The organism is Nesterenkonia sp. (genome assembly GCF_029265375.1).
GTDB lineage: Bacteria > Actinomycetota > Actinomycetes > Actinomycetales > Micrococcaceae > Nesterenkonia.
Genome location: NZ_JAJUJJ010000010.1, coordinates 1 through 56,321, shown reverse-complemented (window position 1 = coordinate 56,321; position 56,321 = coordinate 1). Strand labels below are relative to the sequence as shown.

Below are 56,321 nucleotides of genomic sequence, written 5' to 3'. Positions count from 1 at the left end.
GCCTGAGTTAGCCATCGGCTCAGTGACTGGCATCAGCTAGATGGCCACTGGAGAGTCCCTCCTCGTCGCAGGGAGGGTCCTCGACAATTGATGCGACTGGGTCCGTCAGGCGCTTGTCTGCATGACGCCTGGGACCGAGCAACACGCTGACGCAGACTGCGCTCGGAGAAGCCCACGAAAGTCCAGATCGGACCCGGGTTCGATTCCCGGCGTCTCCACATCACCATCGCCGCAGGCGAGACAGGGGCCGGCTTCACACAAAGTGGGGTCGGCCCCTTTTTCGCGCCCAGGCTCCTCCCCACATTGACTGGCGGATCTACTACCGCAAAACGGCCGATAACGCCGATTAGCCGCAGTAAATCGGCCAGTCGACGCCCGGGATGGCAGCAGGGAAGGGCCCAGCGGGCCAGGCGACGGGCCTGCACGACCGCAGCCGGGAAACGTTGACGAATCTTTGAGCTGACGCCGACCTGACCTGCAGTTTCGGCTGTTTAGGGTGGGTGACGAGCTGTCTATGCGATACGAGAAGGTGAACGGCATGACCAGCACACCGGAAGAGAATCGCCCAGACCCGGCCCCCGCCGACTGGACCACTCAAAACCTGGGATCCACCGAGACGTCGGGCAACGCACAGCCGCAGCGTGGTGACGCAGGCCCGCGCCGGCAGGAGAATCCCGGTCCCGCGCCCCAGGAGACCAGCAGCGAGGCGGCCGACAGTGCCCCCAGCTCAGACCGGTACGGGCGGAATGAGTCCGCCCGCAATCCGAATCTCGACCCAGATCCGCAGCAGAGCTCTGATCCCGACGCCGGTTCGCAAAGCCCCGGCCCGCCCAGTTCTGGGGATCTGGATCCCGGCGAGACGCCGCCGGAGTCGAATTCAGCCACGGCCACTCCCCCGGCGCCGGCTCCCACCAAACCGCCGAAGTCCAATGTGATCATCACGGTCGCGGTGATCGTGGTGGTTCTGCTGGTGGGCTTGATCTTCCTGGGCTATATGGCCGGCATCATCGGCTGAGCCGCAGCGCTCACACCGAGCGCAGATTGCGTATGCGCATAGCGCGCTGCGCCTCGCGGGCGTCCTGCTTCTCACGCAGGGCGTGCCGCTTGTCGAACTCCCGCTTACCCCGGGCGATGCCGATCTCCACTTTGGCGCGGCCGTCCTTGAAGTACAGGCTCAGCGGGACCACGGTGAGGCCCGGATCCTCGATCTGCCGCGAAATCTTGACCAGCTCCTTGCGGTTGAGCAGCAGCTTCCGCTTCCGCCGTGTGGAGTGGTTGGTCCACGTGCCGTTGAGGTACTCGGGGATATGCACCTGCTCCAGCCACAGCTCCCCGCTGTGGTCGAAGGCGGCGAACCCGTCCACCAAGGAGGCCTGACCTTCGCGCAGCGACTTCACCTCAGTCCCGGTAAGCACCAGGCCTGCCTCATAGGTGTCCAGAATGGTGTAGTCATGGCGCGCGCGCCGGTTCAGCGCCACCACGTGGTTCTTCGGATCCTTCGGCCCTGGACGCTTCTTCTTCGCCACCGGTGTCACCTCCCTGCACAGCGCTGACGACGTCGGCTCCGGTGTGGAGCCGAGTGCCCACTATACCTGCAGGTACTTCCGCACTGTCACCCAGGAGGAGAGTCCGGCCAGCAGCACGGCGATCACCACCAGTGCGGGCATCACTATCCACGCGTCCATGCCGGTGATGAACGCAATGCCGGTCACCTGCTCAGCCAGCCATTGGCCGATCAGCAGCTCAGCAATCACCCAGGTGGCCGCGCACGCCAGCAGCGACCCCAAGACGGCGGCGATGATGCCCTCAAAGATGAACGGGGTGCGGATCATCGACTTCGATGCCCCCACCATCCGCATGATGGAGGTCTCCCTGCGGCGGCTGAAGGCTGAGAGCCGGATGGTGGTGGAGACCAGCAGCACAGTGCACAGGATCATCACCGCCGCGATAATCAGCGCCACCACTGTCAGGCCATTGAGAATGCCGAAGATCTGGTCCAGCACCTCCTGCTGGTCGGCCACATTCTCCACTCCGGGCACTGAGCCGAACAGCTCAGTCACGATCGGGTACTCCTCCGGGTCGTGAAGCAGCAGGCGAAAGGACTCGGGCATGTCCTCGGCGGTCACGTTGGCTGCGCGCACACTTCCCTCGCGCGCCTGCTGGAAGTTCTCCAGCGCCTCTTCCTGGCTCTCGTAGCGCCAGGAGCTCACGTACTGACTGGCCGCGCCGTCGTCGAGCATCTGCTCGATGCTGGCGCGCTGCTGATCGGTCACCGCCCCGGTGGGGCATGCAGTTTCGGGCGAGCCGTCGGTGCAGAGGAAGACGCTGACCTCCAGACGGTCGTAGAAGTCCTGCGTCATCTGGTTGACCTGGATCTGCATCAGCGCCGCGGCGCCGACGAATCCCAGCGAGATGAATGTCACCAGGACCACTGAAGCCACCATTGCGACGTTCTTCCGCAATGAGCCCAGGGTCTCGCCCAGCTGGTAGAACAGCGTGCTCATGTGCGCCGCCTCCTCTTCCTGCGGAACAGCCCGCCCTTGGAGGAGCTGAGCTGCTCGGCCGTGCGCTGGGAGTCTGTGTAGGTGGCCTCAGCGGCCGAGGCCCGCGGGCGCGGCACTAGGCGCGGTACCGGACGCGGCGGCTCGGCCTGCGTCTCTGTCGGTTCCGCTGGGGCGGCCTGGGGCTTCTGGGCGCTTGCCTCAGGCCGGTCGGCCGCGGGAACCGGAGATGTGGCGCGCTCCTGGCTCCGATCGCGGCCCTCCCCCGGCCCCCGCCTCTGACCCGGGCTCTGGTGTGCAGAGTCGGGGTGGCCGGCGCGCTGCGGAGCGGCAGAGTCCTCGGCTGCCTGGCTGAGCCAGCTCAACCGGGACGACGACGTCGGCTGCTGGGGGCGTGGCCGAGCCTGGGTTTCCCCCGCCGGGGACTGGGACGTCTGGGCCTCCCGCGCCGACGACCCGTGGGGCTGAGACTCGGGCGCGCGGGGCACGGGGGCCTGAGCCTTGGGGGCCTGAGCCTTGGGAGTCGGGGCCTTGGGCTCCGGGGCCTCCCCCGCCGGTGTCTGAGGAGCCGGAATCTCCGGCTCCTGAGCCTCGGGGGCCTGGTTCTCCTCGGTGGCCTGCGGGGGCAGGCTGGTCAGCGCGTCGGTGTCCGGTTCGTCCTCAAAGCTCGGTATGTCCGCAGCATCCACGGCGGAGGCAGACTGCTCAGTCTCAGAGGTGTCCTCATCCTCGGGCCAGGTCACCCGGTAGGTGTTGACCTTCAGCCGCTGCCGCTCATCCAGGCCGGCTGCCGCAGCCCCTGCACCGGAGGAGGCTGCCGCAGCGGCTCGGGAGGGCTCCGCGTGACCGCCGGCCTTCTCCGGCTCGCCGGCCTGACCCTGATGGCCCTGCTCCTCCATCTGAGGCTCCGTCTCGGACTCGCCCGCCTCGTCCAGCTCCCGCGCGGAGACCATGGCCGGCACCACCGGGTTCAGCTCGGTGCGCACGGGCATCGGGTCGGAGGCGCGCAGCCCGGTCTTGGCCTCCTCGGCAGACAGGATCTCCCACGCCTGGGAGCCCTCGGGCGGATCGTAGAGCCCCCCGGGCTCGTCACGCACCAGGCGTCCGTTGTGCAGTTGCACCACCCGGCGGCGCATCCGGTTCACAATGGCGCGGTCGTGGGTGGCCATGATCACCGTGGTTCCGGAGGAGTTGATCCAGCGCAGGATCTTCATCACCTCTGCCGAGGCACGCGGGTCCAGGTTTCCGGTGGGCTCATCGGCCAGCAGGATCGCCGGGGAGTTCACAATCGCCCGGGCGATGGCGGCCCGCTGCTGCTCGCCGCCGGAGATCTCATGCGGGTACCGCTTCGCCAGATGGTCCAGCTTCACCCGGGAGAGCACTTTCATCACCCGTTTGCGGATTGCCTGCCGGGGCGCGCCGATGACCTGCATGGCGAAGGCGACGTTCTCATAGACCGTCTTGTCGGGCAGCAGGCGGAAGTCCTGAAATACCATGCCGATGCTGCGCCGGTACTCCGGCACGCGCTTGGGCAGCATCAGGCTGAGGTTCTGCCCGGCGACGGTGACTTTTCCCTGCTGGGGCAGGCCCTCGCGGAGGATCATGCGCAGCAGGGTGGACTTGCCCGAGCCGGAGGCGCCGATGAGGAAGACGAAGTCCCCGCGTCCGAACTCCACGGAGATGTCGCTCAGCGCCGGGGAGTCGGCATCGCCGTAGTGCCGGGTAACGTGCTCGAAGCGGATCATTGGCTATGGCCCCTGGGGCGCTACTCGCCGTCGCTGCCCTGCGCCCGCCAGCGGATACCGGCTTCGATGAAGCCGTCCAGGTCGCCGTCGAGCACCGCAGAGGTGTTGCCCACCTCGTAGCCGGTGCGCAGGTCTTTGACCATCTGGTAGGGGTGCAGCACATAGGAGCGGATCTGATCCCCCCAGCTGGCCTTGATGTCTCCGGCCAGCTCCTTCTTCTCTGCTGCTTCCTCCTCCTTCTTCAGCAGCAGCAGGCGGGCCTCCAGCACGCGCATGGCAGCCGCCCGGTTCTGGATCTGCGACTTCTCGTTCTGCATGGAGACCACGATGCCGGTGGGCAGGTGAGTGATCCGCACTGCGGAGTCGGTGGTGTTCACGCTCTGTCCGCCGGGTCCGGAGGAGCGGAAGACGTCGATCTTCAGGTCGTTCTCATCGATGTCCACCGACTCGGTCCCCTCCAGCAGGGGGATGACTTCCACGGCGGCGAAGCTGGTCTGGCGCCGGCCCTGGTTGTCGAACGGGGAGATGCGCACCAGCCGGTGGGTGCCGGCCTCCACCGAGAGGGTGCCGAAGGCATAGGGGGCTTTGATCTCGAAGGTCGCCGACTTCAGGCCGGCCTCTTCGGCGTAGGAGGTGTCGAGGACCTTCACGTCCCATTCGCGGCGCTCGGCCCAGCGGGTGTACATGCGCAGCAGCATCTCGGCGAAGTCAGCGGCGTCGACCCCTCCGGCGCCGGAGCGGATGGTGACCACGGCGTCGTGCTCGTCATACTCCCCCGACATCAGGGTGACAATCTCCAGGGACTCCAGCGCCTTGCGGATCGAGCCGAGCTCCTGGGCAGCTTCGGCCAGGACGTCGTCGTCGTCCTCTTCGGCGGCCATCTCTGCCATCAGCTCGGCGTCATCAATGCGCTGGCCCAGTTTGGTGACCCGATCCAGTTGGGCCTGCTTGTGGCTGAGCTGGCTGTTGACCCGCTGCGCGTTGGTCTGGTCGTCCCACAGGTTCGGATCGGCGGCCTGCTGCTCCAGGCTCGAGACCTCGGCCTGCAGCGCCTCAATATCGATCACATCGGTGATGCGCCGCAGCGTATCGCGCAGTTCGGCGAGCTCGGCGGGAAAGTCTGTGTCTGCCATAACGTGACCACGATACCGGTCGCAGCTTCTCGATTCGCTCAGGCTCAGCGGTGGACGGTGACCCGAGCGTGGGAGTCGGCGGTCACCTCTACCTGGGCCGGCAGCACCCACCGCAGCACAGGAAGCTCCGCTGTGGCGGTGAGCTCCACATGCACCGTCTGTCCGGAGTCGGAGGTCCAGGCCCGGCTGACCTGCAGCTCCGTGTGCCGCTGGTGGGCTCCCGAGCGCAGCAGGTGCTCCTCAGCCGCCTCCAGCACCTCTGCGGAGCTGGCCCGGGGCACCGTGCCGCCGGTCTGCGCCGCGTAGACGGCTGCCGAGGCGGCCGCATCGGCCTCAGCCAGCAGCTGGCGGGCGGCCAGATTCACGGAGGTGGCCGAAATGATGGCGGCGGTCAGCATCAGTACCACGGCCACCACCCCGAGGATCAGCACCGTCGTCTGACCTGATTCATCGCTGTGCACTGCGCGCGTCATGGGCTGTCGGTCCTGATGTCGGAGGCGGTGGCGGTCACGGTGACCAGGCGGTGTTCGAATCCGGGCGGGTGCGGCAGCAGCGGCACCGGTACGTGGATCTCCACGGTGTGGCTGATCACCGCGCCCTCGCTGGTGCAGTTCGGGCTGCAGTCGCGGTGCAGCTGGCTCTGCTCGGTGCTGAGGCCGAAGTCGTCCAGGGCCGCGGCGACGGCGGCTTCGCTGCGGGCGGCACGCTCCGGCTCCGGGACCCCGGCGGCGACATACATCTTGGTGGCCTGATCCGCGGCGCCCACCGCAGCGTAGGAGGCGGCTTGTACCTGCGCGACGGCGAGCAGGAACCAGACCGCCGGAATCAGCAGCAGGGTGCCCAGGCCGATGAACTCCACCAGTGCGGAGCCGGATTCGTCACGGATACTCATAGGCGCTGCCCGTCACCTCCATCTCGCCGACGCCGCCGAAGATCCCCAGAACCGGGTATTGGGCGCGCACGGTGATCCGGACGACGCGCCCATCCTCCGCGCTGCGGTAGTCGTAGCGGATGTCTCTGGCATACCTGTCGGAGATCGAACTGGCGATCAACGCTCGGGTGCGCTCGAGGCCGTCTTCTGCAGTCCGGTCGTGCAGGGCGGCGAACCGGGCACCGGTGGAGGCGGCGTCGATGAGGGTGTTGCGCACGTGGACCATGCCGGCGATCTGCACCACGGCCAAAGACAGTGCCACCAGCAGGGCGGCGATCATGCTGAATTCAGCAGTGGCCGACCCCCGCTCGTCCGGCGCTCGGCGGCCGCGGAGACTCACCGGCTGACTTGGTCGATCGCCTGATTGAACAGGCCTTCGAATGCTGGGGCGGCCAGGGCGAGGAGGCCGGCGACCAGCACCGCGCTCATCAGCGTGATCATCACCCACCCCGGCACGTCGCCGCGGTCCTCGGCGAGCAGCTGAGCGAAGTGGTTCCTCAGGCGTGACATGAGTTCTTCCTTTCGTTTCAGTGGTGAGTCACAGTCCTATCTGAAGCAGGGAAAGCCCCGGGAAGATGGCGAAGATGATGGTCAGCGGTAGGATCCCGAAGACGACCGGAACCAGCATCCCGATCTCCTTGCGCCCAGCCGCCTCCATGAGTTCACGCTTGGAGACTTCCCGCACATCGGCTGCCTGAGCGCGAAGAACCTCGGCCAGCGGTGTGCCGCGCTCAACGGCGACCACCAAACCTTCAAGGAAGCGTGCGATCTGCGGGACGTCAGTGTGACTGCTGAGCGCCCGCAGCGCCTCGGTGAAGGTCTCCCCTGCTTTGACGTGGCGGATGACCTGCGAGAACTCGCCGGCGAGTTCTCCGCGGGCGGTGCGGCTGATCCGCTCAAAGGCTCCCGGGGCGCTCTCACCCGCGCTGACGGCCAGGGCGAGCATTTCCGCAATGGTAGGAAACTCTGCAATCATGCGGGCGCGCCGCCGCCGGATCCGGGCGGCCAGCGCCTGGTCCCGCAGCAAGATTCCTATGATGGCCGCGGCGGTGACCGCTGCCGCTGCCATCAGCAGCTGGAATCGTCCGGCGGCGGCCGAGACCAGCACAGCCAGCAGCGCGATGCCGGCCGCCGCGGCGGCACTGATCAGCTGCTGCAGCCGGTAGTCGGACACGCTGAGCTCCAAGCCGGCCTGGACCAGTCGGCGGCGGAGCTGATCTTGGTTGACGCTGAACCGGTCGAGCTGCCGAAGCGCGACGTTGAGGGTCGGTGTCAGGATCTGTGCTGCGGCGCCTAGGGAGGCTGCGGGCGGCCGCAGTTCTGCCTCAGGGGGAAGGGACGAGCGGACATAGGGCGCAATGCGCTCGACCATGCGCGGCTGGCTCAGGATGGGCAGTGCCCGAATAGCCAGCAGGAGGCCGGCGGCTCCAGCGATATCGGCCAGGGCTGCCCACATCAGCGGTGCACTCATACCAGCACCCGCTCCTCACGCGGCAGGGCGCCGATGCGCAGCATGATGCGGTAGCAGATCACTGAGACCAGCAGACCGGCACCGAGTACTGCCATCCCGGCAGGTCCGCGATACGCTTCGGCTGCTTCAGGGCGGGTCGCCAGCAGCAGGACCACGAACCACGGAGCTGCCACCGCGATGCGCGCCCCATTGACAGTCCAGGACTGCCGGGCGCGGAGCTCACTGCGGGTCCGGGCGTTCTCCCGCAGGACGTCCGCCAAGGTCCCCAGCAGCCTCCCCAGGTCGGTGCCGCCCAGTTCCCGGGTGATCTGCAGTGCCATGATGATTCTGTCTCCGACCGGATCGGCGAGGCGGTCCTTCAGCCGGGCAAGGGCCGGGCCCATCGCCATCCCGGACCGCCAATCCCGGGAGAAGTCAGCGAACGGCTCGCGGAGCGGCTCCGGGCCTGCGCGGCCGAGCTCCATCAGACCCTCCGGCAGGGAGAGCCCCGAGCGGATCGCTGAGCGCAGGTGGTCCACCACATCCGGCCAGACCTCCGCCAGGGCCTCCCGCCGTCGTGAGGCCTGCCAGCGCAGCACCACCCACGGCAGAGCAGAGGCGAAGAGCGCGAAGCACAGCGCTACCGGCCCGGTGCGGGTCAGCGTATAGACCGCCGCGAAGCCCGCCAGGGCACTCAGAGCGGTGGCCGTCACCGGAGCCGAGACAGGCAGGTTCTGATGCCCGGCTTGGTCCAGGAGTGTGCGGATCCGGCGCGACGCGCGGCGCTGTCTGGCGGAACTGGCCCGCTCCGAGGTCAGCGATCCGAAGATCAGCAGGAGTCCTGTTCCCAGGCCGAGTCCGGCCGCCGCCGCAGGAAGCCACATCATGTGACGGCCTCCTGGAGCAGAGAGCGCGCCCGACCGTTGAGCCTCCTGTCTTCGAAGACTGCTCCGGGACGGGGGCGCAGCTGCTGGCCGTCATGGCTGAACAGCGTGGTGGTCTCAATAGTTCCGTCCTCTACGCGGGAGCCGACCCCGAGGATCTCCTGCACATAGCGGCCCTGAGCACCTCGTACGCAGTGAACGACCAGGTCGATGCAGGAGGCCACCGTCGGCACGATGAAGCTGCGGGAGATGTTCTCTCCGGCCATCAGCGGCAGCGTGCAGATCTTTGTCAGGGCGTCCTGGGCAGAGTTCGCGTGCAGGCTGCACATCCCCGGAAGCCCGGCATTGAGCGCTACAAGCATGTCCAGGCTCTCGGCCTCGCGCACCTCCCCGACGATGAGTCTGTCCGGCCGCATGCGCAGTGCCTCCTTGACCAGCCGGCGCAGGGGGATCTCTCCGCGGCCTTCAAGATTCGGCTGGCGGCACTGCAGCCCGACCACATCCCGCAGTGGCACCTGCAGCTCGAAGATCTCCTCCACCGTCACCACACGCTCACGGGGGCCGATCGACCCGGTGAGCGCGTTGAGCATCGTCGTCTTGCCGGCACCGGTGGCCCCGGAGACCAGAATGTTCAGCCCGGCTGCCACGCAGTGCCCCAGGAACTCCGCGGCCTGGGGTGTCAGGGAGTTCCAGGACACCAGGTCCTGCAGCGAGCTGGCCCGGGCGATGAACTTCCGAATATTGACCGCCCACTCGCGGCGGGTGATGTCTGGGATCACGACGTGAAGTCGGGAACCGTCCGGCAGTGCGGCATCGACGAACGGCGAGGACAGGTCCAGCCGCCGGCCTGAGGACTTCAGCATGCGCTCCACCAGATCCCGCACCATGGCTCGGCTCAGCGACACCGAGGTCAGCTCCGGATGCCCCCGCCGCTCCACGAAGACCTGGCCGGGCTGGTTCCACCAGATCTCTGAGATCTCCGGATCGTCCAGCAGCGGCTGCAGTTCGCCGAAGCCCGCGACGGCGTCGAAGATCTTCGAAGCCGCCTGATTCACATCCCCCAGCAGCGGGAGCGAAGAGACCATAGAGCGCCGGTCATACTCCGCCACGGCCGCCTCCACAATGCTTCGTACCGTCTCGGTGTCTTCGGCCGGATCAATCCCGCGAGCACGGATGGTTTCACGCACCTGTTCTTCGACGACGGCAAGTGCGTCCACCAGCGCTCTCCTTCCAATCGCGTGTCATGTACCGACTGCTGGACGATGCTGAGGCGTTGTTGCCTCACCACCCTAGCGACACGTTGAGACTTCGGGTAGCCCCTGCCCAGCACTTGTGGAGAAAGTTCTCGCCTTATCCACAAATGGGACCTTGCACTGACTTTTGGTTACTTTTGATGTAGTTTCCCGCCATGTAGTCGTAGTGTCAAGAGTATGAGGAGATTGGATGTGCGATTCTCGCTGAGCCTCGTGCACGCTCCAGGGGCGGTGAGCTCCGCCCAATGGCGCCGACTTCGGCGCGCCGCGCCCGCCGAGGACCCACATGCTCTCCGGCTCACTGCGGATGCAGCAGCGGTGCCCCATCTCATCACCGGCCGGCAGCTTGCCGCGGCCGTGCGCGGCTGGGTGGAGACTGTGCTCGGTGCTGAATGTCCCCAGCTGCAGCTCAGCGTGGACGGACGCCTTCTTCACGAGCTGCCTGCCGGTTCTGAGCTCATTCACCCTGGAATGGTGGTTCTCCTCAGCCGACCCGGTGCTGAGCTGAATCCCCTGCGGAGTCCGGGTCTCTCGCTCTGCGTGGAGGCCGGTCCCGACTCCGGGCGGCTGATTCCGCTGCGCCGGGGCCGCTGCACGATTGGGCGCGGACGCACCGATGTGCCGATTGCCGATGCCGCACTCTCCAGACAGGAGGCGCTTCTGGATGTCGGGGTTCGCGAAGTCCGGCTGAGGAAGGACGCTCAGGACCCCGGGTGCGAGATCACCGCCGGCGAGGCCCTGGAGCGCGGGGACAGCGTCCTCCGGCTCAGCCTCGAGGCGCCCGATCCGCACCTGCCGGGGGCTTGGCCACCCGAGGAAGTGAGCGTGGGCGAACGCGAACCGGAAGCGCGCCACACCATGATGCTCGCTTTCGCTTTCGTACCGTTGGCGGCCGGCATCGTCCTGGTGGTGGTGACCGGCATGTGGTTCTTCCTGCTGTTCAGTGCCGCCAGCGCCCTGGTGGCCTCGGCCATCTTCCTGCAGGGGCGTCGACGCCGAGTCCGCTACCGACGGGCAGTGGCCCAGGCTGCCTCCGAATGGGCTGCGGCCAACGACCAGGTCCTTCCCTCTCCCGGCCGGGCTGCCGAACTTCTGCGCAGCGGATCGGCCAACGTCACACTGGGTTCCAGTGCGGCGGAGCACCCTGCCGTGCGAGCGGGCCGGGGCCGGCTCCAGGCCCTGGTCGATGCGAGCTCTGCCGGCCGCGAGACTGAGGTCGAGACCGCCGCCGGATTGGATCTCACCGCAGCAGAGGTGACGCTCATCTGCGGTCCTGACCGGGAGACTCACCGGCTGCTGCGTTGGATTCTGCTGCAGCTGCTGCTGAGTCCTGTCCCCACTCACATCACGGTGCTCAGCAGGGAGGATGACGGCCTGTGGATTCCTGAGCTGCGCGATGCCCATCGCTGCCACCTGCGCCTCGCCAGCGAGCAGATCGGCGACCCTCCGGTCGCAGGCAGCGCCGTGCTGATCAGCAGCCGCCCCCTGGAGCAGACGGAGACCGAGCGGCTGCGCCGTTCGGGCTGGCATCTGATCCTCCCGGGCGCGGGACCGGCTCGTGGCGCAGGGATGCCGGGCTGGAGCATCGACCTGGCAGAACGCCGCATCCGACGGCGCACCGCCGCCGCGGAGACCAGCGACCTGGACCGCCCGGAGGCCGAAGCCCTGCGCTTCGACGGTCTCAGCGTCTCCACCTTTCGCCAGCTCAGCCGGCTGGCACTGCGTCACCTTCGTCAGGGCGCCCTCAGCAGCCAGCTGCCCGATCACGCTGCGCAGCCCCTCCAGGGCCCTCTGCTGTGCGGCAGCGCAGTCAACTCCCTCCTGGCGGTACTGGGACCGGGCCGCACAGGCGGGCAGCAGCTGGATCTGGTTGAAGATGGGCCGCACACGCTCATCGCCGGAACCACCGGCTCGGGAAAGTCTGAGCTGCTGAAGACGATTCTGCTGTCGATGTGCGCCCGCTACGGGCCCGAGGAGCTGGCCCTGGTCCTGATCGATTTCAAAGGAGGGGCCGCCTTCCACCAGATGGCGGAGCTGGAGCATGTGCTGGGGGTCGTGACTGACCTTTCTCAGGCAGCGGCCGAACGCACTCTGGAAGGCATTCGCAGCGAACTGACCCGCCGGGAGCGCCTGTTCCTCGCCGCCGGGGCCGGCGACTACGGCGAATACCGCAGAAAGCCCGGTTCAGATCCTCTGCCGCGAATGCTGGTGGTCATCGATGAGTTCCGGATCTTCGCCCACGAACTGCCCGATCAGCTGGATGAACTGATGCGTCTGGCGACGCTCGGCCGCTCCCTGGGACTGCATCTGGTGCTTTCCACGCAGCGCCCGCAGGGAGTGGTCACCGCAGACATTCGGGCGAATATCGGGGCCAGCATCGCGCTGCGGATGCGCAGCGAGGATGAGTCCCGCGACGTCATCGGAGAGCCCACCGCTGCATCGATCTCCCGCCGTCTTCCAGGACGGGCGCTGCTGCGACGTCCCGGTGAGCCGGTCACCGAGTTTCAGACGGCGCTGCTGCAGGCCGCCAAGGCTCCGCTGCGTCTGGCGCCTAAGTTTCCGACCGGGTCCTCGCAGCACCGCAGCGCAGACGCCCCGGGAGCGAGTGGATCCGACGCGCAGTCCCCGCACTCCGAGCACGGCCCACTCACGCACACCGGCCAGATCGTCGCCATGCTGCGAGAGGAGCTTGACCGACGCGGCCAGCGGCGCCGGCACACGCCGCTGCTTCCGCCGCTTCCCGACCATCTGGAGGCTCACGAGGAGCTGACACCGATGCCCGGAACTGTCCTGCTGGGTCGCATCGACGACCCGGCTGCCCAGCAGCAGCGTGACCTGAGGCTTGATCCGGCGGAACCTCAGTGCTGGGCATTCATCGGCGAGGCTCCGGCCTCGGGTTCGGCAGCCGCTGCCGCCGCCGCTGCCCAGTTCATGGCCGCTTTCCAGGCCCGGGAAGAAGCGGATGTGTATCTGTTCGACGGCGACCGCAGCCTGGCGGGCCTGGCCGACCATCCCCGAGTGGGCGCCTGGCTGACCGAGGAGGACGCGGCCGAGGCCGCCCATTGTCTGCGCCAGCTGTGCCAGGAGCTGTCACGACGTCGTCTCGATCCTGGCTGTGCCGGCCGGCCGCTGCTGCTGGTGGTGACCGGTTACAGCCAGTGGGCGGCGTTGGCTCAGTCCAGTGCGGCCGCCGGCTGGGAGCATGATCTGGGCACGCTCGCCGCGGAGGGACCACAGGGCGGGATCTCGGTGCTGCTCAGCGGCGGTCGGGAGTTGGCCGTCGGCCGGCTGGCGGGCCGCATCCCGCATAAGGTCTACCTGCCCTTCGCCTCCAGCCAGGAGGTCACCTACCTGTGGCCCCAGCTGCGCACCTGCGAGCCGCTCCCCGGCCGCGGGGTGCTGATCAGCCCCAGCGTGGGTTCGCCGGGATTGACCGTTCAGCTGGTCACCTCTGCCCCACCTCCAGCCGCCGATCCCGACGCCGCCGCGCCTCTGCTGCGGGTGCGCCCGCTGCCGGGGCTGCTGCCTGTCGCGGAGCTGCCGAGGACTCCGCAGGCGGGTGGGGGTGCTGTGGTCGGGGTGCAGCAGTTCGACTGGTCGCCGGCGGTATACACCCCCGGGCCGGCCAATCTCATTCTCGGGTCTCCCGGAACCGGGAAGAGCACCTGCCTGCAGCTTCTGGCAGCCCGGCTGCAGAACACGGCGCTGGTGCGCGGCGGCACCGGCCAGATCGGCGCCTTGGAGCAGCGACCGGATCATCTGCTGATCGACGACGCCCACCGCTGCACCGACCAGGAGCACGCACAGATCGAGCAGGCCCTGGCCCAGGGAGTGCGCGTGGTGGCCTCCGCCGTCCCGCAGCCGGCCGTGCTCACCCAGCTGCCGTGGGCCCACCGCGCCCGCGCCCAGGGCAGCAACGTGCTGCTCAGCCCGGTCAGCCGCAGCGAGGGTGAAGCCCTGGGCGTCGTCGTGCCAGTCCTGGAGCAACCGGTGCCCGGCCGCGCAGTTCACCTTCGCCCAGGAGGTCCGGTGCTGGTGCAGTGGGCCCTGCCCGATCACAGGCAGAACACCGCCGCTGGCGCTGACCAGAACCGCTGGGCGCAGCAGCCCAAGCCGGCCGCCGGCACGGAGACCGGCAGACGTGCCGCATGAGACTTTTCTCATGTCAGCCGCCTTTCAGCGTTTTGCCGGTCAGCGGTGAGCCTGCCTCACTAATCATGGGTGTATGAGCACTGAGTTGACGCACCCCCCGGTACCTGTCCGTTCTGTCCGTGGCCGCCGTCGCCGCGCTGGGCCTGGCCGCCTGCGCACCCGAGGAAACCGAAGACGCCCCTGCCGGTGACGCCGAGGGCCAGGTGGAGACCGAAGACCAGACAGAAGCGACTCCCGACGACGCCGCCGGAGAGGAGACCACACCGGCGGAGACCGAGCCGACTGATGAGGCCACCGAGGAGCCGACTGCCGAGGCAACGGATCAGGCCACCGGTGAGGCCGGCGACTCTGCTGTCCACCAGGCCCTGGAGGCCGTGCTGGCGGAGTATCCCGACGGGGTGATCACCGAGTTCGACGACGAGGGCAGCTATGTGGAGGTCTTCGTCTTCGACGGCAGCACCGAGTGGGAGTTGGAGGTCGACGCAGAAACCTTCGAGATCATCGACACCGAGGACGATGGCATCGACTCGGATGACCAGCGCAAGGCCCAGGCCGTGGAGATCGACATTGCCGAAGCCCTGGAGGCCGCCGAGACCGAAGGCGAAGCCGATGTCCACTCCGGTGAGCTCGATGAGGAGGACGGCACTGTGGTCTACCAGATCGAGCTGACCAACGACGTCGAGGTCTACGTGGACGTCACCAACGCAGAGGTGGTCAACGTCGACCGCTGAGCCGCCTCCCACACCTGACTGCGCTGCGGGCCCTATGGGTAGACTGAACGAGCTGCCCTATAGGGCCCGCAGCTGTTAGGAACATGTGTGACGGAAGGGAAGCTTCGGTGAGTGGTGACCACGGCGCACAGGCGCCCCCCACCTCGGGGCGCGATCTCACGGGCTTCACCCCCAAAGCCAGGGCCTGGCGGGCGTTCTTCGAAACCTCCGCGCTGATCACCGACCGGATGGAGAAGCTGCTGCACGCCGCCACCGGCCTGAAGCTCAGCGACTACAACCTGCTGCTGCTGCTCTCCGAGGCCACCGGCAATCAGCTGCGCATGGGTGAGCTGGCGGAGAAGATGGTGTTCTCGCCCTCTCGGCTGTCCTATCAGGTGAAGTCGCTGGCCGCGCGCGGACTGATCGACCGCTGCACCGACGAGAACGACCGGCGCGGCATGACAGCGCGGCTGACGCAGGAGGGCCGGCGCGTCTTCGCCGAGGCCTCAGCCGTCCACGCTCAGCACATCCGGAAACTCTTTCACCCCGCGCTGGATGATGCGCAGGCCGAAGATCTGCGCGCTATCTGCGAGCAGATCCACACCACAGTGGAGCAGGCCGACACCCTGGACTGAGCGGCGAGCGGTCAGGTCTGCACCAGTTCCACGTGGACCGAATCGGCCCGACGGCGCAGCAGGTCGATCTCCTGCAGGGACGCCTGGACTGCGGCCAGCGCCAGCCGCTGGTCCACCGGGTCGCAGTCCGGCTCCACCTCCACCCCGATGCTGAGCTCCGGGCCGTGTCCGCCGCCGAGCACTCGCTCTCCGGATCTGCTGGTGGTCAGGATGCCCGGATGAGGCCGCAGCTGAAGCCGCGCGACTCCGGGGCACTGCTCCGGGATGCCCTGCAGGGCATCGGCCAGCTCGGCGTCGAGGTAGCTGGGCCGCCAGTCCCGTCCTTGGGCCAGGGCTTCGACCGCGGGCCGGCGGATGGTGTAGGTCAGCTCGGCTGGGGTCTCTGGCCGGGCCGGGTCCAGCACCACCAGGTCGGCTTCCTCGGCCAGAGCGGCGAGCATAATGCGTTCGGCCTCAGCCGCGACCGGGCGCGCCTGCCGGTGCCAGGAGGTCAGCGCCTCCACGTCGGTGAACACCGGCAGCGCGCGGCGACCATCTGGTGTGGTGAGCGAGACCAGGGAGATCTCCGCCTCTTTGTCCCCGGATTCGGCGTCCGCACTTCCGGTGGCCAGCACCGGGGCGAAGAGCCGCTGGCCGGCCAGCGCGGCCACGAACTCGGCCTCGCTGATCTGCCCGGCTATGAGCCGGCTTCGGGCCTGGGCGACCGCGGGCGGGGTGCGGCCGTCGTCGCCGTCGAAGGTGTGCAGCGGGTTGCCCTCGCCGCTGAGGTCACGGCCCGCCCACGGGATGCCCGCCGAATCAGCGGCGGCGTGGTGGGCGGCTGCTGCGTCCTCCGCGTGCCCAGGGTCCTCACCGCCGGTGGTTCCGCCGGCGCTGGAGGGTCTGCTGGCCAGCAGGTGAGCGATATGGGCCGGAAGCTGCCGACCCTCGGCTGCGGGACTCATGCGGAGTCGGCGGCCACCTTCAGCGCCTCCGGCAGGGTGAAGCGCCCGGCGTAGAGGGCCTTGCCCATGATGGCGCCCTCCACTCCGGAGGAGACCATCTTGGCCAGTGCCGCCACATCCTCGAGCGAGGAGATGCCGCCTGAGGCGATCACCGGGCGGTTGGTCTTCGCGCTGACCGCTGTCAGCAGCTCTGTGTTGGGACCGCGCAGGGTGCCGTCCTTGGTCACGTCGGTGACCACGTAGCGGGGGCAGCCGGCCTCCTCCAGCCGGGTGAGGACTTCCCAGAGGTTGCCGCCCTCTTTGGTCCATCCGCGGGCGGCCAGGGTCTCTCCGCGCACGTCCAGTCCCACGGCGATCGCTTCGCCGTGGCGGGCGATGGCAGAGGCGGTCCATTCCGGGTCCTCCAGGGCCGCGGTGCCCAGATTCACCCGGGTCGCGCCCATCTCCAGGGCTCGTTCCAGGGACTCGTCATCGCGGATTCCGCCGGAGAGTTCGATCTTGATGCCGATCTGATCGACCACCCGCGCCAGCACTTCGCGGTTGTGACCCCGGCCGAAGGCGGCGTCCAGATCCACCAGGTGGATCCATTCGGCCCCCTGGTCCTGCCAGGTCTGGGCGGCCTCCAGGGGGTCGCCGTAGCTGGTTTCGGAGCCGGCTTCGCCCTGCACCAGGCGGACGGCTTGGCCGTCGGCGACGTCGACGGCGGGCAGCAGCTGAAGCGCGGGGACGCTGCCGGAACGGGTGCTGGGGGCGGCGGCCTGAGCAGCGGCGGGCCCGCTCTGGGCGCTGTGGGTCTCAGCGCGCTGGGTGGAGGCTGCCTGGGAGGGCGCGTTGGGGCTCGGTTCGGCGGAGGGGGTGTGGCTCATGGGGTCTCTTTCGGCGGGTCTAGAGTGAGGTGATCCAGTTGCGCAGCAGCTGCATGCCGGCGTCGCCGGATTTTTCGGGATGGAACTGGGTGGCTGACAGGGGCCCATTCTCCACCGCGGCCACGAAGTCCGTTCCGTGGTGGGACCAGGTGACCTTCGGAGGGGCGATGGCGGCACTGGTCTGGTCGAAGTCCCAGGTCTGCACGGCATAGGAGTGCACGAAGTAGAACCGCTGATCCGCCAGCCCGTCGAAGAGCACGGTGTCCTCGGGCGGCCGCACGGTGTTCCACCCCATATGGGGGACCACCACGTCCTCGGGCAGGGCGGTGACCTCCCCGGGCCACTCCCCCAGCCCGGCCGCGGCGATGCCGTGCTCGACTCCGCGTTCGAAGAGCACCTGGTGGCCCACGCAGATTCCCAGCACCGGCCGGGAGCCGGCGATGCGGCGGCCGATCCAGCGTGGTGCGCCGATCCGGTTGAGCGCCTCCATCACGGCGGCGAAGGCCCCGACGCCGGGCACCACAAGTCCGGAGGCGTTGAGAATGGTCTGGGCGTCCTGGGTGAGCTCGACCTCGGCGCCGGCGCGACGCAGGGCGCGCACTGCCGAGTGCACATTGCCGGAGCCGTAGTCCAGCACTGCCACCTGGGGCTGCGGGCTCACAGCGCTCCCTTGGTGGAGGGGATCTCGTCGGTGCGGGGGTCGGACTCCACGGCAGCGCGCAGCGCCCTGGCGAAGGCCTTGAACTGGGCTTCGACGATGTGGTGGGGGTCGCGCCCGGCCAGCAGCCGCATATGCAGGCAGATGCCGGCGTGGTAGGTGATGGATTCGAACACGTGGCGGGTCATGGACCCGGTGAAGTGTCCGCCGATGAGGTGGTACTGCTGGCCTTCAGGCTCTCCGGTGTGCACCAGGTAGGGCCGTCCGGAGACGTCGACGACGGCGTGGGCCAGGGCCTCGTCCAGCGGGACGGTGGCTTCGCCGAACCGGCGGATCCCGCGCTTCTCGCCCAGGGCGGTGCGCAGCACCTCGCCGAGCACAATGGCGGTGTCCTCCACGGTGTGGTGGACATCGATGTGGGTGTCGCCCTCTGCCTCAACGGTCAGGTCGATGAGTGAATGCTTGGCCAGTGCGGTGAGCATGTGGTCGTAGAACGGCACAGTGGTGCTGATCTGTGAGCTGCCGGTGCCGTCGAGGTCCAGGCGCACGGAGACATGCGATTCGCTGGTGGTGCGTTCCATCTGGGCTGCGCGTGAGGGTTCACCGCGCCCGGGGACTGCTTCTGCTCCCATAAGGGGTCCATCCTATCGGTTGAGGTAGCGGCGCAGGGAGTCCAGGAAGGCGCTGGTCTCCTCTGGGGTGCCGGCGGTGACGCGCAGGTGTCCGGGGATCCCGACGTCGCGGATGAGGATGCCGTCATCGAGCAGGTGCTCCCAGGCGGCATGGGCGTCGTCGAGCCCGCCGAAGAACACGAAGTTGGCATCCGAGGGGTGAGGGGTCAGGCCCATGGCCTCCAGCTCGGTGACGATCCGATCCCGCTGGGCTTTGATCCGCTCCACATTGCCCATCAGGACCTCTGCGTGGTCCAGGGCGGCGCAGGCGGCGGCCTGCGTGACGGCTGAGAGATGGTAGGGCAGCCGCACCAGGCGCAGCGCGTCGGTGACTGCGGCAGCGGCGGCCATGTAGCCCACCCGGCCCCCGGCCATGGCGAAGGCCTTGCTCATGGTGCGGGTGACGATCAGTCGCGGCCGCCCCTCCAGCAACTGCAGGGCTGAGGGGGTGCCGGGCTGCCGGAATTCGCCGTAGGCCTCGTCCACCACCACCATGGTCTCGGATTCTTCGGCAGCCCGATAGGCAGCCTCCACCACCTCCAGGTCCAGCGCGGTGCCGGTGGGGTTGTTCGGTGAGCAGAGGATCACCACATGCGGGCGGTGCCGGCGGATCTGATCGGCGACGTCCTGGGCGGACTGGGTGAAATCCGGGCTGCGGGTGCCGGGAATGTAGTCGCTGTAGACCCCGCGGGCGTAGAGCGGATACATCGAATAGGTCGGCGGGAAGGCCATGACGCTGCGGCCCGGGCCGGCGAAGGCCTGCAGGATGTGCTGCATCACCTCATTGGAGCCGTTGCCGGCCCAGATCTGCTCGGGTGTGACCGGGACTGCGGATTCGGCGCTGAGGAATGCAGCGAGCTTCTCACGCAGCAGCGTGAATTCGCGGTCGGGGTACCGGTTGAGCCGCTGGGCGGCAGCGCGCACCTGACTGCTGATGGCTTCGACCACCTCAGTGGGGACGTCGTAGGTGGTCTCGTTGACGTTGAGCATGGCCGCAACGTTCAGCTGGGGCGCGCCGTAGGGCTGCTGTCCCCTCAGCTCCTCGCGGATCGGCAAGGCATCCAGGGGTGATTGGGTCACCTGACCATGGTAGTGCCGGCGGCCTGACGCAGGCTCGCCGCCGGGCGGTCGTCTCACTCTGCGGGAGCGCTGCGCAGAGCGGCCTCAGTCGGCGGGAACGTGCAGGACCTGGCCGGGCTGCAGCTGCGAGCTGTCCAGATCATTGAGCTCCACGATCTGCCCCATCACCTGGTGGATGTCACCGGCAGCAGGGGCGTCGGAGGCGATGGTCCACAGGGTGTCCCCCGGGGAGACGGTGACCTCGACGGCCTCGACGCCGGGCTGGCCTGCGGTGGTGGCCTGGACGGAGTTGAACGCGGAGGTCGCGGCGAACAGCGCTCCTGCCAGCAGCGCGATGGCGAGCATCATCACCGGCAGTCCCACCAGCAGCAGCCGGCCGCGCCGGGTGAGCCGCAGCCCCGCGGTGTGCTGTGTGAGGCTGGTGTGCACTGTCTCAGTGTTCGCGGTGGCAGTCATGGGGAAGTCCTCCTGTTTCGAACCTGTGTTCTATTTATAGCACATATCTTCGAACTGCGTCGCGACACTCGCACACATCTATGGAATCTGTATGCGGTTTCGCGTACTCTGATGCCAACCGTTCGAAGTGACGTTCGACGTCGTGACTATCCCAGCAGAGGGGTAGGACACCGGAACTGTCACCTCGGCCCGAGCAGGAGGAGACACGCAGATGGCGACCCAGGCCGACGACGCGACTCAGCAGCCGCCGAAGAAGCTCACCGAGCGGCAGCGCAAGATCGTGGACATGATTCAGTCCTCACTGGCGGAGCGCAGCTATCCTCCCTCGATGCGGGAGATCGGCGATGCCTGCGGGCTGGCCTCCCTCTCCTCGGTGACCCACCAGCTCTCCCGCCTGCAGCAGCTGGGGTATCTGCGCCGGGTGCCGGGCAAACCGCGGGCCATGGAGGTCATCCGGGACTCCTCGGGCCGCCTGCTGACCGAGGAGCAGCCCACCGCTGCAGAGCAGACTTCGGCCGCTGAGGCCGACAGCACCGTAGTGGATCTGGACGCCTACCGCGCCGGCGCGGACTCACGCACCGCCGATGTTCCGCTGGTGGGACGGATCGCCGCCGGCGGACCGATACTGGCGGAGCAGAACGTCGAGGATGTGATGCCGCTGCCACGCCAGCTCACCGGTGAGGGTGAGCTGTTCATGCTTCAGGTCCGCGGTGATTCGATGATCGAGGCCGGCATCTTCGAGGACGACTGGGTGGTGGTGCGCCGCCAGCCTGATGCGGACAACGGGGACATCGTTGCTGCGCTGCTGGATGATGAAGCCACCGTCAAGACGCTCAAGCGGCGCGACGGTCACCAGTGGCTGCTGCCGCAGAACCGCATGTACGAGCCGATCCTGGGCGATGAGGCCACCATTATGGGCAAGGTCGTCACCGTGCTGCGCTCCCTCTAGTCCGCCCTGGGGCAAGACTGAGAGTATTCGCGCAAACTATCGCGGCCGCGGCTACGAAGTCTGGCGCAGCCGGCTCAGCGCCCCGCGGGCGATGCGGCCGTCAGTGGTGGCCCAGAAGTCGGGCATAGAGCGCTTCAGGAAGCCGCCGTACTGCTTAGTGGCCAGCCGGGAATCCAGCACGGCCAGGACTCCGCGGTCCTCTGCGGTGCGGATCAGCCGTCCGGCCCCCTGGGCCAGCCGGATGGCGGCATGGGTGGCGGAGACTGTCATGAACCCGTTGCCGCCGGCGCGGGCCACCTCCTGGGTGCGGGCGCTCATCAGCGGGTCGTCCGGGCGCGGGAAGGGAATCCGGTCGATGGCCACCAGCCGGCAGGACCGTCCGGGGACGTCCACACCCTGCCACAGGCTCATGGTGCCGAACAGGCAGGTCTCCTCCTCCTCGGCGAATTGCCGCACCAGAGCTGACATGGTCGCATCACCCTGGCAGAGGATGGGCACATCCAGCTGCTCGCGCAGCTGTTCGGCCGCCTCCTCGGCAGCCCGACGCGAGGAGAACAGTGCCAGAGCCGCCCCGCCGGAGGCCTCGATCAGCTCGGCCAGCTCCTGACGCTGGTCCTCCTGGGTCTTCAGCGACGGCGGCGGAAGATGCTTGGCCACATACAGCACGCCCTGGGTTGGGTAGTCGAAGGGGCTGCCCACATCGGCGGCGTCCCAGGCTGGAGCCTTCTCCCCCAGCAGGCCGAGCGATCCTGCGATCGGCTCGAAGCTGTCCCCCAGCGCCAGGGTGGCTGAGGTCAGCACCACGGTCCGGTCGCCGAACAGGCCCTCGCGCAGCCGGCCGGCCACGGTGGTGGGCCCCACGTAGATCAGCGGCGGCTCGGAGAGGTCTGCCGGCTGGTATCCCTGGCCGGGGGTGAAGGTGCCGGGCCGGGAGAGCCAGATGACGTCGGCGGTCTCGCCGGCATCCAGCATCCGGTTGGTCACATCCAGCACGGCCTGCAGGCGGGCTCGGGCGGTGGTGCGTCCGGCGTCGGCGTCGTCCCCGGAGGGTTTGGAGTCTGAAAGAGCTGTCTTGGCGGCGTCGCGGGCTGCCTGCACTGCAGCGGCCTGCTGGGGGTTCAGCCCGCGGGCAAGCAGACCCTCCTGCACGCCGCCGAAAGCCGCCTCGATGCCGGCGGCGGCGTTCTGCAGTGCCTCCACATTGATGGCGGTGTGTTTGCGGGCGGAGCTTGCGGCGGCCTGGATCATCTGTGCTGAGAGCTGGACCGTGACCGCGGAGGTGACCCGTTCGGCCAGCTCATGCGCCTCGTCGATGATCACGGCCTCATGCTCGGGCAGCACGTCCAGGCCCTCGAACGCGTCAATGGCCAGCATGGCGTGATTGGTGACGATCAGATCCGCCTCGGCAGCTTTCTGCCGCGCCAGCTCGGAGAAGCACTCCTCCGCCATCGGGCATTTCCGCGGGCCGATGCAGTCCACGGCGTTGACCGAGACCTGCCGCCAGGCGCGGTCGGTCACGCCCTCGGGCAGGTCGTCGCGGTCTCCGGTCTCGGTCTCCTCGGCCCATTCCCGCAGCATGAGCACCTCTTTGCCCAGCCGGGTGGAGGGCTCATAGGTGGTCACCCCTCCACCGGGCTCGATGCCGGCGGCGAACAGCGCCTCCTGGTCGTCGTCCTCCTCGGGGAAGCCACCGGCCAGCTTCTGCCGGCACAGGTAGTTGGCCCGGCCCTTGACCAGCGCCACCTCGGCCGGCCGGGGCAGCTCCTCGGTGATCGATTCAAGCAGGCGGGGTAAGTCGCGGCCCATGATTTGTGCCTGCAGCGCCAAGGTGGCGGTGGAGATCACCACCGGTTTGCCCGCCTCCACTGCGTGGGCGGCCGCAGGCACCAGGTAGGCCAGGGATTTGCCGGTGCCGGTGCCGGCCTGGACCAGCAGGTGCCGCTCCTTCTCCAGAGCGTGGGCGACCCGGCGGGTCATCTCCGCCTGACCGGAGCGCTGCGCGCCGCCGAAGGCCGCCACGGCGGTCTCCAGCAGCTGCGCAGCCCGTTCAGCCCCCGGGCCCTGCGGCACCGTGGAGCCGGTGGGCTCGCCGGTCTGCGGCGCGTCAGCGGTGGCAGGCGCGGAGTGGACGGTGGAGGTCATACCCTCAGTCTCGCACCTGGTATGCGGCCAGGTCCGGAGCCAGCGCCGCACGGACCTTCACGCTGAGCCGAGTGCCCTCCTCCTGGTAGCTGGTGGAGAGGATTTCGGCGTCTTCGGCGTGCAGCCGGGACACCACCTCACCGTAGGCGTAGGGCACCAGCAGCTCCAGGGCGACGTCGGGCCGCGGGATCGCCGCTGCGATGCGTTCCTTCAGCTCCTCGATGCCTTGACCTGTGTGCGCTGAGACCACCGCCACATGGGGTTCACGACGGCGGATCCGGTCGATCACGTGGTCCTCGGCCGCATCGGCCTTGTTCAGCACGATGATCTCGTCCACCTGGTGCGCATCCACCTCGGTCAGCACTTTGCGCACTGCGGCGATCTGGCTCTCCGGCTCCGGGTGGGAGGCGTCGACCACATGCAGAATCAGGTCCGCATCGGCCACCTCTTCCAGGGTGGAGCGGAAGGCCTCCACCAGCTGGGTGGGCAGCTGACGGACGAAGCCGACAGTATCGGAGAGGGTGTAGCCGATCCCGTCCGGGGTGACCGCTTTGCGGGTGGTGGGATCCAGGGTGGCGAACAGTGCGTTCTCCACCAGCACCCCAGCGTCGGTGAGGCGGTTGAGCAGGCTAGACTTGCCGGCATTGGTGTATCCGGCGATGGCCACCGAGGGCACCGCGTTGCGCCTGCGATTGGCTCGCTTGGCCTCCCGGGCTGGCTTCATGGCGGCGATCTCACGGCGCAGCTTGGCCATCCGCTGGTTGATGCGGCGGCGGTCCAGCTCGATCTTGGTCTCACCGGGGCCGCGGGATCCGATGCCGCCGCCAGCGGCACCCACACGGCCGCCGGCCTGGCGGGAGAGCGACTCGCCCCAGCCGCGCAGGCGCGGGAGCATGTACTCCATCTGCGCCAGCTCCACCTGGGCCTTGCCCTCGCGGGATTTGGCGTGCTGGGCGAAGATGTCCAGGATCAGGCCGGTGCGGTCGATGACCTTGACCTTGACGATGTCCTCCAGGCCGCGGCGCTGGGAGGGCGCCAGCTCGGAGTCCACGATCACGGTGTCGGCGCCGAGTTCGGCCACCGCATCTTTGATCTCCAGGGCCTTGCCGGAGCCGAAGTAGGTGCCCGGGTCCGGGGTCGCGCGGCGCTGCAGGAAGCCGTCCAGCACAGTGGATCCTGCGGTCTCTGCCAGGGCGGCCAGCTCACGCAGCGAGTATTCGGCCTCTGCCGCGTTCCCGGAGGTGTAGAGGCCGGCCAGCACCACACGCTCCAGGCGCAGCTGCCGGTATTCGACCTCGGTGACGTCCTCCAGCTCGGTGGAGAGTCCCTCCACGCGCCGCAGGCTGCGGCGTTCGAAGAGGTCGTACTGGTCGCCGTCGTGTACGGTGTGGGCCTCGGTCTCGGCCAGCTCACGGGCCCGGCCGTCCAGAACACCGCGGCCGGCGTCGTCGTGGTCCTCGGACTGCTGCCGGGCACCGTTCTGGTCCCCGGACTCAGCCTGGTCAGCGGACTCGGGCTGGTCTGGGGCGTCTGTGCGGTGCTGCTCGTCGGCGATGAACGGGGTGACGCGGGCCTTATCGGCCGCGAGGATGCGGGCGATGGTCTCGTCGACCGTCGACGGGTGCGAAGATTTCTTCTGTTCAGTCATATATTCCTTGCCCGCGCCGATGACGGCGTCGCCTCAGGCGGCGCGATGCGCGGGTCTTGTTCGAGTGGATGGTCGAGCAGGCTCAACCGGCGGCGCTGCGAGGGCCGTGTCCGGGAGCGGGCTGAAGTACTCAGGCTGCGAAGCGGGGCCGTGCGTACTGGGTCGGGCGAATCCACATAATGTCCATCGTACTACGATTCAACCGATGGACTCTTCGCATTATTTCACCTCCCCTGAGGGCCCGTTCCAGCGGCGCAGCCTCGAGGTGCAGCTGGCTGGCCGATCGGTGACGGTGAGCACCGCACCGGGGATCTTCTCCCCCGACGGCGTGGACAAGGGGACCCGGGTGCTGCTGCAGGAGGTGCCGGACCCCGCCCAGGGCGGGCATCTGCTGGATATCGGCTGCGGCTGGGGCCCGATTGCGCTGAGCCTGGCGATGCGGGCGCCCCAGGCCACGGTGTGGGCGGTGGACGTCAATGAGCGGGCCCGCACGCTGTGCGCGGAGAACGCCGCCGCCTTGGGCTTGGACACTGTGCTGGTTCTCCCGCCCGAGGAGGTGCCTGCCGATCTGCAGTTCTCCACCATCTGGTCCAACCCGCCGATCCGCATCGGGAAGCCGGCCCTGCACGAGCTGCTGCTGCGCTGGCTGCCGCGGCTGGCGCCCGGCGGCGAGGCCTGGCTGGTGGTGCAGAAGAACCTGGGGGCCGACTCGCTGCAGCGCTGGCTGGCCGGGCAATTGCAGGAGGCCTTCACTGTGGAGCGGGCCGCCAGTCAGAAAGGGTTCCGGCTGCTGCGCGTGGCGCGCCATGCGGCTGACGGGCAGGCGCGCTCCGGCGGGACAGGCGGACAGACCGGCGCCGGGCAGACTTCCGGCGGGGGACAGCGATGACGGCTGCTGCTCGCCTGGATGCCCTGCCGCTGGAGGAGCTGGAGGAAGAGGTCATCTTCTCCGAGTGGCGTGCGCTGCGCGCGGTGAGCTCACGGTCGCTGCAGCGCACCGCCGCGCTGCTGGAGGCCCTGGGGGTGGACCCGCAGCGCAGTCCCGCACCGATCCTGGGGGTGGTCGGCTCCAAGGGCAAAGGCACGGCGGCCGCCTACGCCTCGGCCGCACTGGCCGCCCGCGGGGTGCGGGTCGGAACGGTGATGAGCCCGGGGGCGGTCTCCAATGCGGACCGGATCCGCGTTGACGGGCAGGCCGCAGATGCTCGGGCGCGACGCCGGGCGCTGCTGCGGATTGCTGAGGCTGTGCGTGGACTGCCGAAGCCGACGGCGTCGAGCGGGTACTTAGCCCCCACCGGACTGTTCATTGTGATGGCCATGCTGATCTTCGCCGAGGAGCAGGTGGAGGCAGTGGTGGCGGAGGCCGGTATCGGGGGCGGTTCGGATGATCTTTCGCACTGGCCGCTGACTGCGGTGGTGGTCACCGGGATCTTCGCTGAGCATCTGGACATACTGGGCCCCACGGTGGCCGATGTGGCCCGCGATAAGGCCGCGGTGATCCGTCCGGGCACCGGGCTGGTGGTCAGCCTTCCGCAGTCCGCGCAGGTCCACCAGATCGTCCAGGAAGCCTGCACTTCCGCCGGGGCGCGTCTGCTGACGGCTTCCCCGCAGGCGACGGCGCTGGTTGCGCATCTTCCTGCCGGCTACGCCCGGGACAATGCCGCGGCCGGTCTGACGGCAGGTTTCGCGCTGCCGGTTCCCGCCGCCGGTGCGACGCCGGCCGCGGCGGAGGCTGTGGTGGGCTCGGTGCATTATCCGGGCAGGCTGTCGGTGCACGACGCCGGCAGCGGCGGCCGCGTGGTGGTCGACTCGGCGGTCTCAGCAGACGGCCTGGCTGGGGCCCGCCGGTTCGCCGCCGCCGAGCTGGATGGGCTGGACCAGGTGCTGGTCTGCCTGCCGCCGTCGAAGGATCTGGATGGTTTCGTCCACCAGCTGGAGGACTTCTCCGGGCCGAAAGTGTTCGTGGAGCTTCCGGGGGCCTATATCGGTGTGCCGGATCGCGGCCAGTGGCCGGATGCTCCGGGCTGGCACTGGCTGCGGTTGGAGGATCTGGGCGAGTCCGGTGTCCACGCCGCCCCCGGGTCGGCTCAGCTGGCTGAGACGCTGGATCGCCGTCGCTCTTTGGCCGTGGGGACGGTGCTGTTCACCTCGCTGGTGCTGCGCACTCTCAGGGCCGAGGCTGGTCGCCTGTTTGTGCCTCCGGGGCAGGATGTCACTGCGGGAGGTACTCGGCGGTGAGTTCCCCGGTGTAGACCAGCGTGGCGGGTCCGGAGAGCTCCACCTCTTCAGCGCCGTCGCTGCGTTGGCTGAACCGCACGGTCACCTTGCCTCCGGGCACGCTGACTCGCCAGGTGTCCACCCCGTCTCCGGCGGCCCAGACGCGGACTGCCGCAGCGGCCGCGCAGGCTCCGGTGCCGCAGGAGAGCGTCTCCCCCACGCCGCGTTCGTGCACGCGCATGCGCACCCGGCCCACACCTGCCTCGACCAGCGGTTCGGCCGGCACCACGAACTCCACATTGGTGCCGTTCGGCGGCGTGGGGTCCACGGTCGGGGCGCGGTGCAGATCCAGGTTCTGCAGCGCGGCCGGCTCAGAGAGCGCCACGACTGTGTGCGGGTTTCCCATGGAGATGCTCAGGGCCGGGCGCGGTTCGGACAGCCCTGCGGCACGGACCAGGGAGTCGCTGGCCCGTTCGGAGGCGAGCTCGGGGTCGATGAAGGACCACACTCCCATGCTGACCGCGTAGCCTTCCTCTGACTGCCGCACGGTCTTCAGCCCGCCGCGGGTGAGGACGGGCAGGGTGTCCTCGGCAAAACTCGCCAGTCCTTGGGCACGCAGGTAGTGGGCGAAGGCCCGCACGCCGTTGCCGCACATCTCGGAGACGGATCCATCACTGTTGCGATAGTCCATGAACCACAGCGGCGCCTGGTCGGTGCTGGTCAGCCCGGTTGCGGCCAGTTCGGCGCGACCGGCGTCGAACAGGTGGGCCGGCACGGCACGGATCAGCCCGTCGGCGCCGATTCCCCGGTGGCGGTCGCACAGTGCGGCGACCAGCTCGGCGTCGAGCTGTTGGGATCCGGCGGGGTCGGCTACGAGCACAAAGTCGTTGCCGGTGGCGTGCACCTTGGTGAACTGCATGGTCCTAGTCAACCATCTGCGGGGCCGATTGCTTCCACAGCATTCTCGAGCAGCTGCGGGCTGGGTGCCTCGAGCCAGTGGATGCGCGGGTCGGCGCGGAACCAGGTCTCTTGGCGCCGGGCGAATCTGCGGGTGGCGGTGATGATGTCTTCCACGGCTTGGTCTTCGGACCAGGCGCCGTCGATGACGCGGAGGTACTGCTGGTATCCGATGGCGCGGGAGGCGGTGCGGGATTCGCGCAGCCCGGCCGCTTCCAGGGTCCGGACTTCCTCCAGAAGCCCCTGGCTGCGCATCTGGTGGACGCGCTCGGCGATGCGCTGGTGCAGCAGGGCCCGGTCCACGCGCAGACCGATCTGCACCACCGGTTCCACAGCGGGCTCATACCTGCGCTGCGGCATATAGGAGCTGAAGCTGCGTCCGGTCAGCCGCACCACTTCCAGGGCACGCACCAGCCGGCGTACATCGGCGATGACGGCGGCTGATTCTGGGTCGCTGCGGCGCAGTTCGTCGCGAAGCGCTGCGGCGCCGCTGGCCTGCAGCTCGGCAGTGATCTGGGCTCGCAGCTGCGGGTCTGTGGGTGGGAATTCGATGGCGTCGGTCACCGCCCGGATGTAGAGCCCGGAGCCGCCGGCCAGGATGGGGGTGCGGCCGCGGCTGCGGATCTGGTCGATGATCCGGCGGGTCTGGTGCTGGTAGTCGGCCACGGAGGCTTCCTCGGTGACCTCCAGGACGTCGAGCATGTGGTGGGCGATGCCCTGCTGCTCGGCGGCGGTAACTTTGGCGGTGCCGATGTCCATGCCGCGGTATAGCTGCATGGAATCGGCACTGATGATTTCACCCTCGAGCCACTGGGCCAGCTGGATGGCCAGCCCGCTCTTGCCGGAGGCGGTGGGACCGGCGACGACGATCAGCGGCTTCGTCACGTCAGCTGCCGGCGGGGCGGAGGGTCGGCATGCCCAGCGAGACTGTTCCCGGTGCGGAGCCGCCGACCTGGGTGGTGCCTACACCGCAGGAGTCGGCCTGCCAGCGGTCCCAGGCGTCTCCTGCTCGGGAGCGCCGGAGCTGGTACTGCTCGGGCTGCGGGTCGGAGAGCAGGTGGAAGCTGCCGGCTTCGGTGATGGGTACGGTGACGAAGTCGCCGGGGCGCGGGGCGGGCTGGCCGGCGGGGACGCTGAAGTGCACCAGCCGGTTGTCCGGGGCGCGGCCTGCCAGCCGTCCGGTCTGTTCACCTTTGCTGCCGGTGTCGGCGGTGACCAGCAGCTCCTGCACGGTGCCGACCTGGTGGGCGTTCTCCTCTGCGGTGATGCGGTTCTGCAGGGCGATGAGCCTCTCGAACCGGCGCTGGACGACCTCTTTGGGGATCTGGTCCTCCATCTCGGCCGCGGGCGTTCCGGGACGCGGGGAGTATTGGAAGGTGAAGGCCGAGGAGAAGCGGGAGGCTTCCACCACGCGCATGGTGTCTTCGAAGTCCTCCTCTGTCTCGCCGGGGAACCCGACGATGATGTCGGTGGTCACTGCCGCGTGCGGGATGCGTTCGCGGACCTTGTCCAGGATGTTCAGGAAGCGCTTGGCCCTGTAGGAGCGGCGCATGGCTTTGAGGATCCGGTCGGAGCCGGACTGCAGCGGCATATGCAGCTGGGGCATCATGTTCGGGGTCTCGGCCATGGCGTCGATGACGTCGTCGGTGAAGCTGGCCGGGTGCGGGCTGGTGAACCGGACCCGCTCGAGCCCGTCGATCTCACCGCATGCGCGCAGCAGTTTGGCGAAGGCCGCCCGGTCGCGGAACTCGACACCGTAGGTGTTGACGTTCTGACCCAGCAGGGTGACTTCTACTGCGCCGTCGTCGACCAGGGCTTTGACTTCGGCGAGGATCTCTCCGGGACGGCGGTCGCGTTCTTTGCCGCGCAGGGAGGGCACGATGCAGAAGGTGCAGGTGTTGTTGCAGCCCACGGAGATGGAGACCCAGCCGGAGTGCACGGATTCACGTTTGGTCGGCAGGGTGGAGGGGAAGGTCTCCAGGGCTTCGAGGATCTCGATGGAGGCTTCCTGGTTGTGGCGGGAGCGCTCCAGCAGGGTGGGCAGTGAGCCGATGTTGTGGGTGCCGAAGACCACGTCTACCCAGGGGGCGCGCTTGAGCACTGTGTCCTGGTCCTTCTGGGCCAGGCATCCTCCGACGGCGATCTGTGTGCCGTGGGCGTCCTTGACGGGCTTGAGCTGCCCGAGGTGGCCGTAGAGGCGGTTGTCTGCGTTCTCGCGCACTGCGCAGGTGTTGAAGACCACCAGATCTGGCGTGGTGTTCTCCTCGGCTGGTGTGTAGCCGGCTTCCTCCAGCAGGCCGGAGATGCGTTCGGAGTCGTGGACGTTCATCTGGCAGCCGAAGGTGCGCACCTCGTAGGTGCGTGCGGCGGCGGAGGTGCCGGTGCGGTCCAGGACAGTCTCGGTCATATCGGCTCAGTGCTGCCTCTCGTGGGGCTGCTTCTTCTCGGGGGTCGGTGCAGAATGCTCCGCCGATTCTACCGGCTTGCCGCGATGGCCCCCACGGACGGGTGCCGCTGGCTCAGTGGATGCGGGCGTCGATGGCTTCGCGCACCAGCTGCAGAGCGGACGAGGGGCTGTGGCCGCGGCGTCCGAGCATGCTCACCAGCCGGCGGGTGACCTTGTCCCGCTCCTTGCGGTCCTCGGGTCCGTTTCCTGCCGGCAGGGTGATACCGCGCAGTTTGGAGTCGATGAGCTGCTGGGCGGCGGCCTGCTCGTCCTCGGCACTGAGTTGGTCGAGTGCGGCTTCGATGTGCTGCTCGGCGACTCCTTTGTCCTTCAGCTCGCGGCGCAGCGCCGCTGAGCCGAGGCCCTTGAGCTCGTGCCTGGTGCGCACCCAGGTGCGGGCGAATGCGGCGTCGTCGATCAGCTGGACCTCTTCCATCCGGTCCAGCACCGCGTCGATGACCTCCGGTGCGAAGTCCCGTTCGCTCAGCGCCTGGGCCAGCTGGTGCCGGGATTTCGCCGAGCCGGTGAGTTTGCGCAGCACCACGGCCCGCGCCTTGGCGTAGTCCCCCTCCTCGGAGTCTGCGGTGGGCGCGGACTCCGAGTCTGCGGGACGATCGGAGGACCCTGCCGAGGGCCGGCCGGAGGACTGCGACGCCGCATTTGGATCCGCTTCGCCCTCGGCTCCCGCGGACGGGTCACCCGGACTGCTGCTGGGTCCGCTGACGGTCGGATCCGATTCGATCCGGCGCATGGATTCCCGCAACTGGGCGATAGTGTCAGCCGGGGTGCCGGCCGGGACCTCGGCAGGGGTCTGCTCAGCCATAGGTCAGTCTCAGACCGCCTGCAGATTAGGTTCGCCGCCCTCACCCTCGGTCTTGATGATGCCGAGCTTCTCCTTGATGCGCAGCTCGATCTCATCGGCCAGATCCGGGTTGTCTTTGAGGAACTGGCGGGCCTTCTCCTTGCCCTGCCCCAGCTGGTCCCCGTCATAGGTGAACCACGCCCCGGACTTCTTGACCAGGCCGTTCTCCACCCCGACGTCGATCAGCCCACCCTCACGGGAGATGCCCTCGCCGTAGAGGATGTCGAACTCCGCCTGCTTGAACGGCGGCGCCATCTTGTTCTTCACGATCTTGGCCCGGGTCCGGTTGCCCACCGCGTTGGTGCCCTCCTTGAGGGTCTCGATGCGGCGGACATCCACACGCACGGAGGCATAGAACTTCAATGCCTTACCGCCGGAGGTGGTCTCCGGGGAGCCGAAGAAGACTCCGACCTTCTCACGCAGCTGGTTGATGAAGATCGCCGTGGTCTTGGTCTGCCCCAGCCGTCCGGTGATCTTCCGCAGCGCCTGGGACATCAGCCGGGCCTGCAGGCCCACGTGGGAGTCGCCCATCTCGCCTTCGATCTCGGCGCGCGGCACCAGGGCTGCCACCGAGTCGATGACCACTACGTCCAGCGAGCCGGAGGAGACCAGCATGTCCATGATCTCCAGGGCCTGCTCGCCGGTGTCCGGCTGGGAGACCAGCAGGGAATCGGTGTCCACGCCGAGCTTCTCGGCGTAGCTGGGGTCCAGGGCGTGCTCGGCGTCGATGAACGCGGCGATGCCGCCGTTGCGCTGAGCATTGGCGACCGCATGCAGCGCCACCGTGGTCTTACCGGAGGACTCCGGGCCGTAGATCTCCACCACGCGGCCCCGCGGGAAGCCTCCGATGCCCAGGGCAGCATCCAGCGCGATGGAGGAGGTCGGGATGGCCTCAATGGGGGCGCGGGTCTCGTCGCCCAGGCGCATCACCGAGCCCTTGCCGTACTGCTTGTCGATCTGGGCAAGGGCGGCCTCGAGGGCCTTTTCCCGGTCGGGGCTGATTGCCATGATTCACCTCATGTGGTCGTCGTTCTGGCCTGCTGTTCTGAGCCTAGGTCCAGCCTCTGACACTGCGGCTGTCACCGTCGAGTCTGTGGGCGGCTGGGCGTGTCCCGAACCTGGCATGTGCTCTGGGGAAGACTCTACGCCGGATCGAACACAGATTCGATCATCTTGGGGCGTGTCGCAGGGGCAAGGGCCAGATCGCCCAGGGGCCAGGATGTGTGCCAGGGGCCGGCGGGTGAGCGAACTGGGCAATGGGCTGTGCGGTTGCGAGACGCGCAGCTCAGCGCCTGCGGACTCACCGCTTGGGCGGGCGGTCCTTGCCCCAGCGGCGCTCCGGGGGCACCTCCTGCTGTTCGCAGATGGCCTCCCATACCTCGCGGGGGCGCACACCGCAGGCCAGGGCGTCGGCGGCGGTGAGCTGGAACCGGGTGATCACCAGCTGGTCGGCCAGTACGGGCGCGTAGCCGGGGCCGAACTCGTCTCTCATCAGCTGCCAGAACTGGGATTCGCGCATGAGGGTTAGGAGGTCTCCTGCTGAGCCGAGGGCGGCGGCGCGTTTCCAGCGCCGTGGACGGCGTCGTACTCCGCGTAGGTCTGGTTCAGCTTATGCAGCAGCCCGGAAAGGGTCACGATCTCCTCCTCGGTCCAGGGCTCGAGCATATGCAGATACCGCTCGGAGCGGTCCTTCTGCGCGGCCTCCAGCCGCTGCAGGCCCTCCTCAGTCAGGGAGATCACCAGGGCGCGCCCGTCGCCGGGGTCCGCCTTCTTGGTGATGAAGCCGCGCTCGGCCAGGGTGCTCAGCTGCCGCGAAAGGGTCGGTTTGCCGATGCCCAGATGCTTGGAGATCGTCGTCATCCGCTGGGGGCCTTCGCGCTGGAGGGTGAAGAGCACGGAGTAGGCTGCCGGCTCAATCTCCGGGTCGATGGTCTGCGCCAGCTGGATGGCGTTGTGGCGGCGCCGGACGAAGAGCCGGTAGAACTCGTGCTGCAGCTCCTCGACGTGGGCACGTCGGTCGGACGATGTCATGGCTGTCAGTCTATGCGCTGGGCCGCGGCAGGCCGCGCGGCGCGGTCCCGAACCCGGAGAGAGTCAGTAGGAGACGAGCTCGGTGGTGTCGATCTCTCCGGTGTCCATCTGCCCGGTGCCGAACTCACGCTGCAGCTCGGTGGGCACAGTGTCCGGAATATCGAAGCCTTCCGCGCTGGCGATGCGCTCGGCGACCTGGAAGAGCATGGCCGCCAGCGGAACGTTCAGTGCGGTGCAGATGCTGGCCAGCAGCTCGGAGGAGGCTTCCTTCTGGCCCCGTTCCACCTCAGAGAGGTAGCCCAACGAGACGCGGGCGTCGTGAGAAACATCACGCAGGGTCCGGCCTTCAGACTGGCGGATGCTGCGCAGCACATCACCGATCTCCTGGCGCAGGACCACGCCCTTGGACTCACGGGATTCAACACTTGGTGCTGCCGCGGTCTCAGTGTCCTTCCAACGGGTCACGCCGTTGACGGTGACTGGCTGTCGCACCATGAGGAACTCCTTCACAATGGCTGTTCTTACCAAAGGAACAACCCGGCAGGGGCTGGGTTTGTTCCCCGGTAGCCCCACTCTAACGGCATTCGCTCCCCCGGCACAGCAGCCGGGAGCAGGTCAGGGCAACACCCCAGGAGCCGTCCAGCTCCGCATCAGGATGACGACGGCGGCTGCGGGACAGGCGCCCTGCGGCGCCCGCGCGGGAAACGACGACGGCGGCTGCCACGCCGGTGGGTGCCACGGGCCACGGGCCCGGCGGGTGGGGCCCGGCCTAAGAGTCGGTGTCGAGTCCGGCGGGCTCGGTGAGCAGGAAGTCCTCCAGCAGCTTCAGGGCCGCTTCCACCGCGGCGGCGCGGATTCCGGCCCGGTCGCCGTCGAGGTCCAGCAGCAGCGATCCGGCCAGCCACTGTTCGGTGTGCACGTCCTTCTCACATGCAGCACAGCCCTCCGGCAGGGAGAGTCCCAGCCGTTCGGCCGCCTCCGTTCGGCAGGCCAGGCCCAGGTAGACCGTGCCCACGTCCTTCCCCTGGTGGGGCTCGGGCCCGGCCACGCCGGTGGTGGCGATCCCGATGTCAGTGCCGCAGCGCTCAGCTGTCCCGACCGCCATCGATGCCGCCACATCCGGGTCCACTGCCCCGTTGTCCTCCAGCAGCCGCTCGGAGACCTCCAGCACCTGGTACTTGACCTGGTTGCTGTAGGCGACCACTCCGCCCAGCAGCACCGCGGAGGCTCCGGGCACTTCAGCGATCCGTGAGGACAGCGCCCCGGCGGTCAGCGATTCGGCGGTGCCCAGGGTCAGCTCACGGTGGGCGCAGCGTTGGACCACATCCACCGGGTCGGTGTTCTGCTCCGCGGTGCGGGCTACCTGTTCTGCGTCTCCCTCAACGGCCATCGGCGGCTCTCCTGAGTTTCACGGCGTTGATGAGGTAGTCCACGCCGGTGACCAGGGTGACCACCAGCGCGGCGATCATGATCCAGAATCCCACGGCTGCCAGCCATTCGGCGATGACCACCAGCGGCAGCAGCATCAGCTGCAGGCCGGCCGACTGCAGCGCGGTCTTCAGCTTGCCGCCGCGGGAGGCCGGCATCACCTGGGTGCGCAGCATGGCCATGCGCAGCGCGGTGATCCCGAGCTCGCGCACCAGGATCAGCACTGTGACCCACCAGGGCAGCTCCGCCAGCAGGGAGAGCATCACCAGCGCGGCGCCGATGAGCAGCTTGTCGGCGATCGGGTCGGCGATCTTGCCGAAGTCGGTCACCAGCCCGCGGGAGCGGGCCAGGTCGCCGTCGATCTTGTCGGTGATCATCGCGACGAGGAACACTCCGGCCGCCGCCCAGCGCCAGGCTCCGTTGCCGGCCTCCAGCGGGGTCAGCGCTCCCTGGCGGGAGGGGTCAGCGTCGAGCACCAGCAGCAGCACGAAGACCGGCACCAGCGCAATGCGCAGCATGGTGAGCACATTGGCGATGTTCAGCAGCGGAACCGGCTTCTCAGGCGGGGTGGCGGGGGTGTTCATCAGGGTCAGACTCTACCTGAGCCGCCGGCGCCGGCGGACGGGGCGCGGCAGGGCGCACACCGCCGGCGCCGGCGGCCTCATCATCCGGAGAGCGCCGGGGCGCGGAGACCTCGTATGCCGCAGGCGGGTGGAAGGCTCAGCGTCCGGTGAGCTGCCAGGCGTCCTCGGAGCTGGTGGTGTCGTGACCGTCGTAGTACTCGCCGGCCTCCGGCAGTCCCCGGGTGCGCTCGGCCATATCCCGTGCGATCAAGTCGGCCCCGTAGTCCTCGGTGGGCTGCGGGTGCCCCGCGGCGGCGTCGTCGTACCCGGGTTCCGGTGCCCCCGGCTGGGAGGGAACCGACGACGTCGGCTGACCGGTGTCAGACCCCGGGGCTGCCTGCGGGTCGGGGTGTGATGAGGGCTGGCTCTGCGCCGGGGCACCTGGGGGCGCCTCGGCCACGGGCTGGACCTGGTCGTTCTCCTCGGTGACCACGGCCTCCTCATAGGGCTTGGGCGCGTCCTCCCCCTTGATGGTGGCCAGCACCTCGGGGAGCTCGTCCGGGGCGACCAGCACATCGCGGGCCTTGGAGCCTTCGGAGGGTCCGACCACGCCGCGGGACTCCATGAGGTCCATGAGCCGGCCGGCCTTGGCGAAGCCGACGCGCAGCTTGCGCTGCAGCATGGAGGTGGAGCCGAACTGAGTGGTGACCACCAGCTCGGTGGCCGCCAGCAGCAGCTCCAGGTCGTCTCCGATGTCCTCGTCGATCTGCTTCTTCTTCGGCTCCATGGCCGCCACTGCGTCCTCGCGGTACTGGGCCTGCAGCTGGGACTTCACGTGTGCGACGACGGCTTCGACCTCGGACTCGTTGACCCAGGCGCCCTGGACGCGCATCGGTTTGGCGCTGCCCATCGGCAGGAACAGCGCATCACCCTGGCCCAGCAGCTTCTCTGCGCCCACCGAGTCCAGCACCACGCGGGAGTCGGTGGCCGAGGAGGTGGCGAACGCCATGCGGGAGGGCACATTGGCCTTGATCAGGCCGGTGACCACGTTCACGCTGGGCCGCTGGGTGGCCAGCACCAGGTGGATGCCGGCGGCACGGGCCAGCTGGGTGATGCGGACGATCGAGTCCTCCACGTCCCGCGGGGCGACCATCATCAGGTCGGCCAGCTCGTCGACGATCACCAGCAGGTACGGGTAGGGCCGCAGCACCCGCTTGGAGTCCGGGGGCAGTTGGATCTTGCCGGCGCGCACGGCCTTGTTGAAGTCGTTGACGTGCTTGAATCCGAAGTGGGAGAGGTCGTCGTAGCGGTTGTCCATCTCCTTGACGACCCATTCGAGCGCTTCGGCGGCCTTCTTCGGCTCGGTGATGATGGGGGTCACCAGGTGCGGGATGCCCTCATAGGCGGTGAGCTCCACGCGCTTGGGGTCCACCATGACCATGCGCACCTCGTCCGGGGTGGCGCGCATGAGCACCGAGGTGATCATCGAGTTGATGAAGGCTGACTTGCCTGCGCCGGTGGCGCCGGCCACCAGCAGGTGGGGCATCTTGGCGAGGTTGGCGATGACGTAGCCGCCTTCGACGTCCTTGCCCACGCCCATCACCATGGGGTGGTCGGTCTTGCGCGCGGCGTTGGAGCGCAGCACATCGCCGAGTGCCACGACTTCCTTGTCCCGGTTGGGGATCTCGATGCCGATGGCGGACTTTCCGGGGATCGGCGAGAGGATGCGCACCTCATTGGAGGCCACCGCATAGGCGATGTTCTTCTCCAGGGAGGTGACCTTCTCCACCTTGGTTCCCGGGGCCAGCTCGATCTCGTACCGGGTGACTGTGGGGCCGCGGGAGAAGCCGGTGACTTCGGCGTCGACCTTGAATTGGCTGAACGTCTTGTCCAGCGCGGCGACGATCTCCGCGTTGGCGTCCGAGCTCTCCTTGGGCGGGGGGCCGGCGGGCAGCAGCGACTGTTCAGGCAGGGTGTAGGTGACGTCTCCGGAGAGCTCCAGCTGCTCGCTGCGCACCGGCAGATCGCTGGCCGGGGCCGGGGCCTCGGGCACCGTGGTGGGCTTCGGCGTGGACGCCTCGCTGCGGGAGCTGGTCTGGGAGCGTGCTTCCGCGCGGGACTGCGGGCCGGTGGCGGAGCTCTCCTGGTCCTCGATGCCGGCTGCGCGCTTGGCGGCGGCGATCTCCTTCTCCTGCTTGGTGGGACGCTTCTGGCCCGGCTTGGGGCGGGGCTCGTCCTGCCCGGGCTCGCTGAAGACTGGGGAGTCGTAGGCACCTTCGGCGGCGCGGGCGGCGTCGTCGTGGTTGAAGACCTCGGTCGGCGCGGTCTCGGCAGCCGGCTCATCAGCGCCGCCGCTGAGTCCTGCGGACTCGGAGATGCGGGCGAAGAAGCTGGGCCGCTGGGACTTCTCTGCGCCCTTGGCGCGCTTGGGCCGTGGGGCACGTGCGGCGGAGCCGGCGTCGTCGGTGTACTCAGCATCCGGCTGCTGAGCGGCTCCTCCGTGCGGGATCTCCCGGTGCTGCGGGGCGGGACGCTCTGCGGGTTCGCCGATGATGTAGTCCCGGGCCACGGTGATGCGTTCGGGGATGCGGCGGACCGGGGTGTCGGTGAGCACCAGCAGGCCGGCGGCCAGGGTCACTCCGAGGATGGCCCAGACCGGGTACTGGGTGACAAGGGAGGCCATGGGGACCACCACCAGGTAGCCGAGGATGCCTCCGGAGGTGAGCATGGATTCGAAGCCACCGGTCTCCCCGGCGTCGAAGATCTCGTTGATGGTCGGCATTCCCGCGGCCAGATGGGCCATTCCGGCGGCGGAGGCCAGCACGATGCTCAGGCCGATGGCGACGCGGCCGTTGGCTTCGTGCTCCTGCGGGGTGCGGAAGTAGCGGAAGGCGGTGATCAGCAGCACCAGCGGCAGGATCACCGAGGCCCAGCCGAAGGTGCCCGCGGTGGTGCGGTGGACCACGTCAGAGATCCAGTGGTCCCAGTTGCGCGCTCCCCACCAGTCGACCACGGCGGTGAGGCCGGCCAGCAGGAAGAAGACCAGGCCGGCGCCGTCGCGGCGGTCATCGGGGTGGATCTTCACCTGCCGGCCGAGGCTGCGGACAGCTCCGCCCACCGGGGTGGCCAGGGCGAGCCAGATTCCCCGGGCGGCAAGGAACAGCAGATTGCCGCGCTCCGGGGTGGAGCTCTTTTTCGACGTCGTCGCGCGGCCTTTGCCAGAAGTGCTCTTCTTGCTGGCCGACCGCGAGGGGGAAGTACGTGTCGCCATAGGTGCTAACTTAGCCGCCAGGACCGGCGTGTCGCCGCATCAACGCGCCCGCAGCCCGGTCTCAGCCGGTAGGTGGCTGTGGGCGCTGTGCCGGCGAGTCCGCCACCCCACCGGGATTCAACGTGTCAGAAGGGCCCAAACTCGGGTCTTTTGAGGACCAGTTTGGGCCCTTTCGACACGTAACGTCGGTGCGAGGTGGTTTCTGGGCACGGGCGCGCAGCGGCGGGCATCCCGCCTTTACGGGCGGGATCTGGGCGGCTGCCCCCAAAGACGCAGCTGCCATGGGCGCGAGCGGGTTCCGATGGATGAACGCTGGCCGCCCCGCACTGATGAAACGCACACCGTTCGACAGTCTGATTTTGACTTCGAGTTCCGGTTTCACGAATTGGCATTCACACTGCAGGGACTGTCAACGTGGTGCAGATAGCCGTGCGCGGAGGGCGAGTGTGCTCTAGGCGGGTGAGGCTGGCCTAGGCCGACGAAGTTCGCGCTGATGCGCATGCCAGATGGCCATAACCCCAAGCGCAAAGAAAGCACTATTCATCCACAGCGCGTCATTTGCCAGGTACCCCCCGGCCGCTGCAACGAGCGCAATCCAAGGAAGCCACGGAAGTGCTGCCCAATGCTGAACCGCAGCTACCAGGGCTAAGATGCCCGAGGCGAATAGTGCCATTATGGGAAACGCGGCAGTGTCATCTACCGGGATGCCTGTTATCGCGGCCAATCCGGTCACGACGAAAGCAAAGACGACCATCGGTGCCGCAGAGCGGGCTGATGATTTCATGACCGGCCCCCTTGCGCCGATACGAGACTCGCTTCATACCTAGCCATCCAACCTCAACATAGGCTTAGCGCCACCGAAACACTGCCTCGGTTTGTGCCAGAAAAGCGACACGGCTGTCGCTCCCCCGCGCGGCAATCGCCCTCCGCGGCCGACTAAGCCACCGGATAGTCCCTGCGTGACAAGGCACCAGGATTCAACGTGTCAGAAGGGCCCAAGCTCGGGTCTTTTGAGGACCAGTTTGGGCCCTTTCGACACGTAACGTCGGTGCGGAGCTGGTTTCTGGGCACCGGGCGCGCAGCGGCGGGCCGGCGGCGTTGTTCAGGTTTCGACGACGACGGGGACGATCATCGGCTTGCGCCGCAGCTTCCGGTTGACCCAGGAGCCGATGGTGCGCCGGACGATCTGCTGCAGCTGGTGAGTGGTGTGCTCCTTGTTGTCCTCGATCGCCTCGGTCAGCGCCTTGGCGATCTTGGGCTTGATGCTCTTGAAGACCTCGTCCTCCTCGGCCACGCCGCGGGCGTGGATGTCCGGACCGGAGATGATGGTGCCGGTCTGCCGGTTGACCACAGTGATCACCGAGATGAAGCCTTCCTCGCCCAGCACCCTGCGGTCCTTCAGCTCGGATTCGGTGATCTCGCCGACCGAGGAGCCGTCCACGTAGACGTAGCCGGCCTCGATCTGTCCGGTGATGCGGGCCTGGCCCTCGCGCATGTCCACCACGGAGCCGTCCTCGCACAGCAGCACCCGCTCCGGGTCCACACCGGTGGCCTCGGCCAGCTTGCCGTTGGCGATCAGGTGCCGGTGCTCACCGTGGACCGGCATAGCATTGCGCGGGGAGAGGATGTTGTAGCTGTAGAGCAGCTCGCCGGCGGAGGCGTGGCCGGAGACGTGCACCTTCGCGTTGTCCTTGTGGATCACATCGGCGCCGAGCTTCATCAGGCCGTTGATCACCCGGTAGACCGAGTTCTCGTTGCCCGGGATCAGCGAGGAGGCCAGGATGATGGTGTCGCCCTCGCCCACCTGGACCTGGTGGTCGCCGTTGGCCATCCGGGACAGTGCCGCCATCGGCTCCCCCTGGGACCCGGTGGACATCAGCACCACCTTGTGGTCGGGCAGCTGATCGATCTTCTTCACATCGATCAGGATGTTCTCCGGGATGGTCAGGTACCCGAGCTTCGCGGCGATGGACATGTTCCGCACCATTGAGCGCCCCACGAACGCCACCTTGCGCCCGTGGGCGGCGGCGGCGTCGAGCACCTGCTGCACGCGGTGCATATGGGAAGCGAAGGAGGCCACGATCACCCGGCGCTCGGCCCGGGAGATCACCTGGTCGATCACCGGCCCGATCTCCTTCTCCGGGGTGGTGAACCCGGGGATGTGGGCGTTGGTGGAGTCGGACATGTAGAGGTCCACGCCCTCCTCACCCAGGCGGGCGAAGTGGCGCAGATCGGTGATCCGTCCGTCCAGCGGCAGCTGGTCCATCTTGAAGTCGCCGGTGTGCAGCACGGTGCCGGCCGCAGTGCGGATGAACACGGCCAGTGAATCCGGGATGGAGTGGTTGACCGCGATGAACTCGCATTCGAAGGGACCGAAGTTCTCGACGTCGCCTTCGCGCACCGTGAGCGTGTAGGCGTTGATCCGGTGCTCGGCCAGCTTGGCCTCCACCAGGGCCAGGGTCAGCTTGGACCCGATGATCGGGATGTCTTCCTTCTTGCGCAGCAGATAGGGCACTGCGCCGATGTGGTCCTCGTGCCCGTGGGTGAGCACGACACCGACGATGTCGTCCAGGCGGTCTTCGATGTAGCTGAAGTCGGGCAGGATCAGATCAACGCCGGGCTGCTCCTCCTCGGGGAAGAGCACGCCGCAGTCGACGACGAGCAGTTTGCCGTCGATCTCAAAGACGGCCATATTCCGCCCGACCTCCCCGAGTCCGCCGAGGGGCACGATCCGCAGAGTGCCGTTCTTCAGCGCCGGTGGGGTGGTGAGCTTTTCGGGTGACACGTGGGTGAAGTTCCTTTCTAGAGTGTCCAGCCTGCCTCTCGCAGGTCGGTAAGGACGAGCTCCTGCTCGGCCTCATTGGCCTGCACCAGGGGCAGGCGAACGTCTGTGTTGATGGGGAATCCCATCCAGTTCAGCACCAGCTTGGAGGCCACGGCGCCCTGCACGCGGGTCATGATCGCGCGGATCACCGGGCCCAGCTCGCTGTGGGCGATGCGCGCCTCTTTCAGGTCATAGTTCAGCACGGCGTCGACCATCCGCCGGAACGTCGGTGCTGCCACATGTGAGGTGACCGAGACGACGCCGGCCGCCCCCATGGCCATCCATGCCAGCACGTTCTGGTCGTCGCCGGAGTAGATCTCCAGGTCAGTCTTGGTGAGCACCTCGGTGGTGGCGGTGATGTCATTCTTGGCATCCTTCAGGCTCATAATCCGCGGGTGCTCGGCGAGCTTCAGGATGGTTTCAGTGGCGATCGGGATGCCGGTGCGGCCGGGGATGTCATAGATCATCAGCGGCATATCAGCGGCCTCGGCCACAGCGGTGAAGTGCGCGTACACCCCGTCCTGCGAGGGCTTGTTGTAGTAGGGGGTGACCACCAGCTGCCCGTCGGCGCCGGCGCGCTCAGCCCGGGCCGCCATCTCCAGGTCATGACTGGTGTGGTTGGTGGAGGTGCCGGCGATGATCTTGGCCCTGTCCCCCACCGCGGACTTGGCCGCCCGCACCAGGTCGGCCTTCTCATAGTCCTCCAGGGTGGAGGTCTCACCGGTGGTGCCGGAGACCACCAGGGAGTCGTTGCCCTCATCCACCAGCTTGGCGGCGAGCGCTTCGAACGCCTTGAAGTCGACCCGGTCGTCCTTGGTGAAGGGGGTGACCATGGCCGTGATGAGGTGCCCGAAGTATGGATCGGTCTGATCCGGGTGCTTGACCTGGCCCTCGGCGAGGTAGGGATCGAACTCGTGGGCGGTCTCGTTCTGCTCGGCCATACCACGTAGCCTACCGTTTGTGAGTTCCCGCACCCATACTTCGTCCCGGTCCGCTGTGCGCGGCGGCCGCCTCTGGGGGGTCGACGCCGCCCGGGGCATCGCCCTGCTGGGCATGATGACTGTTCATGTGATCCCGAATGTGGATCCGCTCACCGGGCAGGCGACCTGGTCGGGCGAGGTGTTCGCAGGCCGCTCGGCCGCCCTGTTCGCGGTGCTGGCCGGCGTCGGACTGGCCCTGCTGACCGGCGGCACCGACCCCGACCGCCCGGCCGCCCGGGTCAGTTGGGACCGGAAGGTGATCGCGGTGCGGGCGCTGATCATTGCCGCTGCCGGCTTCGCGGTGGCGGAGCTGCCGACCGGGGTGGCGATCATCCTGGTGCACTACGGGGTGCTGTTCCTGCTGGCGCTGCCGTTCCTGCGACTGGGCTTCCGGTCGCTGGCCGCCCTGGCGGCGCTCTGGACGGCTGCCGCTCCGCCGGTCTACTGGTACCTGCAGAATGCGCTGCGCCCCGGCGAGCCCGGCGCCGGCACCATGGACCCGGCCGAACGGCTGTGGAGCTCCCCGGCCTTCGGCGACCTGGCCGACCCGTGGCTGCTGGGTTTGGACCTGGCGATCACCGGCTACTATCCGCTGCTGCTGTGGCCGGCGTATCTGTTCGCCGGGATGGCGATCGGCCGGTTGAATCTGCGCCGCACCCACACCGCCGTGGTGCTGCTGGCTACAGGGGGCACGACGGCGGCGGCCACCTGGGCTGCCGGGCGGCTGTGGCTGGAGCACTCGGCTGTGCATGCGCGGATGAGCGAGATCTCCGGATGGCCGGACACCCAGATCCGCGGGGAGCTGCTGACCGGGACCCACTATCTGCCGCTGGTCACCGAGCCGGGCTGGTTCCTGATGGGCACCCCGCATCAGGGTTCGACGGTGGATCTGGTGCACACCATCGGGGCGGCGGCCGCGGTGGTGGGTCTCTGTCTGCTGGCCGCGGGCTGGCTGCGGTGGCTGATCGCGCCGCTGGCCGGGGCCGGGTCGATGCCGCTGAGCCTGTACGTGGGACATCTGGTGGTGTTGGCGTTCTGGCGCGGCACCCGCGAGGACGGGACGCCGTGGCCAGCCCCGGAGGCCTTCCGCGCGCTGAGCCCGGAGACGATGGCGGTCGTCCTGGCCGCGGCCGCGCTACTGCTGGGGCTGGTGAAGGTGCTGCTGCGCCGTCGTGGTCCTCTGGAGGCGGTGACGTATGCGGCCGGCACTGCGGTGGCCGGCCCGCGGCCGTAGGACGCTGCACTTTGACCGTTCAACTCTGTGTGACCGGTCTGCGACCTCAGCGGCCGATAGGCTTGCCCCATGACTGATCAGATCCGTGTGGCCGTGCTGGGCGCCTCGGGCCGGATGGGCTCGGAGGCCGTCCAAGCGGTGGAGAATGCCGAGGATATGCAGCTGGTGGCCGCACTGGGCCGCGAGGACTCGTTGGAGCGCCTCATCGAGGCTGGCGCCACCCACGTGGTGGACCTGACAGTCCCGGATGCCACCGAGGGCAACGTGGCCTTCGCCGTGGAGCACGGCCTCCACGCTGTGGTGGGCACCACCGGGTGGGACGGCGAGCGCCTGCAGCGCCTGGAGGAGAGCCTGCACCTGCACCCCGAGGTCGGGGTGCTGATCGCGCCGAACTTCGCCCTGGGCTCCGTGCTGGCCACCGCTTTCGCGGCCAAGGCCGCGCAGTACTTCGAATCCGCCGAGATCGTGGAGCTGCACCATCCGAAGAAGGTGGATGCCCCCTCCGGCACAGCGGTGCGCACCGCCGAGCTGATGGGTGCCGCCCGCCGTGAGGCTGGGGTTGCCCCCTCCCCCGATGCCACCGAGACCCAGCTGGAGGGCGCCCGCGGCGCGGAGGTGGACGGGATCCACGTGCATTCGGTGCGGCTGCGCGGCCTGGTAGCCCACCAGGAGGTGCTGCTCGGTTCGGCCGGCGAGCAGCTCACCATCCGCCACGATTCCTTCGACCGCGCCAGCTTCATGCCCGGTGTGCTGCTGGGGCTGCGCACTGTCGCTTCCCGTCCGGGGCTGACCCACGGGCTGGACGGCTACCTGGACCTGGGCCTGTGAACGCACTCCGGCATCCCCAGATCACTCCCCCTCCCCATCGATTGGCGGATCTACTACCGCTATCGGAGGATTTTTGCCGATTTGGTGCAGTGAATCGGCCACTCGATGGGGTGAGGGCGCGCTTTTGGGCGGCTGACGCGGAGGAGGCGCGGTGAGCAGCAAGATCTGGACCTGGGTGATGATCGTGCTGGTGGCGATCGTGATGACCGGCGCGCTGGTCTCGGCCGTGCGGTTCCTGCGGGTCGACGACGGCGTCGCCCGGGCGCTGGGAGCCGGGACGCTGCTGCTGGTGTGCCTGGGCGCGTGGTTCATGTACCACGCCATCAGTTTCGGAATCCGCACTGAGCGACTCGGCCGTATCCTGGAGCAGGAGGGCGGACTGCCGGAGGACACGGTGGAGCGCTCCCCGGCCGGGCGTCCCAACCGCGAGCAGGCGGATGAGCAGTTCGCCCGGTACAAGGCTGAGGCCGAGGCCGCACCGGAGGACTGGCGCAGCTGGTACCGGCTCGCCTATGCCTACGACGTCGCCGGCGACCGCGCCCGCGCCCGGCAGACCATGAAGAAGGCCATCGACATGCACCGGGCCGCCGGCACAGAGTCCTAGCGCCAGCGCCGATCCCTCGCAGCGAGGTTGGGGACCGGGTGCCGAGAGCGCCGCCGCTGACCCTGGCCCAACGTCGCATGTGGTGTTGCGGCCCCGGGGCGGCGAGAGCGACGCCGCTCGTGGCGTTGCGGCCCCAGGGCGCCGCAGGGGTCGCCCCTGACTGTGGTCCGACCCCTCGCATAGGGTTGACGTGTGAGGACGGCGGCCTATCTCTGTGTCCACGGCATCGGGGTTCATGACTCCGGCGCGCTGGCCGAAGACGTGGCCGCCTGCATAACCACCGCGGCCGAGGAGCTGGGTGGCAGCGCAGAGCCGCTTCCCGCCGAGCCGGACGCCCCCGCCGAACTGGTGCACCGCGCGCAGATCAATCTCCCGCAGCGCGAGCCGTTCATCGCCGAGTTCTACGATGGATGGTGGACCCGCCGCGTGCGCCGCCCCCGCTTCTGGACGGTGCTGCTGTGGACTCTGCGCATCGCCCCGCTGACTCTGCTGAACACCGCCTCCCTGTGGTTCCGGGACCGGGTCTTCTCCCGGGGCCGGTCCTCCCGCGGCCTGCTCACCGCGCTGCTGCCGGCGGCGCTCTTCGCCCTCTTGGCCGCAGCCTCCGTGCTGCTGCTGCCGGTGCTGCTGGGGCTGACGGCGGCGATCCCGGCCCTGCGGAGCCGGGCCCAGACGGTGGTGGTGGATTTCATCGGCGATGCCTGGCTCTACCGGTCCGACGAGCTGGATCACAGCGTGCTGCCGCATCTGACCTCGCTGGCCCGCACTGCCCGCAGCCTCGCAGACACGGTGGTGCTGGTGGGCCATTCCCAGGGCGCGGAGCTCACCCGCCGCGCTGGTCTGCGGCTGACCCGCCACCACCCCGACGACGGCGGCTTCCGCTTTGTGTGGGTCGGCTCAGGGGAGAACCAGCTCAATACGGTCCGTGCGCTGGCCCGCACCCGGTATCTGCCGCTGGTGTTCTGGCCGTATCTGCTGGGCTGGCCGCTGCTGGTGCACGTGATGCTCAGCCCCGCCTCCCCGCTGTGGCCGGGGATGCAGCCGGCCGGCAGGTTGGGCGCTGCGGTGCTCGCGCTGGCGGTCTACTTCGTGGCCGGTGTCCTGATGACTCGGCTGATCAGCCGGCCCCCGCGGGATATGGGGCAGCTGCCCGGCGGGCTGAGCTGGTATGTGCAATCCATCCTGGATCCGGTCTCCTACGGCAGTGCCGCGGTCCGTGGGCCGGCTCACCGGCCGGAGGCGGTGGCGGTGCGCTATGTCCCCCGGCACGCGGGGCGGCCGTGGTGGATGGAGCACGTCACTTACTTCGAGAAGCCGGAGACCGGTCACACGCTGCTGGAGGCCGGGCTGGAGGTCCCTGAGCCGCTGGCCCCGGAGCTGCCTCCCCAGGTGCCGGTCTGGGTGCTGGCGCTGTGCGCTGCGGCCGTGGCCGCGCTGCTGGGACTGGGCTGGCTGGTGGGCGACTGGCAGTGGCAGCTGCTGGATCCGCTGGGCGCCTAATCTGCTCTGCACCCAGGTATGTTCCGCGCCTAAGCCTGCTCTCCGGGCGATCCCCACTGGTCTGCGGCCCGGATATCGGCCACCTGGTCGCACAGTGCCGGCAGCAGCCCGGTGATGACCTCCATCCCCTGCCGCACCGCGTGGGGCGATCCCGGAAGGTTGATGATCACGGTGCCTTCGGTGACGCCGGCCACTCCGCGGTTCAGCGCGGCCAGCGGATTGGTGGCCCGCGCGTGGGTGCGCACGGCCTCCACCACTCCGGGCATCTCCTTGTCCAACAGCGGCTTGGTGTATTCCGGGGTCAGGTCGTCGGAGGTCAGGCCTGTCCCGCCGGAGGTGATGATCACCGCCGGGGCCACCTGCACCAGCAGTTCGGACAGCGCAGCCAGCACGCCCTCGCCGTCGGGAATGATCACCGGCGGTCGGCAGACGAACCCGATGGTCTCGGCGAATTCGGCGATCACGGGGGCCGAGAGGTCCTCTCGCTGCCCGGTGGCCGCCCGCGTGGAGACGATCACCGGCGCGATCACTCGCGCCTCGGGGTCGTACTCGGGCTGGACCTCAGATGCCTGTGCCATAGGGTCCACATTACGCCCCGGGCGCGGGTACGGGCAGTCCCGCCGGGCAGGTCCACCGCCCAACGGGCACTCCCAGCGGGCAGGTTCACCGCCCAACGGGCCGGCGGGCGCCCGGCCGGGCAGTCCCAGCGGGCAGACCCGCCCCGGCAGGTATCAGGGCGCGACGACAGTCACGGCGCGTTCGCTCCCGGCCAGCCGGGCGGCCACCCGCTGAATGTCCTCGGCGCTGACCTGCTCCACCTGACGCAGCGTGTCGGAGATGTCCACAAACTCTCCGCGCACCAGCTCGGCCCGGCCCAGCCGGCTCATTCGGGATGAGGTCTCCTCCATCCCCAGCACGGTGCCGCCGCGCATCTGGCCTTTGGCACGCTCCAGCTCCTCAGCGCTGACCGGCTCGGAGGCCACCCGCTCCAGCTCGCCCTGCATCACGGCGGTGACCTCCTCCACCTTCTGCGGCAGACACCCGGCGTAGAGCCCGTAGTAGCCGGCGTCGGTGAAGGATGCGGAGAAGGAGAAGGTGGAGTAGGCCAGGCCGCGGCGTTCGCGGATCTCCTGGAACAGCCGGGAGCTCATTCCCCCGCCGAGGATCGAGTGCAGCAGGCTGAGGGCGAACCGGTCCTCGTCTCCGGCGCGGAATCCCCGGCCGCCGATGATCACCTGGGCCTGCTCCACCGGCTTGCTGATCCGCTCGGTGCCGGCCCGCACCGGAATATCGGCCGCCTGCCGGGTGTGCACCTGAGCCGGCGATGCAGGGCTGGAGATGTCCCAGCTGGAGGCCTCCAGCGCCTCGGTGACCAGCTGGCACAGCTGGTCATGGTCGAGCCCTCCGGCAGCGGTGATCACCAGCTCCTCCGGGCGGTACCAGCGCTGATAGTGGTCCCAGACGTCGTCGCGGTCTGCCGCGCGGATCGCCTCCGGCGTGCCACCGATGGGTCGGCCCAGCGGGTGCCCGTCCAGCACCTGCGCGGCGAAGCGCTCCTGCACCACGTCAGTGGGGTCATCCTCAGCCATGGCGAGCTCCTCCAGGATCACCCCGCGTTCGACCTCCATCTCTTCGGGGTCGATGACGGCTGAGGTGACCATATCGGTGAGCACGTCCACCGCCATCGGCAGGTCTGTGTCCAACACCCGGGCGTAGTAGCAGGTGGATTCCTTGCCGGTCATGGCATTGGACTCCCCGCCGACGGCGTCGAAGGCTGCGGCGATGTCCATGGCGGAGCGCCGCTGGGTGCCTTTGAACAGCAGGTGCTCCAAGAAGTGGGTGGAGCCGTACTGGTGGTCGGCCTCGTGGCGGGATCCGACGGCGATCCAGTACCCGATGGCGGCTGAGCGGACTCCGGGCATCTGCTCGGTGAGCACGCGGACTCCGCAGGGAAGCACTGTGCGCCGGACGGTGGAGCCGGCGTCGGCGTTGAGCACTCCTTCGGTCTCTGGGGTGATGGTGACACGCATAGCTTTCCACGGTACTCGATGGCGTCCACGGCGACGGCGCGGCGCCGGTCCTGGTTTCGCGCTCAGGGTGAGTTAGGGTGTCCTTGGTAACGCGGCAACGCGCGCAGGGGGATGACTCGGCTTTCTGCGTGCCTGAGTGAGGGAAGGATCTGGGGCACCTGAATCGACGATTCGTTCCTCACGCACTGGGCTTCCTCATCGGAGGGGCCCGGGCGATCTATGCAGTGATGAAGCTGCTGCCGGCCCAGCGCAAGGTGGTGCTCATCACCCGGGAGCCGCGTCAGATCAGTGTGGACTTCGCGCTGCTGAAGGATGCGATCCGCCGTCGGCATCCTGATCACCGGATCGTGGTGATCAAGCACAAGAAGCTCTCCCCCTCCTATATCCCCAAGGCGTTCCGGGAGATGTTCCACCTGGCCACCTGCGCCGGCTGCCTGGTGGACGGCTACATCATTCCGGTGAGCATCCTCAACCACCGCCAGGATCTGCGCATCGGCCAGATCTGGCATGCCCTGGGGGCGATCAAGAAGTTCGGCCATCTGGCCTCCGGCACCCGGGAGGGCCCGCATCCGCGGGTGGCGGCAACTATGCGGATGCACCAGAACTACACCTTCGTCTGCGCATCCGGTGAGGTGCCGGCCTCGATCTACACCGCGGCCTTCGGCATTCCGGCGGAGAAGGTGTGGCCGCTGGGTATGCCGCGGATCGACTACCTGCTGGACGAAGAGAAGATGGCGGCCCGGCGGGCGAAGGTGCTGCGGCGGTATCCGCAGCTGGCTCAGGCTCGTGAGGCCGGCGGGCGCACAGTGCTATACATCCCGACCTTCCGGCGCGGCAAGCAGATTCCCTACACCCAGGTGGCTGCGGCGTTCTCTGATGAGAGCAGCACGCTGGTGCTGCTGCCGCACCCGATCGACAAGTCTCCCCTGCCCGAGGGCGGCCGCACCATCATCGGCACTGACTTCGGCGTGCTGGACTGGCTGGCGGTGGCCGATGTGGTGATCACCGACTACTCAGCGGTGACCTATGAGGCCGCCCTGCGCGATATTCCGCTGGTGTTCTGGCCCTATGACATGGACGAGTACATCGAGGCCCGGGGCCTGGCGGTGGACTATGAGGCCGAGGTGCCCGGCCCGATTGTCAGCTCAGCCACCGAGGCGGTGGAGACCGCCCTGAGCATCGGCACCCCGGACTACCGGGATTTCCGCTCCAAGCATCTGAACTTCGTCACCAACGACGACGGCTCGCTGCCGGAGAGCCCCACGCAGTGCGCAGACCGGATTGTTGAAGCACTGCAGCTTCCCAGCCAGCTTCCTTCTGGCCCAGCTCAGTAGTTCAGCGAGTAGTGGCCGGTCTCGGAGAGCTCGAATCCGCTGCCGTCGACGCTGTTGTAGCAGCTGATCCGGTTGGAGGTGTTCAGGCAGACCAGGAAGCCATCAGTGGCGCTGCTCTCTTCAGCCAAAGCCTCCCGGTCGGCCTCTTCCACCGGGTTGTCGCAGTCGACCTCCGCGCCGCCGCCGTCGACCTGCATGCGGTAGGTGGTGCCGTCCTCGCAGCCCTCCGGCGCGGCGTAGTTGTGGTCGTAGACCGTGCAGCGCAGCCCGTCGTCGAACTCGCACTGGATATTGCCGTCATGGATCTCGAAGCTGCTCATCTGCTCCGCATCCCCGGCGGGCATATACCGGTTGACCCAGTCGGTGCCCACTGCGGTCAGCGCCTCAGCGCCGTTCTCCGGCGCCTGGTCACCGCTGCGCGCGGCCTCGAAAACGCCCGCGGCGTGGGTGGCTGAGCATTCGGACTGCAGGGAGCTGAAGGTCTCCTCCAGCAGGTCGGCGTCGTCACCGCCGGGGAAATCCTCGGCCGCGGCCCCGGCGGCGATGAACTCGGCCACCGTGCCGGCATCTTCTGAGGTTTCGCAGGTGGTGGCATCAGGCAGCTCGGCGACGGCGGCCCGTGCTTCGGCCAGCGCCTCCTCGTCCACGCTGTCCTCTTCGGCCGGCTCTTCTTCCTCGGTGGGTTCCTCCTGAGCAGGTTCGGTCTCCTGCTCTGTCGGCTCCTGGGTGGGGCTGGTGGTGGGTTCGGCCACCGGCGGGGTCTCGTCCTCTCCGCCGAGCAGCGAGATCAGCAGGACCATGACCAGGCCGATGCCGACCACTGCGGCGATGGCCGCGCCCACCAGCAGCAGAGATGCCCGCTGCTGCTCCTTCTGCTCGTCCTCTTCGGGCCGGGCCGCCGCGGCGGCCCCGGCGGGGGCTGTGCCTTCGGGCGTTCCGTAGGGTTCGCTCTCTGGGTATGCGTCTTCGCCGTCGCTGCTGGCCGGGGCGGCGTCGGCGGGCTCGCCGTAGACTGCCGGGTCGGCGGCGGGGCTGAGCACCGCGGGGTCGGGCTCGTCCTGCGGCTCCGGTTCGGCTGCCTCATGCTCGCTGGCCGGAGTGGCGTCCTCCGGCCGTGCATGCGTTGCTTGATGTTCGTCAGTGGGAGTTGGGTCCTCCGGGCCGTGGTCCGCGGAGGGACCGGCCGCGTGGGCCGGGGAAGCGTGGGCCTGGGCATCGTGAGCCGGGGCCTCGTCCTCCGAGATCCCGTACTCGTCGGGCCCGTAGTGGGGCGGCTGGGCCGCGTACTCGTCGGCCGCGTAGTCCTGGGCCGCGTAGTCCTGGGCGGCGTCGTGCTGGGCGGCATCGTCCTGAACGCTGTAGTCCTGGTCGCTGTAGCCGGGCTCGGACTCCTGGTAGTAGTCCTCGTAGCCCTCGTCCTGGTAGGCGGGGATGCCCTGGGTATAGGTGTCATACATGCCGGCCAGCGGATTGGTGGCGGCAGCAGCCGAGGAGACGTCGCGGCCGCGGTGGCGCATGGCGATGGCCGCATCAATGGCAGGATCCCCCAGCTGGCCCAGTGCGTCGACCAGCTCCTGATAGGTGCCGGGATTCGCCGCGATAGTGGGGCGCAGCTCCGGATGGTTCTCTGCGATCCAGTGCAGTACGTCCCAGTCGGTGCGCGGGTTGGCGGCCAGAGCCTCCAGCTCCGCTGCGTCGTCATTCTCGGTCATGATTGTCCAGCATATGTTGAGCCTCGGACGCATGCCGAATCTCAGCTGGACGCCGCAGCCGGCGGCTCAGCACCGCAGCGGCAGGTCAGTGCTGGGCGGCGTACTCCTCGAAAGTGCCTTCGCGCATGGCTTGCCCGGCGGCGGCGAAGGCATCGTAGTCAGGCACCACGATGGACTGCGACCCTGCCGAGCCCAGCCCCAGATTATTGATGGTGAACATGTCGATGTCGCTGCCACGCACATCTCGCATGGACCAGCCGAGCTCAGCCACATAGTCCGCGTCTGCCAGCTGGGAGTCCACCGCCATATGCGGGGCGAAGCTGGAGACCATATTGTGCACAGTGGCCGGGTTGCCCAGGGTGGAAGGCGTCAGCACGCTGCTGAGCACCCCGCGCATGAAGGCCTGCTGATTGGCAACCCTCTGATAATCGCCGCCGTCAAAGGCGCGGCGCTCACGTACAAAGCTCATGGACTCGCGGGGGTTCAGGTGCTGCGGTCCGCCGTGGAAGCTGTAGCCATCCCGGGAGGTGAACGGCACCGGCACATCTACGGTCACCCCGCCCATAGCTCCGACCAGGTTCTGGAACCCGATCATGTCCACGGCGGCCACGTGGTCGATCCGCACACCGGTGAGCTGCTCCAGGGTGGCCACAGTGGCGGCCGATCCGCCCAGGCTCAACGAGGCATTGATCTTCGCCTCCCCATGTCCGGGGATCGGCACCCAGGTGTCGCGCATGATGGACATCAGCTGCACCGAATCCCGCTCATGCGGGATGTGCATCCACATGATGGTGTCAGCGCGCCCGGCGTTGGGCAGCCAGGGCACATTCTCGAACTCACCGGATCCGCCTCCGGAGTCGGAGCCGATGAGCAGAATGTTCAGCTGCTCGTCCTCCGCCTCCTCGCCGTCCTCGGTGGTGCGGGTGGGCCGTTCGGGACGCTCCGCCTCCTCCGGGAAGGTCTCAGCCTCCGGGATGACATTGACCGCCTCCTGGTAGGTCCCGCGCAGGGAGTTCAGGTACAGCACCGCTGCGGTGACGCCCACCAGCATCAGCACCACCGCAGAGGAGAGCACAATCAGGGCCACACGGCGGCCGCGGCGGGGACGTTCCGCAGTGTGTTCTTCGGCAAAGTGAGTCTCAGACACGCATTCCAGAGTAAGCTAAGGTGCTGACACCTGGCGAGAACCGGTCCGGCCAGCCTGAACCTGAGCTTGAAACATGCTCTTCTCTTTGCATTGTTATCATGCGAAAACAGTGAATGACCGCATCCGGAACGACAAGCGATACTCTCCCGCCTGAAGGGGAAGGCTGCACGACCGATGAAGAGGGTCCTGACATACGGAACCTTTGACCTGCTGCACTGGGGACATATCCGTCTCCTGAAGCGGGCCAAGGCGCTGGGCGACTATCTGATCGTCGCGGCCAGCACCGATGAGTTCGTTCAGTTCGGCAAGGGCAATCGCCGCCCGTATCACGATCACGAGACCCGCTGCGACATGCTCGAGGCGGTCCGCTACGTGGATCTGGTGATACCGGAGGCCAGCTGGGACCAGAAGCTGGCCGATATCAACCGCTACCACGTGGACACTGTGGTGATGGGCTCCGATTGGGAAGGCTCCCCGCGGTTCGAGTACCTGCGCGACTACTGCGAGGTGGTCTACCTGCCGCGGACCGACGGCGTCTCCACCAGCCAGATCCGACGCGATCTGCTGGCCGAAGCCGTGACGCTGACCACCGGCTCCGAGCATGAGCCACCGCCTGTGACCAGCCAGCTGACGCAGCTGCGTCGCTCCGCATAGGACCGCCGACCCACCTGATGAAACGGATCCTCACCTACGGCACCTTCGACCTGCTGCACTGGGGACATATCCGGCTGCTCAAGCGCGCCAAGGCACTGGGCGACTACCTAGTGGTGGGGCTGAGCACCGACGAGTTCAACGAGGCCAAGCCCGGCAAGCAGCCCAGCTACCACCCGTATCCGGTGCGGAAGATGATGCTGGAGTCCATCCGCTATGTGGACCTGGTGATCCCGGAGACCTCCTGGGAGCAGAAGCGGCTGGATGTGGCCGAGCATGAGATCGACGTAGTGGTGATGGGCTCCGACTGGGAGGGCTCCCCACGGTTCGAGTACCTGCGTGAGCACTGCGAAGTGATCTACCTGCCGCGCACCGAAGGGACCTCCACCAGCCAGATCCGCCGCGACCTGCTGTTTGAGGCGATCGAATACAAGCGTCAGGACGAGCAGCGCGCCCAGCCGGAGACCCCCGGCAGGCACAACCCGGTGCCCAGCACTGCACGCCTGCGAGCGCTCAGCAGCGAGCCGGAGAGCCGCTTCCCTCCCTCGCCGGGCCGCGAACGCGGCTGAGCGGCATCACGGACCGGGCTGCGCGGCACCGCGAACGCCGCTGAGCCGGCCCCTGGCGCGCCGGCCTCTGCGCGCCGGTGCCTGCCGGGCCTCAGTAGGGCGGCAGGCTGGGCCAGTCGAATCCTGCCCGCCGAGTCTCCTGGACGGCCTCGCCGTCGGTCTGCTCCACCAGGCAGCGGTAGAGCGTCTCGCGCAGCTGGCGCACATCGGAGGAGTACAGGGAGATGCTGTGCCGGGCGGCGGTGTGCACCCACGCGGCGGCGTAGCGGCAGTGGAAGCCCTCATGCGGGGGCATCCAGTCCCGCGGCGCCTGGGAGCCCTTCTCCTGCTGGGATTCCTCAGTAGTGGCCAGCAGGTTCCTTCGGTCGTTGTAGTAGGCCCGGCGCTGGTCGGCGTCGCGGGTCTGGATCTCAATCCAGGCGTGCTCTTCGGGAAGTATGTGGTCGACGGCGGCTGAGGCGCCCTGCAGCTGCTCCTGCTCACTGGTGTAGGGGTCGTAGAACGTCCCGGAGAGCACTGCAGTGCCGGCGGAGTTGAGCTCGACGTCGTTCAGGTCCCGCTTCAGCACCCGGTTGCGGGTATTGAGCTCCTGCTTCCCGCGCACCTGCCAGTACCCGAAGACTCCGCGCGCATTGCCGTCCATGGGGCGAATGTGGAAGAAGTGCTCGTCCTCCTCGGCCTTCTCCTCCAGCTCTTCGCGCAGCTCGCGCCCCTCCTTCCCGGAGCAGACCGTGTTCTCCGGGGAGATGGCGCGGGCATAGGTCAGGGTGGGTCCGCCCTGTGGGTCGGTGGTGGTGTAGGTCTGCAGGTCGCAGTCCTCCCCGGATTCCCGCTCCACGCTGCGGGTCCGCACTGTCCGCTCCAGGTTCCAGATGGCGTCCAGAAGATCACGGCCGCTGGTCTCGGTCCGCGGTCCCACCCCGGCGACGTCCTCGGTGGAGTCCGGGTCGCTCTGCGGCGGAAGGGACTGCCAGTCAAGGTCATCGCTGCGCTGATCTGGGTCCAGTGTGCCGTCGTCGCCCAGCTCCTCCTCCAGGCAGCTGTAGAGCTGCTCACGCAAATGGTCGATATCGGAGCCGTAGAGGGAGATGCGGTGCTTATTGGCGATATGCGTCCAGGTCATCGCGTAGGCGCACCAGGACTCCTCATTCTCCGGCATCCATTCCGAGGGCGGGTGGCCGGACTTCTCCCGGTTGGTCGGCCCCATTGTGCTGGTGAGGTTCATCGGGTCGTTGTAGTAGGCCACGCGGTCCTCCCGGCTGCGCTCCTGCATCTCCGGCCAGGTGTGGCCCACCGGGATCATGTGTTCGCCGTGGGTCTCGGTGGTGGCGATGTTGACGTGCTCACCGTTGTAGTGGTCGTAATAGGTCCCGGAGACGCTGAAGGTCGAGCTTCCGGTGTCCCGGGCATGGATCTCGGTGCGGGAGGTCACCCCGTTGCCGGTCACATCGGCCCAGGTGCCGAAGTAGGGCTCGCGCTGGGCGGTGTTCTCATACGGGACGCCGTGGTAGAAGTGTTCGTCCTCGTCTTCGCGCTCGTCGAAGGCCTCGCGCAGCTCGTCACCTTCTGAACCGTGGCACCAGGTGCCGTCCTCGCTGACCACGTGCGCGTAGGTGCGTGTGGGCTCCAGCCCCAGCGGGTGGGAGACCTCGTAGGTCTTGGTATCGCAGTCCTCGTGGCTTTCGCGTTCGTAGGTGCGCACATAGGTGGTGGTCTCCAGGTTCCACAGCGCGTCGGCGTAGTCCTGGGCGGAGTAGTCCTGAAAGGGGTTGGGCACCTCTGCCGGTGAGGAGTAGGCGTGCGCGGGAGCCGCCGAGGGGGCGAGCAGTGCTGCGGTCAGGCCGGCAGCTGTCAGGGTGGAGAAAGCACGACGACGGCGCACGCCCATTGACCACTCTCCTCTACGTCTCGGCGCGGGGCTTCGGCACGGCCGAGGACAGTGTAGGGCTCGTTTCCTGGTGGGGCGTTCAGGATCCGTTGGTGCTGGACGGGTCACGCACTTGGGACCGCGGAGCGGCCTCCCGGTCGCCTGCCTCCGGATCCACGCGGTTCCGAGGGAGGCGAGCTCAGAGGGCGGCGAGGACCTCGGGTGAGAGGTTGTACATCCGCAGTTTGGCCCAGGCGCGGATCTGGCCATCGCTCATGCTGCGGATGATCTCCGCCTCCGCCTGCGGGCCGCCCTCAATCTGGGTGCCGCCGGCCGGCAGCGAGCTGGAGAGCGGGCCCCCGTGCAGGGGCACATCCACCACGCTGAGCGCTGCCGCGGTCAGTGAGATCACCTGGGACCGGTCGATCAGGCCCAGCCCCTCCAGCAGCGCCTTGGTT

The 56,321-nt window shown here is 68.2% G+C and carries 50 protein-coding genes, 1 other RNA gene and 2 pseudogenes (1 of these 53 running past the window's edge); 15 read left to right on the top strand and 38 right to left on the bottom strand.

Translation table 11 applies throughout. From position 1 onward, the window contains the following. Positions 1-221: a transfer-messenger RNA gene (ssrA, locus tag Q1K09_RS05915) on the top strand (it extends 157 nt beyond the left edge of the window). Between the two features lie 317 nt (positions 222-538). Further along, positions 539-1,015, top strand: a complete 477-nt coding sequence (locus Q1K09_RS05910) for a DUF6480 family protein (protein WP_300343971.1) — start codon at positions 539-541, stop codon at positions 1,013-1,015. A gap of 10 nt (positions 1,016-1,025) precedes the next feature. On the opposite strand, the gene smpB is transcribed toward Q1K09_RS05910, so the two are convergent. The 11 genes from smpB to Q1K09_RS05855 are packed head-to-tail and all read right to left on the bottom strand — an operon-like array spanning position 1,026 to position 9,861. Beyond that, on the bottom strand, positions 1,026-1,526 hold the full coding sequence (gene smpB / locus Q1K09_RS05905) for an SsrA-binding protein SmpB (protein WP_300343970.1): 501 nt from the start codon (positions 1,524-1,526) through the stop codon (positions 1,026-1,028). 60 nt (positions 1,527-1,586) lie between these two features. Beyond that, positions 1,587-2,504: a permease-like cell division protein FtsX gene (gene ftsX, locus Q1K09_RS05900; RefSeq protein WP_300343969.1), complete on the bottom strand. Its 918-nt coding sequence runs from the start codon at positions 2,502-2,504 to the stop codon at positions 1,587-1,589. Then, the gene (gene ftsE / locus Q1K09_RS05895; RefSeq protein ID WP_300343968.1) at positions 2,501-4,246 is read right to left on the bottom strand and encodes a cell division ATP-binding protein FtsE; all 1,746 of its coding nucleotides are present in this window, start codon (positions 4,244-4,246) and stop codon (positions 2,501-2,503) included. Before ftsE ends, ftsX begins: the two co-directional genes overlap by 4 nt. A gap of 20 nt (positions 4,247-4,266) precedes the next feature. Beyond that, positions 4,267-5,379, bottom strand: coding sequence for a peptide chain release factor 2 (prfB, locus tag Q1K09_RS05890; RefSeq protein ID WP_300343967.1), 1,113 nt, complete (start codon positions 5,377-5,379; stop codon positions 4,267-4,269). Between the two features lie 44 nt (positions 5,380-5,423). Further along, entirely contained in the window at positions 5,424-5,852 is a 429-nt protein-coding gene (locus Q1K09_RS05885; RefSeq protein ID WP_300343966.1) for a hypothetical protein, read from the bottom strand. Then, positions 5,849-6,271, bottom strand: a complete 423-nt coding sequence (locus tag Q1K09_RS05880) for a hypothetical protein (RefSeq protein ID WP_300343965.1) — start codon at positions 6,269-6,271, stop codon at positions 5,849-5,851. The genes Q1K09_RS05885 and Q1K09_RS05880 overlap by 4 nt, the downstream gene beginning before the upstream one ends. Further along, complete coding sequence (locus tag Q1K09_RS05875; protein WP_300343964.1) at positions 6,258-6,650, bottom strand: TadE/TadG family type IV pilus assembly protein; 393 nt, start codon at positions 6,648-6,650, stop codon at positions 6,258-6,260. Before Q1K09_RS05875 ends, Q1K09_RS05880 begins: the two co-directional genes overlap by 14 nt. Beyond that, positions 6,647-6,820 (bottom strand): hypothetical protein, encoded by a 174-nt coding sequence (locus Q1K09_RS05870; RefSeq protein WP_300343963.1) that lies wholly within the window; start codon positions 6,818-6,820, stop codon positions 6,647-6,649. Before Q1K09_RS05870 ends, Q1K09_RS05875 begins: the two co-directional genes overlap by 4 nt. Positions 6,821-6,848: 28 nt before the next feature. Beyond that, positions 6,849-7,781, bottom strand: coding sequence for a type II secretion system F family protein (locus Q1K09_RS05865; RefSeq protein ID WP_300343961.1), 933 nt, complete (start codon positions 7,779-7,781; stop codon positions 6,849-6,851). Then, a complete protein-coding gene (locus Q1K09_RS05860; RefSeq protein ID WP_300343960.1) occupies positions 7,778-8,647 on the bottom strand; it encodes a type II secretion system F family protein in 870 nt (289 codons plus the stop codon). The genes Q1K09_RS05865 and Q1K09_RS05860 overlap by 4 nt, the downstream gene beginning before the upstream one ends. Further along, on the bottom strand, positions 8,644-9,861 hold the full coding sequence (locus Q1K09_RS05855; RefSeq protein WP_300343959.1) for an ATPase, T2SS/T4P/T4SS family: 1,218 nt from the start codon (positions 9,859-9,861) through the stop codon (positions 8,644-8,646). Before Q1K09_RS05855 ends, Q1K09_RS05860 begins: the two co-directional genes overlap by 4 nt. A gap of 354 nt (positions 9,862-10,215) precedes the next feature. Between Q1K09_RS05855 and Q1K09_RS05850 the strand changes: the two genes are divergently transcribed. The 3 genes from Q1K09_RS05850 (at position 10,216) to Q1K09_RS05840 (ending at position 15,394) form a co-directional block, all read left to right on the top strand. After that, complete coding sequence (locus tag Q1K09_RS05850; protein ID WP_300343958.1) at positions 10,216-14,049, top strand: FtsK/SpoIIIE domain-containing protein; 3,834 nt, start codon at positions 10,216-10,218, stop codon at positions 14,047-14,049. 119 nt (positions 14,050-14,168) lie between these two features. Beyond that, positions 14,169-14,780 carry a PepSY domain-containing protein gene (locus Q1K09_RS05845; RefSeq protein ID WP_300343957.1) on the top strand — a complete coding sequence of 204 codons (612 nt, stop codon included), beginning with the start codon at positions 14,169-14,171 and terminating at the stop codon, positions 14,778-14,780. A gap of 107 nt (positions 14,781-14,887) precedes the next feature. Next, a complete protein-coding gene (locus tag Q1K09_RS05840; RefSeq protein WP_300343956.1) occupies positions 14,888-15,394 on the top strand; it encodes a MarR family transcriptional regulator in 507 nt (168 codons plus the stop codon). An 11-nt stretch (positions 15,395-15,405) separates the two neighbouring features. Here Q1K09_RS05840 and Q1K09_RS05835 read toward each other — a convergent pair whose 3' ends face one another. The 6 genes from Q1K09_RS05835 to Q1K09_RS05810 all read right to left on the bottom strand — a co-directional run bounded on the left by Q1K09_RS05835 (position 15,406) and on the right by Q1K09_RS05810 (position 20,069). Next, a complete protein-coding gene (locus tag Q1K09_RS05835) occupies positions 15,406-16,338 on the bottom strand; it encodes an SseB family protein (protein ID WP_300343955.1) in 933 nt (310 codons plus the stop codon). Beyond that, a complete protein-coding gene (gene priA, locus Q1K09_RS05830) occupies positions 16,335-17,204 on the bottom strand; it encodes a bifunctional 1-(5-phosphoribosyl)-5-((5-phosphoribosylamino)methylideneamino)imidazole-4-carboxamide isomerase/phosphoribosylanthranilate isomerase PriA (protein WP_300343954.1) in 870 nt (289 codons plus the stop codon). The genes Q1K09_RS05835 and priA overlap by 4 nt, the downstream gene beginning before the upstream one ends. Positions 17,205-17,223: 19 nt before the next feature. Continuing rightward, the gene (gene hisH / locus Q1K09_RS05825; protein WP_300343952.1) at positions 17,224-17,865 is read right to left on the bottom strand and encodes an imidazole glycerol phosphate synthase subunit HisH; all 642 of its coding nucleotides are present in this window, start codon (positions 17,863-17,865) and stop codon (positions 17,224-17,226) included. Continuing rightward, the gene (gene hisB / locus Q1K09_RS05820; protein ID WP_300343951.1) at positions 17,862-18,494 is read right to left on the bottom strand and encodes an imidazoleglycerol-phosphate dehydratase HisB; all 633 of its coding nucleotides are present in this window, start codon (positions 18,492-18,494) and stop codon (positions 17,862-17,864) included. The genes hisH and hisB overlap by 4 nt, the downstream gene beginning before the upstream one ends. Positions 18,495-18,506: 12 nt before the next feature. Next, positions 18,507-19,613 carry a histidinol-phosphate transaminase gene (locus Q1K09_RS05815; protein ID WP_300343950.1) on the bottom strand — a complete coding sequence of 369 codons (1,107 nt, stop codon included), beginning with the start codon at positions 19,611-19,613 and terminating at the stop codon, positions 18,507-18,509. 84 nt (positions 19,614-19,697) lie between these two features. Next, the gene (locus tag Q1K09_RS05810) at positions 19,698-20,069 is read right to left on the bottom strand and encodes a LysM peptidoglycan-binding domain-containing protein (RefSeq protein ID WP_300343949.1); all 372 of its coding nucleotides are present in this window, start codon (positions 20,067-20,069) and stop codon (positions 19,698-19,700) included. Positions 20,070-20,280: 211 nt separating this feature from the next. On the opposite strand from Q1K09_RS05810, the gene lexA reads away from it, so the two are divergent. Next, positions 20,281-21,018 (top strand): transcriptional repressor LexA, encoded by a 738-nt coding sequence (gene lexA, locus Q1K09_RS05805; protein WP_300343948.1) that lies wholly within the window; start codon positions 20,281-20,283, stop codon positions 21,016-21,018. Between the two features lie 51 nt (positions 21,019-21,069). Here lexA and Q1K09_RS05800 read toward each other — a convergent pair whose 3' ends face one another. Further along, entirely contained in the window at positions 21,070-23,160 is a 2,091-nt protein-coding gene (locus Q1K09_RS05800; RefSeq protein ID WP_300343947.1) for an ATP-dependent DNA helicase, read from the bottom strand. Between the two features lie 4 nt (positions 23,161-23,164). Beyond that, positions 23,165-24,808, bottom strand: coding sequence for a GTPase HflX (gene hflX, locus Q1K09_RS05795; RefSeq protein ID WP_300343946.1), 1,644 nt, complete (start codon positions 24,806-24,808; stop codon positions 23,165-23,167). A gap of 205 nt (positions 24,809-25,013) precedes the next feature. Here hflX and Q1K09_RS05790 point away from each other — a divergent pair, with 205 nt between their 5' ends. Both Q1K09_RS05790 and Q1K09_RS05785 read left to right on the top strand, forming a co-directional pair. Further along, a complete protein-coding gene (locus Q1K09_RS05790) occupies positions 25,014-25,697 on the top strand; it encodes a methyltransferase (protein WP_300343945.1) in 684 nt (227 codons plus the stop codon). Continuing rightward, a complete protein-coding gene (locus Q1K09_RS05785; protein WP_300343944.1) occupies positions 25,694-27,046 on the top strand; it encodes a hypothetical protein in 1,353 nt (450 codons plus the stop codon). The genes Q1K09_RS05790 and Q1K09_RS05785 overlap by 4 nt, the downstream gene beginning before the upstream one ends. Here Q1K09_RS05785 and dapF read toward each other — a convergent pair. The 13 genes from dapF to dapA form a co-directional block, all read right to left on the bottom strand. Then, a complete protein-coding gene (gene dapF / locus Q1K09_RS05780) occupies positions 27,021-27,944 on the bottom strand; it encodes a diaminopimelate epimerase (protein ID WP_300343942.1) in 924 nt (307 codons plus the stop codon). The genes Q1K09_RS05785 and dapF overlap by 26 nt on opposite strands. Before the next feature lie 8 nt (positions 27,945-27,952). Then, on the bottom strand, positions 27,953-28,867 hold the full coding sequence (gene miaA, locus Q1K09_RS05775; RefSeq protein WP_300343941.1) for a tRNA (adenosine(37)-N6)-dimethylallyltransferase MiaA: 915 nt from the start codon (positions 28,865-28,867) through the stop codon (positions 27,953-27,955). Between the two features lies 1 nt (position 28,868). Then, positions 28,869-30,389 (bottom strand): tRNA (N6-isopentenyl adenosine(37)-C2)-methylthiotransferase MiaB, encoded by a 1,521-nt coding sequence (miaB, locus tag Q1K09_RS05770; protein WP_300343940.1) that lies wholly within the window; start codon positions 30,387-30,389, stop codon positions 28,869-28,871. Positions 30,390-30,501: 112 nt separating this feature from the next. Further along, positions 30,502-31,251: a regulatory protein RecX gene (locus tag Q1K09_RS05765; protein WP_300343938.1), complete on the bottom strand. Its 750-nt coding sequence runs from the start codon at positions 31,249-31,251 to the stop codon at positions 30,502-30,504. A 9-nt stretch (positions 31,252-31,260) separates the two neighbouring features. Then, entirely contained in the window at positions 31,261-32,298 is a 1,038-nt protein-coding gene (gene recA / locus Q1K09_RS05760; RefSeq protein ID WP_300343937.1) for a recombinase RecA, read from the bottom strand. Between the two features lie 292 nt (positions 32,299-32,590). Continuing rightward, complete coding sequence (locus tag Q1K09_RS05755) at positions 32,591-32,809, bottom strand: DUF3046 domain-containing protein (protein ID WP_300343935.1); 219 nt, start codon at positions 32,807-32,809, stop codon at positions 32,591-32,593. Positions 32,810-32,814: 5 nt separating this feature from the next. Next, entirely contained in the window at positions 32,815-33,321 is a 507-nt protein-coding gene (locus Q1K09_RS05750) for a MarR family transcriptional regulator (RefSeq protein WP_300343934.1), read from the bottom strand. 63 nt (positions 33,322-33,384) lie between these two features. Further along, positions 33,385-33,816: a helix-turn-helix transcriptional regulator gene (locus tag Q1K09_RS05745; RefSeq protein WP_300343933.1), complete on the bottom strand. Its 432-nt coding sequence runs from the start codon at positions 33,814-33,816 to the stop codon at positions 33,385-33,387. 274 nt (positions 33,817-34,090) lie between these two features. After that, entirely contained in the window at positions 34,091-34,711 is a 621-nt protein-coding gene (locus tag Q1K09_RS05740; protein ID WP_300343931.1) for a CinA family protein, read from the bottom strand. Then, on the bottom strand, positions 34,701-35,333 hold the full coding sequence (pgsA, locus tag Q1K09_RS05735; RefSeq protein WP_300343930.1) for a CDP-diacylglycerol--glycerol-3-phosphate 3-phosphatidyltransferase: 633 nt from the start codon (positions 35,331-35,333) through the stop codon (positions 34,701-34,703). Before pgsA ends, Q1K09_RS05740 begins: the two co-directional genes overlap by 11 nt. A gap of 136 nt (positions 35,334-35,469) precedes the next feature. Next, positions 35,470-38,583: a DNA translocase FtsK 4TM domain-containing protein gene (locus Q1K09_RS05730; RefSeq protein ID WP_300343928.1), complete on the bottom strand. Its 3,114-nt coding sequence runs from the start codon at positions 38,581-38,583 to the stop codon at positions 35,470-35,472. Positions 38,584-39,685: 1,102 nt separating this feature from the next. Next, positions 39,686-41,368, bottom strand: coding sequence for a ribonuclease J (locus Q1K09_RS05725; protein WP_300343926.1), 1,683 nt, complete (start codon positions 41,366-41,368; stop codon positions 39,686-39,688). Between the two features lie 17 nt (positions 41,369-41,385). After that, positions 41,386-42,348 carry a 4-hydroxy-tetrahydrodipicolinate synthase gene (gene dapA, locus Q1K09_RS05720; RefSeq protein ID WP_300343925.1) on the bottom strand — a complete coding sequence of 321 codons (963 nt, stop codon included), beginning with the start codon at positions 42,346-42,348 and terminating at the stop codon, positions 41,386-41,388. A gap of 19 nt (positions 42,349-42,367) precedes the next feature. On the opposite strand from dapA, the gene Q1K09_RS05715 reads away from it, so the two are divergent. The 4 genes from Q1K09_RS05715 (at position 42,368) to Q1K09_RS05700 (ending at position 46,553) form a co-directional block, all read left to right on the top strand. Beyond that, entirely contained in the window at positions 42,368-43,621 is a 1,254-nt protein-coding gene (locus Q1K09_RS05715) for a heparan-alpha-glucosaminide N-acetyltransferase domain-containing protein (protein ID WP_300343924.1), read from the top strand. Positions 43,622-43,690: 69 nt separating this feature from the next. Next, complete coding sequence (gene dapB, locus Q1K09_RS05710; protein WP_300343923.1) at positions 43,691-44,449, top strand: 4-hydroxy-tetrahydrodipicolinate reductase; 759 nt, start codon at positions 43,691-43,693, stop codon at positions 44,447-44,449. A gap of 151 nt (positions 44,450-44,600) precedes the next feature. Next, positions 44,601-45,053, top strand: coding sequence for a hypothetical protein (locus Q1K09_RS05705; protein ID WP_300343921.1), 453 nt, complete (start codon positions 44,601-44,603; stop codon positions 45,051-45,053). Between the two features lie 192 nt (positions 45,054-45,245). Beyond that, entirely contained in the window at positions 45,246-46,553 is a 1,308-nt protein-coding gene (locus Q1K09_RS05700; RefSeq protein WP_300343920.1) for a hypothetical protein, read from the top strand. Between the two features lie 29 nt (positions 46,554-46,582). Here the strand turns inward: Q1K09_RS05700 and Q1K09_RS05695 are convergent, their stop codons facing one another. Both Q1K09_RS05695 and Q1K09_RS05690 read right to left on the bottom strand, forming a co-directional pair. Beyond that, positions 46,583-47,131, bottom strand: a complete 549-nt coding sequence (locus Q1K09_RS05695) for a MogA/MoaB family molybdenum cofactor biosynthesis protein (RefSeq protein WP_300343919.1) — start codon at positions 47,129-47,131, stop codon at positions 46,583-46,585. Between the two features lie 153 nt (positions 47,132-47,284). Next, a complete protein-coding gene (locus tag Q1K09_RS05690) occupies positions 47,285-48,583 on the bottom strand; it encodes a pitrilysin family protein (RefSeq protein WP_300343918.1) in 1,299 nt (432 codons plus the stop codon). A 227-nt stretch (positions 48,584-48,810) separates the two neighbouring features. On the opposite strand from Q1K09_RS05690, the gene Q1K09_RS05685 reads away from it, so the two are divergent. Beyond that, complete coding sequence (locus Q1K09_RS05685) at positions 48,811-49,917, top strand: CDP-glycerol glycerophosphotransferase family protein (RefSeq protein ID WP_300343917.1); 1,107 nt, start codon at positions 48,811-48,813, stop codon at positions 49,915-49,917. Here the strand turns inward: Q1K09_RS05685 and Q1K09_RS05680 are convergent. Both Q1K09_RS05680 and Q1K09_RS05675 read right to left on the bottom strand, forming a co-directional pair. Further along, the gene (locus Q1K09_RS05680) at positions 49,911-51,629 is read right to left on the bottom strand and encodes a hypothetical protein (protein WP_300343916.1); all 1,719 of its coding nucleotides are present in this window, start codon (positions 51,627-51,629) and stop codon (positions 49,911-49,913) included. The two genes, Q1K09_RS05685 and Q1K09_RS05680, sit on opposite strands and share 7 nt — an antisense overlap. An 85-nt stretch (positions 51,630-51,714) precedes the next feature. Further along, entirely contained in the window at positions 51,715-52,776 is a 1,062-nt protein-coding gene (locus Q1K09_RS05675) for an LCP family protein (RefSeq protein WP_300343915.1), read from the bottom strand. A gap of 174 nt (positions 52,777-52,950) precedes the next feature. Here Q1K09_RS05675 and tagD (Q1K09_RS05670) point away from each other — a divergent pair. Together tagD (Q1K09_RS05670) and tagD (Q1K09_RS05665) are read left to right on the top strand one after the other, a co-directional pair. Then, a pseudogene (tagD, locus tag Q1K09_RS05670) lies at positions 52,951-53,349 on the top strand (glycerol-3-phosphate cytidylyltransferase); the annotation flags it as partial. Between the two features lie 98 nt (positions 53,350-53,447). Beyond that, a pseudogene (gene tagD / locus Q1K09_RS05665) lies at positions 53,448-53,846 on the top strand (glycerol-3-phosphate cytidylyltransferase); the annotation flags it as partial. A 241-nt stretch (positions 53,847-54,087) separates the two neighbouring features. On the opposite strand, the gene Q1K09_RS05660 reads toward tagD (Q1K09_RS05665), so the two are convergent. Both Q1K09_RS05660 and Q1K09_RS05655 read right to left on the bottom strand, forming a co-directional pair. After that, a complete protein-coding gene (locus Q1K09_RS05660) occupies positions 54,088-55,884 on the bottom strand; it encodes a DUF1524 domain-containing protein (RefSeq protein ID WP_300343914.1) in 1,797 nt (598 codons plus the stop codon). A 178-nt stretch (positions 55,885-56,062) separates the two neighbouring features. After that, positions 56,063-56,321, bottom strand: a 259-nt coding sequence (locus Q1K09_RS05655; protein WP_300343913.1) for a hypothetical protein, incomplete at its 5' end; no start/stop codon positions are given.

Coding starts and splice junctions, on each gene's coding strand:
- Q1K09_RS05910 (WP_300343971.1), top strand. CDS start 539: ATGACCAGCACACCGGAAGAGAATCGCCCAGACCCGGCCCCCGCCGAC.
- ftsX (WP_300343969.1), bottom strand. CDS start 2,504: ATGAGCACGCTGTTCTACCAGCTGGGCGAGACCCTGGGCTCATTGCGG.
- ftsE (WP_300343968.1), bottom strand. CDS start 4,246: ATGATCCGCTTCGAGCACGTTACCCGGCACTACGGCGATGCCGACTCC.
- prfB (WP_300343967.1), bottom strand. CDS start 5,379: ATGGCAGACACAGACTTTCCCGCCGAGCTCGCCGAACTGCGCGATACG.
- Q1K09_RS05885 (WP_300343966.1), bottom strand. CDS start 5,852: ATGACGCGCGCAGTGCACAGCGATGAATCAGGTCAGACGACGGTGCTG.
- Q1K09_RS05880 (WP_300343965.1), bottom strand. CDS start 6,271: ATGAGTATCCGTGACGAATCCGGCTCCGCACTGGTGGAGTTCATCGGC.
- Q1K09_RS05870 (WP_300343963.1), bottom strand. CDS start 6,820: ATGTCACGCCTGAGGAACCACTTCGCTCAGCTGCTCGCCGAGGACCGC.
- Q1K09_RS05865 (WP_300343961.1), bottom strand. CDS start 7,781: ATGAGTGCACCGCTGATGTGGGCAGCCCTGGCCGATATCGCTGGAGCC.
- Q1K09_RS05860 (WP_300343960.1), bottom strand. CDS start 8,647: ATGATGTGGCTTCCTGCGGCGGCGGCCGGACTCGGCCTGGGAACAGGA.
- Q1K09_RS05835 (WP_300343955.1), bottom strand. CDS start 16,338: ATGAGTCCCGCAGCCGAGGGTCGGCAGCTTCCGGCCCATATCGCTCAC.
- priA (WP_300343954.1), bottom strand. CDS start 17,204: ATGAGCCACACCCCCTCCGCCGAACCGAGCCCCAACGCGCCCTCCCAG.
- hisB (WP_300343951.1), bottom strand. CDS start 18,494: ATGGGAGCAGAAGCAGTCCCCGGGCGCGGTGAACCCTCACGCGCAGCC.
- Q1K09_RS05810 (WP_300343949.1), bottom strand. CDS start 20,069: ATGACTGCCACCGCGAACACTGAGACAGTGCACACCAGCCTCACACAG.
- lexA (WP_300343948.1), top strand. CDS start 20,281: ATGGCGACCCAGGCCGACGACGCGACTCAGCAGCCGCCGAAGAAGCTC.
- Q1K09_RS05800 (WP_300343947.1), bottom strand. CDS start 23,160: ATGACCTCCACCGTCCACTCCGCGCCTGCCACCGCTGACGCGCCGCAG.
- hflX (WP_300343946.1), bottom strand. CDS start 24,808: ATGACTGAACAGAAGAAATCTTCGCACCCGTCGACGGTCGACGAGACC.
- Q1K09_RS05790 (WP_300343945.1), top strand. CDS start 25,014: ATGGACTCTTCGCATTATTTCACCTCCCCTGAGGGCCCGTTCCAGCGG.
- Q1K09_RS05785 (WP_300343944.1), top strand. CDS start 25,694: ATGACGGCTGCTGCTCGCCTGGATGCCCTGCCGCTGGAGGAGCTGGAG.
- dapF (WP_300343942.1), bottom strand. CDS start 27,944: ATGCAGTTCACCAAGGTGCACGCCACCGGCAACGACTTTGTGCTCGTA.
- miaB (WP_300343940.1), bottom strand. CDS start 30,389: ATGACCGAGACTGTCCTGGACCGCACCGGCACCTCCGCCGCCGCACGC.
- Q1K09_RS05765 (WP_300343938.1), bottom strand. CDS start 31,251: ATGGCTGAGCAGACCCCTGCCGAGGTCCCGGCCGGCACCCCGGCTGAC.
- recA (WP_300343937.1), bottom strand. CDS start 32,298: ATGGCAATCAGCCCCGACCGGGAAAAGGCCCTCGAGGCCGCCCTTGCC.
- Q1K09_RS05755 (WP_300343935.1), bottom strand. CDS start 32,809: ATGCGCGAATCCCAGTTCTGGCAGCTGATGAGAGACGAGTTCGGCCCC.
- Q1K09_RS05750 (WP_300343934.1), bottom strand. CDS start 33,321: ATGACATCGTCCGACCGACGTGCCCACGTCGAGGAGCTGCAGCACGAG.
- Q1K09_RS05745 (WP_300343933.1), bottom strand. CDS start 33,816: ATGGTGCGACAGCCAGTCACCGTCAACGGCGTGACCCGTTGGAAGGAC.
- Q1K09_RS05740 (WP_300343931.1), bottom strand. CDS start 34,711: ATGGCCGTTGAGGGAGACGCAGAACAGGTAGCCCGCACCGCGGAGCAG.
- pgsA (WP_300343930.1), bottom strand. CDS start 35,333: ATGAACACCCCCGCCACCCCGCCTGAGAAGCCGGTTCCGCTGCTGAAC.
- Q1K09_RS05730 (WP_300343928.1), bottom strand. CDS start 38,583: ATGGCGACACGTACTTCCCCCTCGCGGTCGGCCAGCAAGAAGAGCACT.
- dapA (WP_300343925.1), bottom strand. CDS start 42,348: ATGGCCGAGCAGAACGAGACCGCCCACGAGTTCGATCCCTACCTCGCC.
- dapB (WP_300343923.1), top strand. CDS start 43,691: ATGACTGATCAGATCCGTGTGGCCGTGCTGGGCGCCTCGGGCCGGATG.
- Q1K09_RS05695 (WP_300343919.1), bottom strand. CDS start 47,131: ATGGCACAGGCATCTGAGGTCCAGCCCGAGTACGACCCCGAGGCGCGA.
- Q1K09_RS05690 (WP_300343918.1), bottom strand. CDS start 48,583: ATGCGTGTCACCATCACCCCAGAGACCGAAGGAGTGCTCAACGCCGAC.
- Q1K09_RS05685 (WP_300343917.1), top strand. CDS start 48,811: ATGAAGCTGCTGCCGGCCCAGCGCAAGGTGGTGCTCATCACCCGGGAG.
- Q1K09_RS05680 (WP_300343916.1), bottom strand. CDS start 51,629: ATGACCGAGAATGACGACGCAGCGGAGCTGGAGGCTCTGGCCGCCAAC.
- Q1K09_RS05660 (WP_300343914.1), bottom strand. CDS start 55,884: ATGGGCGTGCGCCGTCGTCGTGCTTTCTCCACCCTGACAGCTGCCGGC.